42 protein-coding genes, 5 tRNA genes and 1 other RNA gene are annotated in these 46,184 nt (G+C 70.3%); 17 read left to right on the forward strand and 31 right to left on the reverse strand.

What is annotated here, in order from left to right:
• The 6 genes from VF647_19010 to VF647_19035 all read right to left on the reverse strand — a co-directional run.
• On the reverse strand, positions 1-1,696 hold a 1,696-nt coding region (locus tag VF647_19010; protein HEX8454186.1), incomplete at its 3' end, for a carboxypeptidase-like regulatory domain-containing protein.
• Positions 1,697-1,698: 2 nt separating this feature from the next.
• The gene (locus VF647_19015) at positions 1,699-2,121 is read right to left on the reverse strand and encodes a PDZ domain-containing protein (protein ID HEX8454187.1); all 423 of its coding nucleotides are present in this window, start codon (positions 2,119-2,121) and stop codon (positions 1,699-1,701) included.
• Positions 2,122-2,158: 37 nt separating this feature from the next.
• Positions 2,159-2,821: a DsbA family protein gene (locus tag VF647_19020; GenBank protein ID HEX8454188.1), complete on the reverse strand. Its 663-nt coding sequence runs from the start codon at positions 2,819-2,821 to the stop codon at positions 2,159-2,161.
• Positions 2,822-2,929: 108 nt separating this feature from the next.
• Positions 2,930-3,166, reverse strand: a complete 237-nt coding sequence (locus VF647_19025; protein ID HEX8454189.1) for a hypothetical protein — start codon at positions 3,164-3,166, stop codon at positions 2,930-2,932.
• A gap of 497 nt (positions 3,167-3,663) precedes the next feature.
• A complete protein-coding gene (locus tag VF647_19030) occupies positions 3,664-4,293 on the reverse strand; it encodes a hypothetical protein (protein HEX8454190.1) in 630 nt (209 codons plus the stop codon).
• A gap of 136 nt (positions 4,294-4,429) precedes the next feature.
• Positions 4,430-5,554 carry a VLRF1 family aeRF1-type release factor gene (locus VF647_19035; protein ID HEX8454191.1) on the reverse strand — a complete coding sequence of 375 codons (1,125 nt, stop codon included), beginning with the start codon at positions 5,552-5,554 and terminating at the stop codon, positions 4,430-4,432.
• Positions 5,555-5,739: 185 nt separating this feature from the next.
• Here VF647_19035 and VF647_19040 point away from each other — a divergent pair, with 185 nt between their 5' ends.
• Complete coding sequence (locus tag VF647_19040; protein ID HEX8454192.1) at positions 5,740-6,279, forward strand: thioredoxin family protein; 540 nt, start codon at positions 5,740-5,742, stop codon at positions 6,277-6,279.
• Positions 6,280-6,919: 640 nt separating this feature from the next.
• On the opposite strand, the gene VF647_19045 is transcribed toward VF647_19040, so the two are convergent.
• From VF647_19045 to VF647_19055, 3 genes are all read right to left on the reverse strand, one after another.
• Positions 6,920-8,209, reverse strand: coding sequence for a tetratricopeptide repeat protein (locus VF647_19045; protein HEX8454193.1), 1,290 nt, complete (start codon positions 8,207-8,209; stop codon positions 6,920-6,922).
• Positions 8,210-8,239: 30 nt separating this feature from the next.
• On the reverse strand, positions 8,240-8,779 hold the full coding sequence (locus tag VF647_19050; protein HEX8454194.1) for a hypothetical protein: 540 nt from the start codon (positions 8,777-8,779) through the stop codon (positions 8,240-8,242).
• A gap of 170 nt (positions 8,780-8,949) precedes the next feature.
• A complete protein-coding gene (locus VF647_19055) occupies positions 8,950-10,329 on the reverse strand; it encodes a sigma-54 dependent transcriptional regulator (protein HEX8454195.1) in 1,380 nt (459 codons plus the stop codon).
• 139 nt (positions 10,330-10,468) lie between these two features.
• Between VF647_19055 and gspG the strand changes: the two genes are divergently transcribed.
• The 13 genes from gspG (at position 10,469) to VF647_19120 (ending at position 26,754) form a co-directional block, all read left to right on the forward strand.
• Complete coding sequence (gspG, locus tag VF647_19060) at positions 10,469-10,915, forward strand: type II secretion system major pseudopilin GspG (GenBank protein ID HEX8454196.1); 447 nt, start codon at positions 10,469-10,471, stop codon at positions 10,913-10,915.
• A gap of 364 nt (positions 10,916-11,279) precedes the next feature.
• Entirely contained in the window at positions 11,280-13,745 is a 2,466-nt protein-coding gene (locus VF647_19065; GenBank protein HEX8454197.1) for a S8 family serine peptidase, read from the forward strand.
• A 577-nt stretch (positions 13,746-14,322) separates the two neighbouring features.
• Complete coding sequence (locus tag VF647_19070) at positions 14,323-16,779, forward strand: S8 family serine peptidase (protein ID HEX8454198.1); 2,457 nt, start codon at positions 14,323-14,325, stop codon at positions 16,777-16,779.
• 181 nt (positions 16,780-16,960) lie between these two features.
• Positions 16,961-17,335 (forward strand): prepilin-type N-terminal cleavage/methylation domain-containing protein, encoded by a 375-nt coding sequence (locus tag VF647_19075; protein HEX8454199.1) that lies wholly within the window; start codon positions 16,961-16,963, stop codon positions 17,333-17,335.
• A complete protein-coding gene (locus tag VF647_19080; GenBank protein HEX8454200.1) occupies positions 17,332-17,937 on the forward strand; it encodes a prepilin-type N-terminal cleavage/methylation domain-containing protein in 606 nt (201 codons plus the stop codon). Before VF647_19075 ends, VF647_19080 begins: the two co-directional genes overlap by 4 nt.
• Positions 17,934-18,953 (forward strand): type II secretion system protein GspK, encoded by a 1,020-nt coding sequence (locus tag VF647_19085; protein ID HEX8454201.1) that lies wholly within the window; start codon positions 17,934-17,936, stop codon positions 18,951-18,953. The genes VF647_19080 and VF647_19085 overlap by 4 nt, the downstream gene beginning before the upstream one ends.
• 157 nt (positions 18,954-19,110) lie before the next feature.
• Complete coding sequence (locus VF647_19090) at positions 19,111-20,427, forward strand: PilN domain-containing protein (GenBank protein HEX8454202.1); 1,317 nt, start codon at positions 19,111-19,113, stop codon at positions 20,425-20,427.
• Entirely contained in the window at positions 20,424-20,987 is a 564-nt protein-coding gene (gene gspM / locus VF647_19095) for a type II secretion system protein GspM (GenBank protein HEX8454203.1), read from the forward strand. Before VF647_19090 ends, gspM begins: the two co-directional genes overlap by 4 nt.
• Entirely contained in the window at positions 20,984-21,652 is a 669-nt protein-coding gene (locus tag VF647_19100) for a hypothetical protein (GenBank protein HEX8454204.1), read from the forward strand. The genes gspM and VF647_19100 overlap by 4 nt, the downstream gene beginning before the upstream one ends.
• A 34-nt stretch (positions 21,653-21,686) precedes the next feature.
• Complete coding sequence (locus tag VF647_19105) at positions 21,687-23,345, forward strand: secretin N-terminal domain-containing protein (protein ID HEX8454205.1); 1,659 nt, start codon at positions 21,687-21,689, stop codon at positions 23,343-23,345.
• A 7-nt stretch (positions 23,346-23,352) separates the two neighbouring features.
• A complete protein-coding gene (gspE, locus tag VF647_19110) occupies positions 23,353-24,843 on the forward strand; it encodes a type II secretion system ATPase GspE (GenBank protein ID HEX8454206.1) in 1,491 nt (496 codons plus the stop codon).
• Positions 24,844-24,955: 112 nt separating this feature from the next.
• Positions 24,956-26,152 (forward strand): type II secretion system F family protein, encoded by a 1,197-nt coding sequence (locus VF647_19115; GenBank protein HEX8454207.1) that lies wholly within the window; start codon positions 24,956-24,958, stop codon positions 26,150-26,152.
• Positions 26,152-26,754 carry a prepilin-type N-terminal cleavage/methylation domain-containing protein gene (locus VF647_19120; GenBank protein HEX8454208.1) on the forward strand — a complete coding sequence of 201 codons (603 nt, stop codon included), beginning with the start codon at positions 26,152-26,154 and terminating at the stop codon, positions 26,752-26,754. The genes VF647_19115 and VF647_19120 overlap by 1 nt, the downstream gene beginning before the upstream one ends.
• Here VF647_19120 and VF647_19125 read toward each other — a convergent pair.
• The 19 genes from VF647_19125 to pstS all read right to left on the reverse strand — a co-directional run bounded on the left by VF647_19125 (position 26,702) and on the right by pstS (position 40,166).
• The gene (locus VF647_19125) at positions 26,702-27,172 is read right to left on the reverse strand and encodes a hypothetical protein (protein HEX8454209.1); all 471 of its coding nucleotides are present in this window, start codon (positions 27,170-27,172) and stop codon (positions 26,702-26,704) included. The two genes, VF647_19120 and VF647_19125, sit on opposite strands and share 53 nt — an antisense overlap.
• Positions 27,148-28,641, reverse strand: a complete 1,494-nt coding sequence (locus tag VF647_19130; protein HEX8454210.1) for a hypothetical protein — start codon at positions 28,639-28,641, stop codon at positions 27,148-27,150. Before VF647_19130 ends, VF647_19125 begins: the two co-directional genes overlap by 25 nt.
• 561 nt (positions 28,642-29,202) lie before the next feature.
• Positions 29,203-29,276 (reverse strand) — tRNA-Arg (locus tag VF647_19135).
• 3 nt (positions 29,277-29,279) lie between these two features.
• Positions 29,280-29,665: RNase P RNA component class A (gene rnpB, locus VF647_19140), an RNA gene on the reverse strand.
• A gap of 17 nt (positions 29,666-29,682) precedes the next feature.
• Positions 29,683-29,766, reverse strand: a tRNA-Leu gene (locus VF647_19145).
• A gap of 32 nt (positions 29,767-29,798) precedes the next feature.
• Positions 29,799-29,882: transfer RNA gene (locus VF647_19150), tRNA-Leu, on the reverse strand.
• A 61-nt stretch (positions 29,883-29,943) separates the two neighbouring features.
• Positions 29,944-30,017 (reverse strand) — tRNA-Arg (locus VF647_19155).
• Positions 30,018-30,060: 43 nt separating this feature from the next.
• A tRNA-Lys gene (locus tag VF647_19160) sits at positions 30,061-30,133 on the reverse strand.
• Positions 30,134-30,296: 163 nt separating this feature from the next.
• A complete protein-coding gene (locus VF647_19165) occupies positions 30,297-31,481 on the reverse strand; it encodes an acyl-CoA dehydrogenase family protein (protein ID HEX8454211.1) in 1,185 nt (394 codons plus the stop codon).
• 441 nt (positions 31,482-31,922) lie between these two features.
• Positions 31,923-32,147: a hypothetical protein gene (locus VF647_19170; protein HEX8454212.1), complete on the reverse strand. Its 225-nt coding sequence runs from the start codon at positions 32,145-32,147 to the stop codon at positions 31,923-31,925.
• A gap of 5 nt (positions 32,148-32,152) precedes the next feature.
• Entirely contained in the window at positions 32,153-32,470 is a 318-nt protein-coding gene (locus tag VF647_19175; GenBank protein ID HEX8454213.1) for a hypothetical protein, read from the reverse strand.
• Position 32,471: 1 nt separating this feature from the next.
• Complete coding sequence (locus VF647_19180) at positions 32,472-33,485, reverse strand: isocitrate/isopropylmalate family dehydrogenase (protein ID HEX8454214.1); 1,014 nt, start codon at positions 33,483-33,485, stop codon at positions 32,472-32,474.
• 78 nt (positions 33,486-33,563) lie between these two features.
• Entirely contained in the window at positions 33,564-34,166 is a 603-nt protein-coding gene (locus VF647_19185) for a hypothetical protein (protein ID HEX8454215.1), read from the reverse strand.
• Positions 34,167-34,365: 199 nt separating this feature from the next.
• Complete coding sequence (locus VF647_19190; GenBank protein HEX8454216.1) at positions 34,366-35,211, reverse strand: 3-oxoacyl-ACP reductase family protein; 846 nt, start codon at positions 35,209-35,211, stop codon at positions 34,366-34,368.
• 475 nt (positions 35,212-35,686) lie between these two features.
• Positions 35,687-36,373: a phosphate signaling complex protein PhoU gene (gene phoU / locus VF647_19195; GenBank protein ID HEX8454217.1), complete on the reverse strand. Its 687-nt coding sequence runs from the start codon at positions 36,371-36,373 to the stop codon at positions 35,687-35,689.
• Entirely contained in the window at positions 36,370-37,188 is an 819-nt protein-coding gene (gene pstB / locus VF647_19200) for a phosphate ABC transporter ATP-binding protein PstB (protein ID HEX8454218.1), read from the reverse strand. Before pstB ends, phoU begins: the two co-directional genes overlap by 4 nt.
• A 2-nt stretch (positions 37,189-37,190) precedes the next feature.
• Positions 37,191-38,054, reverse strand: a complete 864-nt coding sequence (gene pstA / locus VF647_19205; GenBank protein HEX8454219.1) for a phosphate ABC transporter permease PstA — start codon at positions 38,052-38,054, stop codon at positions 37,191-37,193.
• A 3-nt stretch (positions 38,055-38,057) separates the two neighbouring features.
• Positions 38,058-39,056, reverse strand: a complete 999-nt coding sequence (pstC, locus tag VF647_19210; protein HEX8454220.1) for a phosphate ABC transporter permease subunit PstC — start codon at positions 39,054-39,056, stop codon at positions 38,058-38,060.
• A gap of 6 nt (positions 39,057-39,062) precedes the next feature.
• Positions 39,063-40,166 (reverse strand): phosphate ABC transporter substrate-binding protein PstS, encoded by a 1,104-nt coding sequence (pstS, locus tag VF647_19215; GenBank protein HEX8454221.1) that lies wholly within the window; start codon positions 40,164-40,166, stop codon positions 39,063-39,065.
• A gap of 238 nt (positions 40,167-40,404) precedes the next feature.
• On the opposite strand from pstS, the gene VF647_19220 reads away from it, so the two are divergent.
• The 3 genes from VF647_19220 (at position 40,405) to VF647_19230 (ending at position 43,246) form a co-directional block, all read left to right on the forward strand.
• The gene (locus VF647_19220) at positions 40,405-41,019 is read left to right on the forward strand and encodes a DUF47 family protein (protein HEX8454222.1); all 615 of its coding nucleotides are present in this window, start codon (positions 40,405-40,407) and stop codon (positions 41,017-41,019) included.
• Positions 41,016-42,068, forward strand: coding sequence for an anion permease (locus VF647_19225; protein HEX8454223.1), 1,053 nt, complete (start codon positions 41,016-41,018; stop codon positions 42,066-42,068). Before VF647_19220 ends, VF647_19225 begins: the two co-directional genes overlap by 4 nt.
• 95 nt (positions 42,069-42,163) lie before the next feature.
• Positions 42,164-43,246, forward strand: coding sequence for a hypothetical protein (locus tag VF647_19230; GenBank protein ID HEX8454224.1), 1,083 nt, complete (start codon positions 42,164-42,166; stop codon positions 43,244-43,246).
• Between the two features lie 495 nt (positions 43,247-43,741).
• Here VF647_19230 and fbp read toward each other — a convergent pair whose 3' ends face one another.
• From fbp to VF647_19245, 3 genes are all read right to left on the reverse strand, one after another.
• Positions 43,742-44,767: a class 1 fructose-bisphosphatase gene (gene fbp / locus VF647_19235; protein ID HEX8454225.1), complete on the reverse strand. Its 1,026-nt coding sequence runs from the start codon at positions 44,765-44,767 to the stop codon at positions 43,742-43,744.
• A complete protein-coding gene (locus VF647_19240) occupies positions 44,764-45,156 on the reverse strand; it encodes a DUF4157 domain-containing protein (GenBank protein ID HEX8454226.1) in 393 nt (130 codons plus the stop codon). The genes fbp and VF647_19240 overlap by 4 nt, the downstream gene beginning before the upstream one ends.
• Positions 45,156-46,184 (reverse strand): ComEC/Rec2 family competence protein (locus VF647_19245; GenBank protein ID HEX8454227.1); only part of this gene is annotated, 1,029 nt, incomplete at its 5' end. The genes VF647_19245 and VF647_19240, both read right to left, overlap by 1 nt.

Consider the following 46,184-nt stretch of genomic DNA (forward strand, 5'->3'; position numbering starts at 1 on the left):
CGAAGATGGCGGCGTAATCCGACGACATCTCGCCGGTCTGGCCGCCGAGCGAGCGGGTGAAGCGCTGTGCCCGCCCGGCTTCGAGCTCCGCCAGGCTCGCGAAGGTGAAGGTGCCGGACGCGTCCGCTGCTCCGCGCCGCACGACCCGCTCTGCCTGGTACGCGCCGCCGAGCAGGATCTGGTGCCCGCCGTTCAGGGAGAGCGTGAAGCGCTCGGCGGCCTCCAGCGCGGAGCGGTCCTCGTCCGGAATGGAAAAGGGCGCGGCCCCGAACGACACGAGTGTGCCACCCACGCCGGTGTCCTGACCCAGCCACAGCCTTCCCGTGGGACCCTCGTACGTTCGCAGCGAGCGCTGGGTGCCGCCGGAACGGTACACCGTCAGGTCGTTGCCCGCGCGCCCCATCCGGGAGACGAGCTGTGCGAAGACCCCGCCGTCCTTCCCCTCGTCGCGCCCGCCGCTGGTGATGGCGAGGGGGGAGCCCAGAGCGCCGTCGGATCTCCGGGCCCGGCCGTCCAGGCGCAGGGTGGCGGTGTGGTTGGCGCCGGGCAGAAAGTCGATGCGCGCGATCGTCGAGGCGGCATGGGTCCGCCGCTCCCCGCCAGCGCCCTCGCCGATCCCGAACCCCCGGATGAGCTGGAGAAATCTCCGCAGCGAGTCGGGTGAGATTCCGTAGCGCAACGCTTCCGCGCCCGCGGGATCCAGCGGTGAGCTGAACGAGCTGCGCGTGGTCGCCTGCACGGCGCCGTACACGAACAGGCGTCCGCGCACGAGGGGCCCGCCACCCCCGCCTCCCACCTGCGCCCAGAGGGGCCCCGCCGCGCCCGAGGCACCGGCCGGGCCGGCATACTGCAGGCTTGGATGCTGGATGGAGGTACGGAACACCCCGCCCCACAGGTTCGTCCCGCTCAGGGTGCGGCCGGCGATCTCGCCCCCCGTGAACTGCCCGCGCGACACGTCATACGGGTGGGCGAGGACGCCCGCGGCGGCCATCGCCTCCGGAGGAAGCGAGCTTGCATCGAACCCGGCGCCATCCACCGTGACGCGGTTGCCGGAAGGAGGCTGTCCCGACACGGAAATCGCCCCCGCACCGGACGGCACGTACTGCCCCGAAATACCCGATGAACCGGCGAGATCGCCCGGATCGCCGGGGTACGCCGCGGCGCTGTGCCCGCTCAACGATGAGAGGCCGCTGCCTGGAGATTCGCCCCGCCGCACGGGCACGGGCGCTCTTGCGGGAGCCTGCACCAGCAGCGGATCGAGCGTGTAGCCCCGCTCTTCGGCCGCGGTGAGACGCACATTGTGCGGAGCCGGCCCGGCCAGCACCAGCGCCGTCGCGGCCACGTACCCTTCTTTCTCCACCGTCACCACGTGCTCACCCCGCACGTCCAGGTGGTAGCGCCCCGCCGCGTCCGTGCGCGCCGACACCGCGAGTCCGCCCGCCGACGGACGCGCGGTAACCTGTGCGTCCGGCAGCGGCTTCCCGTCCGGGCCGGTGACGACCCCCGCGATGTACGTGGCGCCGCCTGCGTCCTGGGCGAGGGCCGGTGCGCCGCCGGACACCAGCAGGATTGCCGTGAGGCATGCCCCCGCGACGAACCGCATCCGCCGCAGCCAGCTCGCCGCCCCCGGCAGGTGGACGCGGTCGCCCCACCGCCCACGGCGGGGGCTGCCCGTGCGGATACGGCTCTGCCTCACCCTCAGGAGCCGCCGCGGGCGGATGGCTGGGGGGCGGGAATGCTCGTGATGGTCACGTCACGCGTGCTGTTGCCGCGCCGGATCCTGAACACGTACACCTTCCCCGGCCGGCCCACGAGCGATTCGGGGTCCCGCCCGTCGGTTCCGTTCACGAGCAGGATCACGTCTCCCGCCGCGACCCCCAGCTTCGCCGCGGGCGACCCCGGGTCGACGGACCGGACCGTCGGATAGGTCGCCCATCTCATCCCGCCTCCCGGGGAAAACCGCGGCTGTCCGCTGAGATAGATCCCGGTGTACGGCACGCGGGCGCGCGCGCCCGCGGACCGCGTCTGGCCCTGGGAGACGCTGGGCGGAGCCCCCGGCTGGGCCGCGGCGGCATCCGCACAAGCCGCAAGCAAGATCAAACTGAACACGATCCGCGTCATCACCGCTCCATCGTCTGGGTGGATGTACACCGCGCCCTCAACGCCCGGCGCTCTTCAGCTCTCGCTCCACCATGGCCTCCAGCCGGGCCAGCCCGGAGGAGGTGAGGAGCGTCCCGTTCACGATCAGCGCGGGCGTCCCGGACACCGCGAGCCGTTTCGCCGCGTCGACATCCTGCTCGATTCCCGCGGCGGGGGCTTCACTCGCCATACACTGCGCGAGCTCCGCAGGGTCCGGGACGCCCGCGGCAGCCGCGAGAGTCGTCCACGGGATGCTGCCGATGGAGTCCTGATGGGCGAACAGCGCGTCGTGATACGCCTCGAAGCGCCCCTGCCTTCCGGCGCACTCGCTCGCCGTCGCAGCGGATTGTGCGTGGGTGTGGTACGGCAGGGGAAGATGCCGGTACACCACCGCGACATCCTCCGGGTGCGCCTGCCTAATCGCGCGCAGACGGCCGGACATGGTGCGGCAGAAGGGGCACTGGAAATCGGAGAATTCGACAATGGTGACCCGCGCGCCTGGCGGTCCCATCCGCCGCCCGCGGGCGTAGCTGCGCCAATCGGGGACGGGGCGAGTGTCCTCGGAGTATTGGGCGGCCGGAAGGCTCGGTGGCGCCAATTCCCGGCGGATCGCCAGTCCCGTCACGGTTAGCGCGCAAAGCACGAGTATCGCCGTCGCGGTGTTCGCAAGGAGCTTGTTCACGCGTGCTCAGCGAAGGAGAGATGAACGCGGCACCATCAGAACACCGGTCGCGGCTGGACGCTCTGGGGACCTGCTCCGATGCGTGCCCCCAGAGCCCTCGCTAGACGCTCAGCTCGGCGCCGGGATGCACTCGATGTTGGTGATCTGGCAGGATTCCACCGTGTAGGTGCATCGCGCCCAACCAGACGAGCAGTAGCCTGCGGCGTACGAGCAGTACTCCTCGACCGACGCGCGGCAGTCGAACGCCTCGGAGCTCGCGTCGGCCCGGGCGGGGCTCGCGAGCAGGCCACCCCCGCAGAGGATGGTCAGGAGCGAAGCGAGGCACATCTGGGTTCTGCTCGGCATGGAATCCTCCGTCGTAAGTGACCGCGGCGTCAAGCAAACGCTTTCCGCCAATCCACGATCAGCAGCATAACCGGAGGAGTTTCCCGAGTCAATGATACTGTCGCATTCTAATCTCCCACAACGCCGAAGTCTATGCGGGTCAGCTGTTTTATGGCCGGCCTATACGGCGCGGCGAGCGCGCGAGCGCCGCGCCGATACCCTGTAGGGGCGCGATTCATCGTCGATTCATCGCGCCCGTGCCCCGCCATACACCGCACATTGCCGCCGCGCGAGACCGCTTCAGCGGTCTTCCCGTGGTTCCAGCCGGGGGCTTCAGCCCCCGGCGTGGCCCGCGCGACCCCGGACCCCGCTCCCCGCTCCCCGCACCCATCCCGCCTCGGAGCCTGCGTAGGCAGGCTTCCCGCGGTTGTTGCAGCGGTTTCAACCGCCGGCCCCGCCCTTCACCCGCCTGCTCACACTTTACCTCACCCACACCCCCACCCACTCCAGCACCCCCCTCACCCCTGCGCCTGCGCCAGATAATTCCCCAAGATCCGGTTCGTGGCGTTGAGCACCGCCAGCGACGCGGAGTGGTAGAGGTTCTCGTTGGCGAGCGCGGCGCCGATCAGCGTGCGGCCGTCCGGGGTGCCGCCGCGCAGGACGGCGACCACCACCTCGGCGTCGAAGGCGCGGAAGCCCTTGATCCCCACCAGATCGAACTCCACCCGCCCACCCAGGATGGCGTGCAGCGAGCGCAGCGTGGCGAGGGCGGCCAGGCGCAGCTCCAGCGGCGCGCCCCCCTCCCCCTCGACGACCTGGCGAAACGACTCGCCCGCCCACTCCAGCTCCACCTCGGCGATCGCGCGGCCGGGGCGGGGCTGCGTGAGGCGTGCGGATACGAAGCGCACGCGGCGCCGCGGCTCGGCCGTGGGGAGGAAGGCGAGCTGCACGTCGGCGCCCACGAAGCCCATGCGCGCAAGGATGCCGCGGGCCAGCGCCTCGATGGGGCCGCCGTCGCCGCGCTCGCAGATCAGGTAGATGGAAGGAGACGATTCGCCGTCGACCACCGCGCGGCGGACGCCGGCCACGGACTCCAGCTCGGCGCGCAGGCGCTCGCGCCCGGCCTCGTCCAGCATGGCTGCGGGCATGGGGGGATTTGAACCGGAAGGAATTGGGAGGTGAGTGGCGAACGTAGCAGCGTTTTGTTGCAGTTGTCAAGCGGCGGACAGAAGTGCGGGGCCCGGAGACGCTCGTCCCCGGGCCCCGCCTGTCACCCTCGAAGGCTCAGAAGCGGAGCAGCGCGCCTGCGCCCTTGAGCTCCTGCACCTCGGCGGCGGCGGCGAAGGCGATCTGCACCCCCTGCCCTTCCGCCATCCGCACCATCTCCTCCACCACGTCCACCCCTTCCAGCGTGGACGAGCCGTCGTACGGGCACGTCTTCAGCTCGCGCGCGAAGACGAAGCCGCACTGGCCGCAGCGCACCCCGTCCTGCCGGTGGTCGCTGGCCAGGACGAGCGTGTCCACCTTGCCTTCCTGGAGCGCGGTCAGCGTCCCCTGGAACCCTGCGGTGGCCAGGTAGTCGTGCGCCACGCGGTCCTTGAGCTGCTCGACCACCTCGCGGTTGTGGCGCTCCAGGTCGGCGCGCAGGAGGGGCTCCAGCTTCTCCATCACCCCGGCGGCGGGCTCGTCCACCCACATGTTGCCGGTGTGGACCACGCGCTGGAGGATGGAGTCGGAGAGGAACTCGCGGAACTTGGCCGTGTTCTCCTCGGTCCCCAGCAGCACCAGGTCCTGCGGGTGGTAGCGCTCCACGAACTCCTCCACCTCGGCGGCGAAGTCCTTGAAGAAGTGCCGCATCTCCTCCGCCTTGCGGCGCTGGAGGCGCGACTGCGAGTAGCCTCCCGCCTTGACGTGGCTGGGGATTGGGAGCGGGTCGCCGTGGAGCTCGATCTCGTCCAGCAGCGAGCCCAGGTACACGCTCAGGATGCGCACGTGCTCCCGGTCCAGCAGGATGACGCCGTAGTGGTGGTAGCTCTCCAGCACCTGCGCCAGCGGTCCGACGACGGGACGCTCGCTCACCACCATGCGGTTCTGCACGGGGACGGGAAACTGCATCGCCTCGAAGTAGTCGCCGCCGACCTCGGCGTAGATCACCACGCCGCGGTTCGACTGGTCGAAGTCGTCCGCGATCCACGTGCGGATGCGCGCCGCCAGCTCGTCCACCGCCGCGCCTTCACGCTGGATCAGCTCGGGCTCGATCTCCTCGAGCTGGGCGCGCTTCTGGCTGAGGAAGACGTCCCACTGACGCTTGTTGTTGTGGTTGACCGACATGTCGAGGAAGAGCGAGATCACGGGGCGACCGCCCGGCTCGCGGGAGATGAGCCTCTCGAGGTCTTGCTTGGTAATCATACCATCCTGTGTTGAAGGAGGCGGAATCGGCCGCAGGTCCGCCCTGCGCGGCGAGCGTGCGGCTCGGTGCAAAAGAGGAGCCAGTGCCCCCCCGCTTGACGCCTCTGCTACCTTCCGGTGCCCCCGCGGTGTACCGGGGCGCGCGGTGCCGCCGGGCTCCGCCCATCTGACTGGAGGATAACGAGATGACCGACCTGGACTACCGGGCGTTCTGGGACGAGGGATGGACCTGGGCCGACTACCTGGGCAACGAAGTGCGCGAGCACCGCGACCTCTGGCTCGCGGTCGACAGCCGCGCCGTGGTCCCCGCCTGGGCCGCCGATGAGGCCGCCGCGATCGGCGACGGCTGGAAGCTGCTGGTGATATCGGAGGACTGGTGCGGCGACGCTTCCAACACCGTCCCCGTGATCGCCAAGCTGACCACGATCGCGCCGGGCCTCGAGCTGCGCGTGGTGAAGCGCGACGAGCACCCCACGCTGATGGACCGCCACCTCACCAACGGCGCGCGCTCGATCCCCCTCGCCGTGGTGCTGGACCGCGACTTCCGCCCGGTCGGCCAGTGGGGCCCTCGCCCCTCGGAGCTGCAGGAGATGGTGCTGCGGGAGAAGAAGGCCGCCCTGCGCCCCCTCTCCGAAATCTACCGCGACGTCCGCCGCTGGTACGCCCGCGACCGAGGCGAGAGCACCCTGCGCGAGATCCTCGCGGTGGTGAAGCAGGCCGCCTGACGAACAACGGCCTCACGCGGAGACGCGGAGCCGCGGGAAAGAACCGCACGCCCGTGCCTGTCACTCGCACCTGTCATCCTGAGTGACGCGCCGCCCCGATCCCGACCGTTCACCGCCCTTCGGCGCGGAACGAAGGATCTACTGCGCGTTTCGCGGCGCCGGGGGCGACACGCCTTCCTACGCGGCTCACGCAGGGAAAAGCCAGAGGCACGGAGAGATGTTCTTCTCCGTGCCTCTGTTTCTCTGTGCAGCCCAACCATCCCGGTGCATCGCCAAGCACAGCGCCGGGTCGAGCACGGGCAGCCACGTGGGGCTGCCCCTACGGACATCGGTGCGCGCGGCGGCGGTCGAGGCGCGGCGAGGTCGACGGGAATCGGTGCGCGCGGCGGTAGTCGAGGCGCGGCGAGGGTGGGCAGACACGCGCGTCAACGAACATCGGTTCGCCTGGCGGTGGTGGAGGCGCGGCGAGGGTACGCAGACACGCAGGTCCACGGACATCGGTGCGCGTTGGCGGTGGTCGAGGCGCGGCGAGGGTGGGCGCGATAAATCGCGCCCCTACGACGGATGCGGACCGGGAGTCCGCGGAGGCGGACTTTGTGCTGTTGTTGCCGCGAGTTTACTCGCCCGGTCTGAGGGGGCCTCAATCCCCTGCACCCACCTCCTCCATGTCCGAGGCGAGGCGGGCGAGCTCGGGGGCGAAGCCGAGGGCGCGGTAGATCTCGCCGGCGGCGTCCAAGTAGGCGCGGGCCTCGGAGGGGCGGTTGCAGCGCGCGTGCAGGACGCCGTAGTCGTGCAGGATCGCCGCTTCGCTCTTGTGCGGCAGGCCGCGCTCGCGGCACACCCGCAGCGCCTGCTCGTAGAACACGAAACCCTCCTCGTCCCGCTGCGCGCGGGCGACGGAGCCGAGCAGAAGGTACACGTCCACCAGGTCCGGCACGAAGCGGTTGAGGATCGCGATCTCCTCGGCGCGGCGGGCCTCGTCCTGCGCTTCCAGGAGGCGGTCCTGCGGTACGAGGGCGCCGCCCAGGTTCACCCGCAGCGTCACCTCCCAGTCCGGACCCGGTCCGCGCGCCAGCGCCTCGCGGAAGACCTCCTCCGCCGCCAGCGCCTCGCCGCACTCCACCAGCAGGAGGCCGCGGTTGTTGAGCCAGTACAGGAGCGGGTCCTCGGCGCCGGAGGCTTCGATCCGCTCGCGGGCGCGGTCCAGCAGGCGCTCGGCCAGGGGGAGCTTCCCCTCCAGCATCGCCAGCACGGAGAGGTTGGTGTAGAAGGGCCACTCCACCGAGGGGTCGTCCAGCCGGCGGGCGATCTCCAGCCCGCGCTCGAACCAGGCGCGGGCCTCGGGACGCTCGCCGCGGTCGTCGCACACGTTGCCCAGGCCCTGGCAGGCGACGGACTGGCCCGTGTCGTCGCCCTGGGCCACGCTCAGCCGGTGGCTGCGCTGGTACCACTCCCACGCCTCGTCCAGCCGCCCCGCCGCGCGCGAGCTGCGCCCCAGGCGGCGCAGCGCCAGGATCTCGGGGTCCTTGTCCCGCAGGTCGCGCGACACCTCCAGGGCGAGCGTGTAGATCTGCTGCGCCTGCTCCAGCCTGCGCTCCCCCTCCTCCACCTCGCCGGCGCGCACCAGCGCGCGCGCCGCCCCCGCCGCGTCCCCCTCGCCCTGCAGACGGACCGCGTCGATCACGAGGGCGAAGAGGCGCTCCATCCGCTCCTGCGCGCGGGTGACGACGGCGGGCACCAGCGCCGCCAGGCGGTCCGCGTCCAGCACCCGCTTCCCCACCGTGGAGTACTCCGCCGAGCGCGCCCAGAGCTTCTCCCGGTCCGTGTGCGACGCGCCGATGAGGGCGTCGCTCAGGGGGAGAAACTCATCGCCGAGTGGAACGAGCGCGAGCGCGCGCTCCACCAGCAATTGCGTGGCGGGCCGGGACACTTTGACCTGTGGGGTGGAAGGGGCCGGCGGTCAGCCGCCGGCCATGACGTACTTGCCCGCGTACGCCGAGAAGTGCGGCGTCTGGCCGGAGAGCACCGTGCCCAGCACGTTGACGCTGCCGCCCAGCGAGGTCCACCCGCCGTTCTCCCAGCGCGCCACCTCGATGGGGCTGCCGTTCAGCGAGACGCCGGTGAGGGGAAAGCGGAGCGTGACCGGGGTGTTGAACTGGATGCCGTGCGGACCGAACTCCGCCATCACCCGCTTGGCGAGCGCCGGATCGGTGGGGAGGTCGATGGTCACCACCGTGTCGGCCGGGAGCGCGCCGGCGGGGATGTCGACGCGGAAGCCGTTCAGCTCCACGAAGCCGCCGTCGGCCGCGCTGATCCGCTTCTCGGCGTGACGCGCCCCGGCAAGGTTCGGGAGCGACGAGAAGTGGAGGAGCGTGGTGACGTCGGCGGCACCCAGCAGGCGGCCGGCGTCCGGAGTGGGCGCGAGCGGGGAGTTCTCGGTGCAGCCGGCGAGCAGAAGCAACGAAGCGAGCGCGGCGCTGAGGGAGCGTCGAAGGGTCACGGACGGTTCCTTTCCGGAGTGAGCGAGAGTTCCGGCTGGCACAGATAGCACGTGCCGTGCCCGCGCCGCGCAACGCCGAAATCGCGGAAATCTCCAGCGTTCACGCGGCGAATCGGCCACGAGGCGCCGTGTGCGTGCGGAGGGCGCTGCACCAAAACGGGGCAGCTTCACTAATCCAGGGAAGCGGATCCCTCCAGCCCGTACTCCCGCACCTTGCGCGTGAGGGTGTTGCGGTGGACGCCCAGCACCTCCGACGCGCGCCCCATGTGCCCGCCCACGCGCCGCAGCACCTCGCGGATGTGCAGCCGCTCCACCGAGGCCAGGTCGAGGTCCGGAGAGTAGCCGGCCAGCGGGGAGCCGTCCGCCTCGGCGGGGGCGGCGGCGTTGAGCTGGTCGGTGGGTAGGTGGTCCGGCAGCAGCACCGAGCCGTGCGACATCAGCACCGCGCGCTCCGTGACGTTGCGCAGCTCGCGGATGTTCCCCGGCCAGTCGTGCTGGTGGAAGCGCTCGAAGACGGAGCGGGCGATGGCGCGGATGGGCCGCCCGTAGTGCGCCGCGTGCCGCGCCACGAAGTGCTGCGTGAGGAGGTCCAGGTCCGGCCCGCGGTCGCGCAGGCGCGGCAGCTCCAGCGTGACCACCGCCAGGCGGAAGTAGAGGTCCTCGCGAAAGGTCCCTTCGGCGATGGCGCTGCGCAGGTTGCGGTGCGTGGCGGCCACCACGCGCACGTCCACCGGGATGCGCTCCTCGCCGCCCACGCGCTCGATCTCGCGCTCCTGCACGGCGCGGAGGATCTTGGCCTGCAGCGCCAGGCTCATGTCGCCGATCTCGTCCAGCAGCAGCGTCCCCCGCTGCGCGCGCTCCCAGCGGCCGATCTTGCGGGCGATGGCGCCGGTGAAGGCGCCCTTTTCGTGGCCGAAGAGCTCCGACTCCAGCAGGTTCTCGGGGATGGCGGCGCAGTTGATGGCGACGAACGGCCCCGCCGCGCGCGCGCTGTTGCGGTGGATGGCGCGCGCCACCAGCTCCTTCCCCGTTCCGCTCTCGCCCAGGATCAGGACGGTGGCGGAGCTCGGCGCCACGCGCCCCACCATGCGGAACACCTCCAGCATCGAGGGGCTCCCGCCGATCGCGGAGTCACCGTCGCCCTCTTCGCCCGCGGCGTCCAGGGGGACCACTTCCTCCGCGTCGGAGACTTCGCGGAGGAGGGCGGCGAGCTCGCGCACGTTGGGTGGCGCGGCCAGCACTCCGAGCACGCCGAGCCGCGACGCCTCCACCATGAGCTGCATGGTGGGGCGCGACGCGGTCAGCACCAGCGCACCCGGCTCCACGCCGCTGGACACCATCCGCTCCACCAGCGCCAGGTCGGCCGCGGGAAAGTCGAGCGAGAGGACGACGGCGCCCCACCCGCCCGCGCGGAGCCGCTCCAGCCCCTCGGAAAGGGTGGCGCAGGGGTGCACGCGCGCGCCCGTGCCCAGCGCCTCGCGCGTGGCCTCGCGCACGGCGTCGCCGGAGGCGGCGAGCGGGTCGATGACGAGAACGGCGGGAGCGGCCACGCGCTCGGGGGCACCTGGGGAGCGGAACGGGGGAACGCCGCAATCTGAGGCGGCGCGGGGGAGTGTGCAACGCTTGCGGGCACACGCGGGGCCGCGTAACCTGTGGCTGCACCCGATTCCCGTACCTCTGGAGAAGACCATGCAGCGAGCCCACCTCCCCGCGCGGCGCCTGGACCGGGCCGGCATGACGCTGATCGAGATCATCGTCGTCATCGTGGTGCTCGGCATCCTGGCGGCGGTGGTCGGCACGCAGGTGTTCGGGCGGGTGGGCGAGAGCCGCACGCAGGCGGCGCGCACGCAGATCGAGCAGTTCGGCATGCAGCTCGACCTCTACCGTCTGGACAACGGCCGCTACCCCTCCACCGAGCAGGGCCTGGCCGCGCTCCGCACGCGCCCCACGACGCCCCCTGAGCCGCGCGCGTGGAAAGGGCCCTACGCCAAAAAGGACATCCCGCCCGATCCCTGGGGCAACCCGTACCAGTACCGCTTTCCCGGCGAGCACGGCGACTACGACCTGGTCTCCCTCGGCGCGGACGGCAAGGAAGGCGGCGAAGGCGAGGACGCGGATCTTGTGAGCTGGAAGTAAGCCCAAATTACTTCTGACTCAACGGCGCGGATGCCCAATGTGGGTGTCCGCGCCGTCTTCGTATTGCCTCACGCGGAGACGCGGAGACACGGAGGAGAACGGCCGGAGGGTCAGTTCTCCGCGGCTTGCAGTTCCCTCCGCGGCTCCGCGTGAGGCTTTTTCAAGTCTGCATCGGTATGGTGAAGATGGGCCGCTTCCTGCACCAAAACAGTGAAGGCGCCGGATGCGAGAAATGGCGAACTGAGGCTAAGTGCTTATCCTGCAACGCGCAGCGAGTAGGGCACGCGCGGACCACGTCGTGCTAAGAGGGGCGGGCGCCGGGCCGATCGTCGCCAATCGCCACCTCTCACCCTCCGGGGGAGCCATGCTCCGTTCAGCACCACGCCGGTTGCTGCTGCTGGTCGCCGTCACGCTGCTCTGCGCCACCAACGCGGTCGCGCAGGCCATTGATCCCGCACTCAGGAACGTCCTCGCGTCGGCCCGCACGGCCGAGGTGATCGTCACCTTCAAGGGGAACAGCGCCCCCGCGCTCCTCGACCTGAACGTGCTGCGCGCCGTCGGCATCACGGGCGGCACCACCTTCCGCTCGCTGCCGATGGTGGGGACGGTGGCGACCCTGGCGCAGGTGAACGCGCTGGCCGCGAACCCGCGGGTGCGCTCGGTGTTCCTCAACAAGCGGCTGACGTACTTCAACTACGACGCGCGCCACCTTACGGGCGTGGAGCGGCTGCGGGCCAGCGCCGCCATGACCGCGCTCAACCGCGGCCTTCCCGTCACCGGCAAGGGCGTGGGCCTCTACATCGCCGACAGCGGCATCGACGCCACGCACCCCGACCTGCAGCTCGGGAAGAACGTCGTCCAGAACGTGTGGGCGCCGATCCAAAAGGATCTGGTGGGCGAGGAGACGGGCTTCCGTCCCGTGATCGTGGTGGAGAACCAGCCCAACACGGACAACGGCGGCAGCGGGCACGGCACGCACGTGGCCGGCATCTCGGGCGGCACCGGCCAGGCGTCCGCCGGGCGGAACTCGGGGGTGGCGCCGGGCGCCAGCCTGGTGGGCTACGGCTCGGGAGCGGCCATCTTCGTGCTCAACGCCATCGGCAGCTTCGACTACCTGCTGACCAACCAGGCGCGCTACGGCATCCGGGTGATGAACAACTCCTGGGGCTCCAACGGGCCCTTCTACCCGGACGATCCGGTCAACGTCGCCTCGCGCATCGCGGCGGAAGACCGCAACGTTGTGGTGGTGTTCGCGGCGGGGAACGGCACCTATCCCAACTCGCACAACCCGTACGCCCGCGCGCCGTGGGTGATCTCGGCGGCCAACGGCACCAAGTCCGGCACGCTGGCGGAGAGCTCGTCCAAAGGCACCCCGGGCGGGCCCAAGACGGTGACGGCCGCCAACGGCGAGGTCATCACCTGGCTCGACGAGCCCACGGTGACGGCGCCGGGCACGGACATCGTCTCCGTTCGCGCCTCCATCAGCGCCAGCACGAGCACGGACCCGTTCTACACGGTGATGAGCGGCACCTCCATGGCCAGCCCGCACGTGGCCGGCATCGCGGCGCTGATGCTGGAGGCCAACCCGCTGCTCACGCCGCAGCAGGTGAAGCAGATCCTGAAGGCGACGGCCACGCACATGCCGAGCGCGCTTCCCGGGGCGGAGGACAAGGGCTTCGAGGTGGGCGCCGGCTACGTCAACGCCTTCGCCGCCGTGCAGAAGGCGTTCGACCTGAGCACGCCGTTCGGCCGCATCCTGGACGGCTACGAGGTGCTGGGGCACGCGGAGATGAAGGTGCTGCGCGACCATGCCTTCGACTACAGCCCGCTGGCGCCCACGGGGAGCTACAAGCGCACCTTCTCGGTCGAGCCGGGCGCGGACCGCCTGGAGGTGGAGATCGCCTTCGACGGGCTGGAAGTTCCCGCGTACGGCAGCGCGGCCAACTCGCTGACGCTGGACGTGTACGATCCGCAGGGGAACCGCTACTACACGTACGACCTGCTCTTCGCCGTCTACGGCACGAACCGGCTGGTGGTGGTGGTGCCCAATCCGTCGGCCGGCACGTGGACGATGGAGACCAAGATGTTCACGCTGCTGGGCACGGAGGGGAACCTGGCCGCCGCGCCGGACAAGGTTCGCGAGCAGGTGCGCACCTTCACCTTCGACGCTCCCGCGATCGCGGACATCCAGGGGAGCGCGGACCGCGGCGCCATCGAGTGGGCGCTGACCAACGGCTACATGGGGCTGTGCGCGGAGGGGGCGTTCTGCCCCGACCAGCCGCTCACCCGCATCCAGCTGGCCCGCAGCCTCACGCAGTTCGCGGCGATCCGGCAGTCGCTCCCCTTCAACGGCGGCGCCACCTTCAGCGACGTCGCCGAGGCGGACCGGCCGTTCGCGGAAGCGGTGGCCGCTCCCGGGGCGGCGCTCCGCGACCCGCAGTACCGCTACGGCGGCGTGATGGAAAGCTCGGGAAGCACCTTCAACCCCGGCAACGGCATCAGCCGCGGCCACTTCGCCCGGATCCTGGTGCGCGCCATCGGCGGCGAGGGTGCCGCGCTCGCCCACACGGGTGACGTGACGGTGGCCTACAACGGCCAGACGTACGTGGTGGCCGACCAGAACTCCATTCCGGCGGCGGTGCGCGGCCACGTGCACGCGGCGATCAACTCCGGGATGCTGAACGTGTTCTGGAAGATCGAGCAGGGTCCGCTCGACCCGGCGCCGGTGCTCAAGCCCTACTTCTTCCCGACGTCCGACGCGTCCGCGCCCGTGACGCGCGCCGAGGCCGCCGTGGCGATCTCCCGCTACCATACGCAGTTCTTCCAATAGCCCGCAACGCGGCGAGGGCCGGCGAGGCACGGAAACCAGTTCTCCGTGCCTCGCTTCCGTTCTGCCGCGCGACTCTGAGCATCTCACGATATACCCTCCCCCTTGTCATCCTGAGTGACGCGCGGCTCCGCCCTCTCCCATCACCGTACTTTGGCGCGGAACGAAGGATCTACTGCGCGTTCCGAGGGGTCTGGTGCTGCAACGCGGTTCCCGGCCTGGCTCCGGCTAGATCCTTCGGTCGCCGCAGGAAGTAATGAGAGACGGAGAGTCCCGTCCTGCGGCTCCCTCAGGATGACAAAAGGTGTTCCCTCCCGCGTCTCCGCGTCTCCGCGTGAGTCCTGTTGGTTGTCTGTGTCAGCAGTGCGTAGCAGATGTTGAACCATTTCAGTGACGGTGCATTAGAACGGTGAAGCGGTTTCACTGTTTTAGTGCAACAGGAAGATCCGAAGGGAGGTGCGAAAATCGTAAGCTGTTTATCGGGCGCAGGATAGCTCGGGCGGAAGTTTGGCGGCACACGTGCATTAAGAGGGGCCAGTCCAGAAGGACTCGTTCGCCACCCAACACGTGGAGCCCCCTGATGCACCTGCCGATGATCCGGCGACTGTTCGCGCCCGTAGCAGCCCTCCTCATCGCGGCGGCCCCCGGGTTCGCCCAGAGGATCGACCCGGAGCTCACCCGCACGCTGGCCAGCCTGCCCGCGGGGCGCACCGCGGAAGTGATCGTCACCTTCGAAGGGAACTCCGCGCCGGCCGTCGCCGACCTGGATGCGCTCAAGGCGATCGGCATCCGGGGCGGCATCACCTTCCGGTCGCTGCCGATGGCCGCCGTGCTGGCCACCGGCGACCAGGTGCGGGCGCTGAGCGGCAACACGCGGGTGCGCTCGGTGTTCCTCAACAAGCGGCTCAGCTACTCCAACTACGACGCGCGCCACCTGACCGGCGTTGAGCGGCTGCGCGCCGACCGCGCCATGACCACGCGCAACGGCGGCCTTCCGGTTTCCGGCAAGGGCATCGGCATCGTGATCAACGACTCCGGCGTCGACGGCACGCACCCGGACCTGCAGTTCGGCAAGAACCTGGTGCAGAACGTCCTGGCGCCGGTCTCGGGAAGCGACCTGGCGGTGACGGGCTTCGCGCTCGCCCCCGCGCTGGAGAACACGGTGAACACCGACCTCGGCAGCGGGCACGGCACGCACGTGGCCGGCACCGTCGGCGGCACCGGGCAGGCGTCGGCGGGCAAGCAGTCGGGCGTGGCCAACGGCGCCAACCTGATCGGCTACGGCTCGGGCGCCGTGCTCTTCGTGCTCAACGCGCTGGGCGGCTTCGACTGGACGCTGGCCAACCAGGGGCGCTACGGTATCCGCGTCATCACCAACTCGTGGGGCTCCAGCGGCGGCTTCGATCCGGACGACCCGATCAACGTGGCATCGCGCATCGCCAACGAGCGCAACATCGTGGTGACCTTCGCGGCGGGGAACGAGGGCTCGGCGCCGGACACGCACAACCCCTACGCCAAGGCTCCCTGGGTGATCTCGGTGGCGGCGGGCACCAAGACGGCCACGCTGGCCGACTTCTCCTCGCGCGGCCGCCCGGGCGGCGCCCGCACCGTGACGTCGCAGAGCGGTGAGGTCATCACCTGGTTCGACGAGCCGGCCATCACGGCGCCGGGCGTGGCGATCACCTCGGCGTACGCCCACACGGGCGCGCTGGGCGCCCTCGCGCCGGACCCCACCAACCCGTACTACACCGTCATGGACGGCACGTCGATGGCGACGCCGCACGTGGCGGGGATCGTGGGGCTGATGCTGCAGGCCAACCCGCTGCTCACGCCCGACCAGGTGAAGCAGATCATCCAGGAGACGGCCAGCAAGATGCCGGGCTACCGCGCGTTCGAGGTGGGCGCGGGGTACGTGAACGCCTACGCCGCGGTGCAGAAGTCCTTCGACCTGTCCACCCCCTTCGGCCGCACGCTGACGGTGGAGACGGTGCCGGCGCAGGTGCGCGAGGACGCGGCCTACGACAAGACGTTCGACTACTCGCCGGTCTCGCTGCCGGGCACGTACAAGCACACCTTCCAGGTGACGCCGGGCGCGAGCCTGCTGGAGGCCAAGATCGAGTTCCAGGGCGTGAACGTGCCGGCGGTGGGCAACGCGGGCAACCCGCTCCTCTTCGACGTGTACGACCCGAACGGAAACCGCTACAACGCCTTCGACCTGTACTTCGCGCAGAACGGCACCACGCGGCTGGTGCTGGTGGTGAACAACCCGACGCCGGGCACCTGGACGGCCGAGGTGAAGGCGCTCACTCCCAAGGGCCAGGAGGCGGGCAACTTCGCCACCTTCCCCGACAAGGTGCACGAGACGGAGATCCTGACCTTCATCACCCCGCCGGCCATCGCGGACATCCAGGGGCACGCGGCCCAGGGCGCCATCGAAGTGGCGCTGGTGAACGGCTACCTGGGGCTCTGCGCGCCCGGCTCGTTCTGCCCGGACGCGGACCTCACCCGCATCGACCTGGCCCGCGGCTTCACGCAGTTCGGCGCGGTGCGCCAGAACCTGCCGCTGGGCGGCGCCAGCACCTTTACCGACGTGTCCGCGGCGGACAAGCCCTTCGCCGAGGCGGTGGCGGCGCAGGGCGCGGCGATGCGGGACCGGGAGCACCGCTTCCGGGGCATCATGACCGGCAACGGCTCCAGCTTCGTGCCGGGCGGCACCGTCCTCCGCTCGCAGCTCGCCCGCATGCTGGTGCGCGGCATCGGCGGCGAGGCGGCGGCCGCGGCCCACAACGGCGACGTGACCTACACCTACAACGGGCAGACGTACGTCATCGCGGACCAGGCCCAGATCCCCACGGCGGATCGCGGCCACGTGCAGGCGGCGATCAACTCCAACATGCTGAACGTCTACGCCGAGATCGAGCAGGGTGCGCTGGACCTGACGCCGAAGCTGAAGTTCTACTTCCGGCCGACGAACGTGGTGAAGCGCGGCGAGGCGGCGCTGGCGATCGCCCGCTACCATGCGCAGTTCTTTCAGTAACTGAAGTGCTAAGTGCTAAGTCCTAAGTGCTGAGTCAACAGCGCACTCACGCACTGACGCACTCACGCACCGCAGTTCAGCACTTGGCACTTAGGACTTAGCACTCAGGACTTTTCCATGCGCCGGGGGTTTCCGCCCCCGGCGCATTGTCTATCCACCCCACCGGCTTTACTGTGTACGCGTGAAACGCTTTCCCTGGCACACCCCCGCGCAATCGCGCGCCGGGTTCACCCTCCTGGAAGTGATCGTCGCGCTCGCCATCCTGGGGACGGGGGTGGTGGCCGCGCTCGGCATCCTCGCGACCGGCACCTCCGTGACCGCGCGCGCCAGCACGCGCCTGCTGGCCACGGAGCTGGCGGAGTCGCGCATGGAGGAGACCCTGCTGCGCCCCGCCGACGCCCGTGGCCGCGACGAGGGGATGTTTCCGCCGCCATACGACGACTTCCGCTGGCGCACGCGCGTGGGGCCGGGGCCGGTGGACGGCACCATGTCGGTGGAGGTGTCGGTGCTGGGGAACGGCGACTCCGTGCACCTCGCCACGCTGCGCCGCCGATGAAGGGGCGCGCGGGGTTCACGCTCATCGAGCTGGTCGTCGCCCTGGCGCTGGCCGGGCTGGCGATGGCGCTGGTGGCCGGAAGCGTGCGCGCCGCGGTGGACACCGGCGAGCGGCAGTCGCGCGCGGTGGGGCAGGAGCATCGCGCACGCGTCACGCGCGAGTTCGTGCGCGAGGCGGTGCGCGGGCTGGCGGTGGAGCGCGCCGGGCGCGGCGATCTGGTGATCCTCACCACGGGCGGCTCGCGCGAGCGACCCATGGACCGCGTCGTCTTCTCCACCCACGGCGGCGCGGTGTTCGGGTGGGAGGGCGACCTCAAGGCCGTGCAGCTCCTGGTGGACGCCGACCCCGCCACCCCCGAGAGCGGCGTGGTGGCGCGCGTCCTCCGCACCGTTTCGGGCGCCGCGGTGGAGGAGACGCTGACCCTCCTTCCCGACGTGACGGGGATGCGGATCAGGATGCTGGACGCCGGCGGCGAGTGGCAGGATGCGTGGCCGGACGCCACCCGCGCCCCCGCCGCCATCGAGTTCCGCTTCACCGGCGGCGATGCGGAGCCCGGCGTCTCGCCGCTGGCCGCGCTCCCCCTGCGCGTGCGGGTGCCGTGAGGGACCGGCGGGGGATCGCGCTGGTAGCGGCGCTCTGGGCGCTCCTCCTCCTTGCCTCGCTCGGGACGGCGGTGGCGCTCACGGCCCGCCGCCACCTGTGGATGGTGGGTACGCAGGACCGCCGCGCCGCCGCCCGCTGGTCCGCCGAAGCCGGGATCGCCGAGGCCGAGACGCGGCTCGATTCCGTGCTCGTGGAGCTGATCACGCGCACCCCCGCCAACATCGGCGCCGCGTCGCTCGGTGCCGAGGAAGACCCGGCGATGCGCGAGCTTCGCGCCCGTGCCCGCGCGGCGCTGGAGACTTTCAACTCGCTGGACTCGGTGGTGGCGCGCGGCGGCGACCGGCGCCTTCCCAACGGCGCGGAGTACGCCCTCCGCGTGCACGACGTGAGCACGCGCCTGAACCTCAACGCCGCCGATGAGCCGGAGCTGCGCAGCTTCTTCAGGCAGTGGATCGTGGACGAGCGGGAGCTTTCCATCTTCGTGGAATCGCTCCTGGACTGGCGCGACGAAGACGACCTGGCGCGCGCCAACGGCGCCGAGCAGGCGTTCTACGCGCGCCGCGACGAGCGGGTGCGCAACGGGCTCCTCCTTTCCGTTCGCGAGCTGCTGCGGGTGCGGGGGATGACGCCGGAGATCCTGGAGCAGGTGGAGCCGTTCCTGGTGGTGCTTCCGTCGCGCCAGCTGCGCGTCAACGTGAACGCCGCGCCGGTGCCGGTCCTGGCCGCCATCCCCGGCTTCTCCCGCGAGATGGGGACGGCGCTGGTCTTCCGCCGCAGGGCGCAGGGCCCCTTCCTCTCCGCCGCCGAGATCACCGCGGACCAGACGCTCCGCTCGCTCTTCGATGCGGGCGCCGGCGGCCGCGCCATCAACGTGATCGCCACGCACCCGGAGGTCCTCGAAGTCTGGAGCGCCGGCCGCGCCTCCGAGGGCGAGTCCACGCACACGATCCGCACCCTCTACGCCGTCGACGGCGCCGCCCTCCGCCGCCTGGAGCGCGAGGAGGCGGACCGGTGAACATCCTGAACAGCAATCTCACACAGAGACACAGAGACACAGAGAGAGAACTTCTTTGTCTTTCCTCTGTGTCTCTGTGTCTCTGTGTGAGCCCTGCCGTTCTGCCTTTTCCCGCGTCTCCGCGTCTCCGCGTGAGGCCCGCTGTTGAGGGGCCGAGATGATCCGCCGCGTGGGAGTCGCGGTGGCGGATGGGGAGCTGCGGACGGCGCTGGTGGAGCGCATCGGGACACGGGTGCGGGTGCGCGGGGTGCACCGCACGCACGTCGCCGGTGCGCGCACGCTGGACGACGCCATCCGCGACGCCGCCGAGGTGCTGGCCCCTGGTCGCCGCGCCGAAGTAGGCGTCGCGCTGTCGCCGCGGGATGCGTGGCTCAAGCTGCTGGCGCTCCCCCCGCTGCCGCCCGCGGACCGCACCCGGCTCGTGGAGATGGAGGCCGAGCGCTACTTCCCCGTGCGCGGCGAGGCGGTACTGGCGGATGCGTCCAGCGAGGGGCCGGTCGCGGCGGCGCGGGCGGACGCGGTGGAGGCGCTCGTGGGGCGCGTGGAGGAGACGCTCGGGCGCGTGGTGGCCGTGGAGCCGCAGGCGCGCGCCGCGGTGCGCGCGTGGGCCGCGCTCCAGCCCGCGCTGGGACGCGGCGTCTTCGCCACCGTCACGCGCACGGGCGAATGGTGGGAGGTGTCCGTGGCGCGCGGGGGGACGCTGCTGGGGCATGCGCGGCTGCTGGGCGCGGAGCCGGAGGCGGTCGCCGATGCCCTCGCCAGCGCCGTGCAGCAGGGCGGAGTGCTGCCGCGCGTGCTGATCGGTGTGGACCCGGCGGAGGAGGAGTGGCTCGCGTCGCGCCTGGCGGCCGCAATCGAGGCGCGGCTCCCCGGCACGGTGGCGGAGGCGTGCGGAGAGCTGGCGCCGGGGGTTCCCGCGGAGTTCGCGGCGGCCATCGGCGCAGCGCTGGCGCCCGCGGGTGGGCTGCTGCCGCCATCGCACCGCGAGCGGCTTAGCGCGTCGGGGCGGCGGCGCACGACGGCGTGGGTGGGGGCGGCGGCGCTCGCCTTCCTCCTCTTCCTCGGCGCCGGCCCCTGGCGCGAGTCGCGCCGCGCGAAGGCGCTGGAGGCCGAAGCCGCCGCGCTCGCCCCCCGCGCCGACGCCGCCGCGGAGCTGCTGGAGCGTGTACGGCGATCCACCTCCACCGTGCGCTTCACCGACTCGCTGGACGCGGCGCGGCCCCGCTGGCTCGACGCGCTCGAAGAGCTGGGGCGGCGCCTTCCGCCCGGCGCGTACCTCACGGAGTTCCAGGCCGACGCGGAGAAGAACTCGGTGGAGATCCGCGGCTACGCGGGGCGCGCCTCGGCCATCGTCCCGCTCCTGGAGCAGTCGCCGCGCTTCTCCGGCGTGGAGTCGGTGGAGCCGGTCACACGCCGCACGGTGGGCTCCGTGGAGCTGGAGAACTTCGCCATCCGCATGCAGGTGGCCCCGTGACGCCGCGCGAGAAGCGGGTCGTCATCGGCGGCGCGGTCGCTGCGGTGCTGATCCTCCTGATCGGCCTGGGTCCGCGCCTGTTCGGCGGCGGCGATGGGGAGAGCGGGGCCGCGCTGCAGGCGGAGCGGGTGGCGCGCTTCCGCGGGCTGGCCGCCAGCCGCGACACGCTGCGCACCCTGTCGCAGAGCGCGGCGGCGGCGGAACGGATCGCGGCGGGGAGGTACCTGGGCGGCAACACGCCGCAGGTGGCCGCGGCGCGCCTCTCCTCCGTGGTCCAGGCGATCGCCGAGGATGCCGAGGTGGAGGTGGTGCGCGAATCCATCCTCCCCCCCGCCCCCGCCGGTCCGGCGACCGCCACCTCGCTCCAGATCGTGGCGCGCGGCGACGCGACGGGGCTGATGGAGCTGCTCAAGGGTGTGGAGCAGAGCCCCGTCCTGCTGCGCGTCGATGACCTGACGGTGGGCGGCGATCCGCGGGAGGGCGCGGGCACGCCGTCCCTCACCATCAGCCTGCGCGTGACGGGTTACCTGCTCCGTCCCGCCGAAGAGGAGGCATCATGACCACGAACGACCGCATCTGGGCCGGCGCCACGGCGCTCCTCCTGGCCGGGGCCATGTGGAGGGCGACGGGAGCCGGCGAGTCACCGCGGGTGATCTGGCCCGAGCTGCCGCGCGCATCCGCCGCCACCCCCCGCCCCCCCGCGCGCGACCCGGAGGCGGTGGTGCGCGGGGCACTGGACCGCAACGTCTTCAGCGCGTCGCGCACGGCCCCGCGGAGCCGCTACCGCGTGGGGATGCAGCTCACCCCCGCCGTAACGCCGACCACGCTGACCATGCCGGCGCCCGCGCCTGCGCCGCCCCCTCCGCCGCCGCCCCCGCCGACCTACCGCGTCGCCGGGACGATGGTCTCCGCCACGGGCGGGATGGCGCTGATCGACGCGGACCCGTCGTCCCCCGGCCCGGAGGTGTACCGGGTAGGCGACGCGGTGGGCGGATACCGGCTGGAGCGGGTGGCGTACGACCACGTGGTGATGGTGGGCGCCATGGGCGAGCTGCGCATGGACGTCGCGCGCCCTGGCGAGGGGCGGCGGGCGGCGGCCGCGGCTGCGTCGCTGCCCTCGGGCACCCCACTTCCCAACGCCGCGCCCACCCCCGAAGTGCCCATGAACCAGCGCGCCAAGAGCGCGGCCAACACCCCGCCCGGCGCCATTCCGCCCGGGTGGTAGCCCCATGTCATCGTCCCGAGCGAGAGTACACCGGGTGAGAAGCCAAACCGTGCACCGTGCGCTGGCCGCCGCGCTGGCCTGCCTCCTCCTCGCCGCGCCGCCCGCGAGCGCGCAGGTGAGGATCAACTACCAGGACGCGGAGCTGACGACGGTTATCAGCGCGCTCGCCGAGATGGCGGGGCTCAACGTCGTCTTCGTGGGCGTCGATCCCGCCACGCGCGTCACCATCAAGATGGGCCGCCCCATCGCGCCGGACGAGATCCCGGGGCTGATCCGCACCATCCTGGAGAGCGCGGGGTTCGCCACGGTGGACCGGGGCGGCATCCTGCAGGTGGTGCCCGCCGGGCAGGCGCCCACGCTGGGGGAGACGCAGGTCTTCGTGCACCCGCTGCGCCACGCATCCGCCACCGAGCTGGCGCTGACGCTGGCCGCCATCTACGGAAGCACCGACGCCGCCAACGCCGCCGCCGGCGACACGCGCGGGCGGCGGTCGCTGAGCGAACAGCTTCGCAGCGAGCGCAACGGCAGCGCCATCGCCACCTTCCCCGGCAGCACCAACACGGTGACGGGCTCCCCGCTCGGCGGCGCGGGACGGGACCGGCCCACGCTGTCGAACCCCAACGCGGGCCAGGCGCCGGTGGTGGGTGGGCTGATGGTGGGCGAGGCGGCCGTGGTCCCCTACACCGCCACCAACTCGCTCATCATCCGCACCACGCCGCGCAACTACGAGCTGCTGCGGCAGACCATCGACCGGCTGGACACGCGCCCGCTGCAGGTGGTGATCGAGGTCTTCGTGGCCGAGGTGACGCTGGACAAGGAGACGCAGTTCGGGGTGGACTGGGTGGCGCGGCTCGGAAACAGCGCGGGCGGGCAGGCGGTGCGCTCGGTGGAGCGCTTCCGCACCCTTGCGGACACGACCCCGGGTGGCGCGGTGGTCACGCTGGGCTTCACCGAGGGCGACTTCGACGTGCGCGCCACGCTGCGCGCCATCGCCGCGGACGCGCGCGTGAACGTGCTGGCCACGCCCAGCGTCCTCGCGCGCAACAACGAGGAAGCGCGCATCCTGGTGGGCAGCCAGGTCCCCTTCACCCAGATCGCGCGCTCGGGGCTCTCGGGTGAGGTGCTCGACCGCGTCGTCCAGTTCCGCGACGTGGGGACGGAGCTCGCCATCGTCCCAACCATCAACCAGGACGGCTACGTCACGCTCAGCGTGCTGCAGCAAGTCTCCACCCTCACCAATCAGACGCTCTTCGGCGCGCCCATCATCACCGTGCGCGAGGCGCAGACCTCGGCCGTGGTGCGCGACCGGCAGACGGTGGTCATCGGCGGGCTGATCGGCTCGGAGGAGTCGCGGTTCCGGCGCGGCATCCCGATCCTCAAGGACATCCCGCTCCTCGGCTACCTCTTCCGCGACACGGAGACGCGCGGCAGGAAAACGGAGCTGGTCATCTTCCTCACGCCCTACCTGGTAGAGTCGGACGCGGACCTGGAGCGGCTGCGCGAGCGCTCCATCGAGCGCACCAACAGCCGCCAGCAGATCCGCAGGGAGCTGGACCGCAACCGGCTGGACAGCGTTCGCGTGGTGCCGTCCGCGCCCGTGCCCGTTCCGCCCGCGCCGCAGGGGACGCCGCCCGCCGCGCCCGTGCCGCCGGTGACGCCGCAGGCGCAGCCCGCGCGCACCCCGCAGCCCTGAGGAGCGCGTGCTCGACGACGTCCGCCCGCTGACCGACCGCCTCTCCGCGCGCTACCTGGAGGAGCACCGCCTCGTCCCCATCCGCCTGGACGGGGACGCGGTGGTGGTCGCCGCATCGGAGCCCCCCGCGCCCGACGTGCTGGGGGAGCTCGCGGCCGTCTTCGAGCGCCCCGTACGCATCGTGGAGGCGCCGCGCGCGGAGATCGAACGCGCCATCGACCGCGCGTACGGGGCGGCGGCATCGACCGTCAACGACGTCATGGCCGACCTGCGCGAGGACGGCCTGGAGCTGGTGACGGAGGGCACCGAGAGCGCGGACGACCTGGAGGGGCTCGCCAACCAGGCGCCCGTCATCCGCCTGGTGAACCTGATCCTCTTCGACGCCCTGCAGCGCCGCGCCAGCGACGTGCACCTGGACGCCATGCCCGACGCCCTGCGCGTCCGCTATCGGGTGGACGGCGTGCTGCGCGAGGTCTCCGCATCGCCCAAGCGCTACCAGGCCGCGGTCGTCAGCCGCATCAAGGTGATGGCCAGCATGGACATCGCCGAGCGCCGGCTGCCGCAGGACGGGCGCATAAGGCTGCGCATGGCGGAGCGCGAGGTGGACCTGCGCGTCTCCACCATCCCGACGGTCAACGGCGAGTCGGTGGTGCTGCGCATCCTGGACCGCTCCGGCGCGCGCACGGCGCTGGAAGACCTGCAGATGGACCCGGACGACCTGCGCCGATTCGTGCGCCTGATCGAGCGCCCGAACGGCATCCTGCTGGTGACGGGCCCCACCGGATCGGGAAAGACGACCACGCTCTACACCGCCCTCTCGCGGCTCAACGACGAGACGCGAAAGATCCTCACCGTCGAAGACCCGGTCGAGTACCAGATCCGCGGCGTGTCGCAGGTGGAGGTGCATCCACGCATCGGCCTGAGCTTCGCCGCCACGCTTCGCTCGATGCTGCGCCAGGACCCGGACGTCATCATGGTCGGCGAGATCCGCGACCGCGAGACGGCGGAGATCGCGGTGCAGGCCGCGCTCACCGGCCACCTCGTCCTCTCCACGCTGCACACCAACGACGCGCCCTCCGCCGTCACTCGCTTGCTGGACATGGGCGTGGAAGACTACCTGGTGGCGGCGACCGTCGAGGGCATCGTGGCGCAGCGCCTCGTCCGCCGCGTCTGCCCGCACTGCTCCGAGCCGCGCCCCGCCGCCGCCGACATGGCCACCCGGCTCGGCGTCGCGCCCGGCACGCTCTTCCGCGAGGGCCGCGGCTGCGATGCGTGCGACGGCACCGGCTACCGCGGGCGCACGGGCATCTACGAGATCCTCAACCTCACCGACCGACTCCGCTCGATGATCGTGGCGAGGGCTCCGCTCGAGGATCTCCGCGCCGCCGCCCGCGCCGAGGGGATGCGCTCCCTGCGCGCCGCCGGCCTCGCCCGCGCGCTCGCCGGCGAGACCACGCTCGAAGAAGTCCTGCGCGTGACGGCGGAGGCCGAAGAGTGACAAGAACTGCATGCCTCACGCGAAGACGCAAAGCCGCAAAGAAAGCACTTCCCTGTCTTTCCTTTGCGTCTTCGCGTCTTTGCGTGAGATTGCTGTTTGGGATGCCCGCGCCATGACGGCATTCCGCTACCGGGCCGCGACGCCGGAAGGGAAGATCGTGGAGGGCGTGCTCCAGGCGCCCTCGCGAGACGGTGTGCTGGCCGACCTGCGCGCGCGGGCGCTCTTCCCCGTGGCCGTGGAGGAGGCGGGCGACGCGGAGGTATCGGGCGGGCGAGCGGGGCGCGCCGGGGCATCGCTGCGGCTGCAGCTCACCCGCTCGCTCTCCACGCTGCTGGAGTCGGGCTTCCCCGTGGACCGCGCCCTCTCCGTCGCCGCGGACCTGACGGACGACGCGATGCTGCGCGGCGTGGTGCAGGCGGTGCGGCAGGACGTTCGCGCCGGGCGGCCGCTCTCGGATGCCTTCGGGGCGCACCCGCGCATCTTCCCGCCCGTATACGTCGCCATGGTCGCGGCCGGCGAGGCGGGCGGGACGCTGGGGCCCACCTTTGGCCGCCTCGCCACGCTCCAGGAAGAGGAAGCCGAGCTCCGCTCCAGCCTCGTCTCCGCCCTGCTCTACCCGGCGCTGATGATGTTCGCGGGTGGGATGGCGGTTACGCTCCTGGTCTTCGTCGTCCTGCCGCGGTTCGCGGGCGTGCTCCAGGACGCGGGCGCGAAGCTCCCCTTCACCACCCGCGTCCTCCTGGCGACGACCACAGCCGCGAGCCGCTGGGGATGGCTGGTCGCGCTGGTGGTGGCCGCGGGCGTCTGGGCGTTCGCGTATGCCATCCGCACCCCCGCCGGCCGAGCGAAGTGGGACGCGCTCCTCCTGCGCATCCCCGGCGTCGGCGACCTGATCCGCCGCGTCGCCACGGCGCGCATCGCCCGCATCCTGGGCATGCTCCTGCAGAACGGCGTCCCCCTCGTCAACTCGCTGGAGATCGCGCGCGGGACCGCGGGAAACGTCGTCCTCGCCCGCGGCCTGGGCGATGCCGTGCGCGCCGTCCGCGAGGGGAAGACGCTCGCCGCATCCGCCGGACCCGTGCTCCCCAAGCTGGCGCGCCAGATGATGTCCGTGGGCGAGGAGACCGGCACGCTCCCCGAGATGCTTCTGCGCGTCGCCACCGTGTACGACCGCCAGGTGCGCGACACCCTCAAGCGCGCCATCACCCTCGTGGAGCCCACGCTGATCCTGCTGTTCGGCGCCATCGTCGGCTTCATCGCGCTGGGCATGCTCCAGGCGATCTACAGCATCAACGCGGGCGCGCTCTGATGCGGCGCCGCGACGGCTTCACCCTGATCGAGCTGATCGTGGTGATCGCGATCATGGGGATCATGCTCTCCGTCTCCGTCGCCGCGCTCGGCCGCACCTTCGGCACCGAGACGACCCCCGCGGGCATCGTGGGCGAGCTCGCATCCGAAGCCCGCCTCCAGGCCGCGCGCCGCGAGGAGCCCATCCGCGCCACCCTCCTCTCCGACGGCAGCTACCGCCTCGCCTCCGCCCGCACCGACTCCGTCATCGGCGAGGGGAAGCTGGCCATCCAGGGCGTGCAGCCCAGCCCCTGGTCCGCCACCTTCTTCCCCCTCGGCACCTCCACCCGCTCCGACCTCCGCATCCGCCTTGACGACAGCTGGCACACCGTCCGCCTCGACCCGGTCACTGGCAGCGTGCAGACCGTGGAGCAGGCACGTACGACACGCTTGATAACAGGTCGGGAAGCAACAGAGGCACAGAGAAGATCATCTCTCTGTGCCTCTACTTCGTCATCACTCGCGAACGCGCCTGCGTTGCTCCTAAACAGGTTTGCGCCCTATGGCACGTCTATACGAGCAGGTTATCCACCACAATCTCCAGCGTTTCCTTCTCCAGGATGAGCGTGAGCGTGCGTCCACTGACCTGAACTCCCCGTGCGATGGGGGTAGTATCGAGCACTGGAACGACATAGTACTTCCCGATCTGCACGATGATGAGCCGGTGCGGAAATAGACCGACCGGTAACCGTGCCTCGACGGCGGCTGCCACGGCGGAACAGGTGGCCGCATCAGACACGGGGCTGATCGGTGCCCCGGGATCTACTTTGACTAGCCCATGCGCGCTTCTGAACTCGACACTTTCTTCGTCGGTCCCCACGAAGTCGGGTGCAAGATCTTCGACCCATCCAGCCGCTTCCGCAGAGTCGGAGCACGCAGTTGTACGCTCTGCGGACTGTGCGCCGGACATAGGCGCGAGCGTCAAGGAGATTCCGATCAGGAACACGACGGCCGCGCCTAATGACTGGTGCCGGTAACGCATCGGTTTGCTCCGCTGTTTAGATGAAGGGTGGTTTTCACCGGCGTACCGCCGCTTGGACTTTTCCGTTCCCATCGGTGAATGTGCCGCGGGTCAACTACGTACCCTGGGTAATCCTTGCTACCATCCTTCCACGGCCCAAGGTCCAAAGAACTCGGGCCATCTTGATATGCAACGTTCGGAAACGAACTTGCGGGAAACTGGGTGCATGTACCAGGATTGGCAACCTGCCCGTTGTATGCGGTCGGATGTGAGTGCACGCGAGCCAAAATCTGATACGCGTTGTTTTTATAATGTACGTCCTCGTCTTGATAGTACGCGAGCTGGCATCCGTCCGGAGCACCAGCCGTGCTCGGAAAATATTCGACCTTTCCATCCTTCTCGGCGATAAGCCCACCATGCTCATACCGCGTACTAAGTGGCCCATCAAAGTTCGTCTGCTTTGCGAGATCCAGCAGAATCTGTTGCACCCCAGGTCGTTGCAAGGTCGGATCACCAGGAGGTTCCTTGAAGAAATCACAGACATTCAAACGCGTGCTCGCCGACAGATCCACCCCAGCGACTTTGCCCCTCACCGTAACGCTACCGCCCTGAAGTGGCTGAAAGCTCCAGCTCTTTACATCGCCTGCCTGACTCGCTGCGGCGCCCGAATCTCCCGCGAAGCTGAAGCTCTCGACTACGAAGGTAGCGCTGCTCGGCTGCGCGGCGGCGGTGCAGGTCGTCGTGATTCCACGAGGAAGGCGGGACGGCACGCAGGACAATGTCAGGCTGGGAGGCGTGACTTTCACCACCTGGCTCAGCGCGTCGACCACGTTATTGTCCATGATCCCTCGCGCGCGCATCCGACCGCTCTTGGTCACGCTCATCGTGCACGTGGTTTTCCCTTCGCATTCGGACAGAGCGGACCAGTTCGGGGACGTCACGGAAGTGGACAGGAGCGCACGGGGAGCGCGTGACGCGGAAGCGGTTCCCGTGGGGAGGGTGTCTCCTTCGACGAAGACCCAGCGAAGACCGCTGAGTGCGCCGGGACCTGTGGCGGTGAAATTCACCCGAGTCGCGGGATCTACCTGCTCCTGGTCGGCGCGAACGCTGAGCGGGTTGAACTCCTCCACAATTACGGTTTGTCCACCCGAGAGGAGGTAGTGCCCTGCCCGATCCGGATCGTGGGTGCAGGCGTAGCAGTCCCCCAGATCGTACAAGCCTGAACGGCCCACGAGCACTGGGGTGCCGGCGCTGACCCACATCACGTCCTCTGCGGTCGCTCCGTCACCAGATTGGGGAGTCCACATGTAATACGCGTTGTGCATCGCCACCTGCACCTGCAAACCGGCCTGAACTCCCAGCGGACCCACGGAGGCACCGTCGTACGGAGGCGGACACTCCGATGGGGGTCCCGGATTGCAGAACTTCCGTACCCACTCCGGATCGGCCTTCACCTCCACCGTGCCCGCCACCCGGATCCGAATCCACATGTCTCGGGGTATCACGATGCCGGTGGGATTCAGATGCACGACACCGAACTCGTATTTCGTACTCGACGGGACCGGAATCGTATGGCTCGCGCTGAACGAAGGTGCCGTTACAGCGGCAGGTGTTCCCTCGGGCCGCATCCCTCCAGCCGGAGAGGTGGGCTGATCGGCGCAGGCCACGGCGAACGGAACCAGGGCGGTCCCTGCAAACCGAGCGAGAAGCGCCGTTAGTCTCGGCACCAGTGATAACGGCGGGAATCGAGTCATCCGTAGCGGATGTGATTAGTAGTACGGGAAAGCAGCCGAGAACCAGCCCGTACCTGGATTGGCAGATCGCTGGCAAAGCACGGCGGCACCACTTCTGACGTTTTGCGGCCGCATCCGGTTCTGTCAAATCTAGATGTTCTACGCCGTTCGCGCGACTGTTGCAAGAGGTACGTCGCCGAGAAGATGGTGGCGGGGCGAACGTTTCGTTACCAGTACCGTTACCATGAGGCTCTCAAGGCGGCAGCCAAACAAAAGAAGCCCCGCGGCAAAGTGCCGTGGGGCTTCGTGTTGGTGCAGTGCGCTCGACAGGATTCGAACCTGTGGCCTTCGCCTCCGGAGGGCGACGCTCTATCCAGCTGAGCTACGAGCGCAGATGTTCAGGGAGGCGAATAAGCCGAGTTCTGTCCCCGGCGAGCCGGGGGAGGACCATTTCTCTGGGACCGGCGTTGCCGCCGGCCTCGTGCAGCCTACCCGTGACTGTGAAGAACCGGGGTCCTTCGCGGGACGGGCCGCCCCTCGTCACTGCTTGGCCTTGCTCCGGGTGGGGCTTGCCGTGCCACGGCTGTCGCCAGCCGCGCGGTGCGCTCTTACCGTCACCGTTTCACCCTTGCCTGTGCTGCCCCGAAGGGAGCCATCGGCGGTTTGCTTTCTGTTGCGCTTTCCGTCGCCTCGCAACGCCCGGACGTTATCCGGCACCCTGCCCTGCGGAGCTCGGACTTTCCTCGACGCCGAAGCGCCGCGGTCCTCACTCGCCTCCCAGATCCGAATTGTCAAAGATGCCCAGGAGAGGACTCGAACCTCCACGCCGGTTAAGGCACCAGATCCTTAGTCTGGCCTGTCTACCAATTTCAGCACCTGGGCACAAACAACAGCCGGTACCAGGCTTCGGACAGTGCTCTCGAGAGGACTCGAACCTCCACGGGCTTACGCCCACTAGATCCTGAATCTAGCGCGTCTACCAATTCCGCCACAAGAGCGAGAATGTCCGTAGCTGGTACCGACTGGCCGGAGGCGCGGGGGTTAGCCACGCCGCCGAAGTGCGCCCGGAGAGATTCGAACTCCCGACCTTCTGATCCGTAGTCAGACGCTCTATCCAGCTGAGCTACGGGCGCATATACCGACGGTTCTGTCAAAAAAACACGCTTGCGCGTGAAGTGCACCGAGTAGGAATCGAACCTACAACCTTGGGATTAAGAGTCCCCTGCTCTGCCAGTTGAGCTATCGGTGCGTTGCCACTGGAAGCCTTTCAAGCTAGGCATTCCGACCGAGATTGTCAACCCGCCGCCGGGCCGAACCTCAAAGCTACGGCCGTTGCGGGCCACGAATATGTCAACCCGCCCGATCTCCGTCAACCCCTCCCGCCCACGCCGCGGGAGGGGCCGCCGAACGCCTCAGTACGCGGCGTAGCCGGTGACGTCCTGGCCCAGGATGAGGCCGTGGACGTCGTGCGTGCCCTCGTAGGTGTAGACGGACTCCAGGTTGGCCATGTGGCGCATGGCGGAGTACTCCACCAGGATGCCGTTGCCGCCCAGCAGGCGCCGCGCCTCGCGCGCGACGTTGGTGGCGATGTCCACGTTGTTGCGCTTGGCGAGCGACACCTGCTCCGGCCGCATCGTCCCGGCGTCCTTGAGGGTGCCCAGGCGCCAGGCCAGGAGCTGCGCCTTGGTGATATCGGTGAGCATCTCGGCCAGGCGCGTCTGCTGGAGCTGCGTGGCGGCGATGGGCTTGCCGCCGAACTGCACGCGGTTCTTGGCGTACTGCAGCGCCTCGTCGTAGCACGCCATCGCCGCGCCAACGGCACCCCACGCGATGCCGTAGCGCGCCTGCGTCAGGCACATCAGCGGGCTCTTGAGCCCCCCGGACTTGGGCAGCAGCGCCGTCTCGGGCACGTGTACGTCCTGCAGCACCAGCTCCGACGTGTCGGACGCCAGCAGGGAGAGCTTCCCCTTCTGGTCTCGCGCGGTGAAGCCGGGCGTGTCGGTGGGGACGATGAAGCCGCGGATCGACTTGGTGTCGTCCAGCTCGCCCGTCTTGGCCCAGATGATGGCGATGTTCGCGGTGGAGCCGTTGGTGATCCACATCTTGGCCCCGTCGATCACGTAGCCGTCGTCCGTCTTGCGGGCGCGCGTGATCATCCCGCCGGGATTGGAGCCGAAGTCGGGCTCGGTGAGGCCGAAGCAGCCGATCACCTCGCCGGCGGCCATGCGCGGCAGGTACTCGCGCTTCTGCTCCTCGCTGCCGAAGGCGTAGATGGGGTACATGCAGAGCGCGCCCTGCACCGACGCGAACGAGCGGATCCCGGAGTCGCCGCGCTCCAGCTCCTGCATGATGAGGCCGTACGAGACGTTGTCCAGCCCCGCGCACCCGTACTCTTCGGGAAGGTTGGCGCCGAACACACCCAGCTCCGCCATCCCGGGGATGAGCTGCTTCGGCAGGTAGCGGCCGATGTACGCGTCGTTGATCACGGGGAGCAGGTTCTCGTCCACCCACTCGCGCACCGTGTCGCGGATCATCCGCTGCTCCTCGGTGAGCAGCCCGTCTATGTCGTAGTAGTCGACGCCCTGGAACCTGGCCATCGCTCTTGCCTGTCGAAGGATTGTATAAGCCGCTGCGATGCGGGAATATAGGCCGTGCGGGGGAGGAGCGGCAAGCACCCGGCCCCCACCCCCCGGCCCCCTCCCCCGCCTGCGGGGGCGCAGGGCGGGTGAGGGGGAGAACATCCTGTCCGTTGCGCAGATCGCGCCCGTGCCCGGCGCCGCTCCGCCCCTCGCCTCACGCACCCCAACCTTGGTAGGGGCAGACCTGCGTGTCTGCCCACCCTCTCCCCCGCGCCGATCTCTGCCTCGCAAACCGATCCCCGTAGGGGCAGCCCCGCGTGGCTGCCCGTGCCTTCCCCCGCGCCGCCCCCCGCACCCGCGCACCCATGCCCGCCAAACACCAAACGCCCCTCCCCCAGGTAGTTTTGGGGGAGGGGCCGCGAGTCGACGAGCGGGGGAGGGGGCCCGCCCCGCCCCCGCCTACTCGATCGTGTGCGACCCGTCCCGTTCCGTCTCCGCGACGCCGGGCTTGGCTTTGCGGTGGTCGTACAGGGCCCACCAGAGCAGGAGGAACCCCGCCAGCGACGCCACACCCGCACCCACCGTCGCGGTGTGGAAGAGGCGGCCGATGCCGAAGCCCAGCAGGATGCCTCCGACCGTGGCGGCCAGGACGTTGATCAGGGGGTTCGCGAGGAAGCCGCGCATCGCCGTCACCCCCGCGCGCGGGGCGTCATGCGGCCGCGGATGACGTCGAACGCGACGCGCCGCGCCACCTTGAACACCACCCACGCCAGCGCCACCCCCAGCGCGATCCACACCACCATGAAGCGCGACTCCAGCAGCCCGCCCCACACCAGCAGGTAGCCGAAGAGCAGGCCGAAGACCACCGCCGGCGCCCACGCCACCCGCGTGGAGCGGGAGACCAGGCGCGCGCGGCAATCCGAGCACCATCCGGCCGCGTCCGGCTTGTCGTTCTCGCCGAACTGGCGGCCGCAGACGCGGCAGGGGCCCGTCCACTCTTCGGACATGCTAGAGCCGCCGGATGAGGGCGTCGGTGAACGAGTCCGTCGTACCGGTGCCGCCCAGATCGGGGGTCAGCGTGTCGTTCTCGCGGATTGCGCCCTCCAGCGCCGCGACGATGCGGCGCGACGGCTCGCGCATCCCCAGGTGGTCCAGCATCAGGGTGGCGCCCATGAGGAGCGCGGCCGGGTTGGCGATGTTCTTCCCCGCGATGTCCGGCGCGGAGCCGTGCACCGCCTCGAAGATCGCCGCGTCCTTGCCGATGTTTGCGCCCGGCGCCAGACCGAGGCCGCCCACCAGCCCCGCGATCAGGTCCGAGAGGATGTCGCCGAACATGTTCTCGGAGACGATCACGTCGAACCTGCCCGGATCCATCACCAGCTTCATGGCGGCGGCGTCGATGATCTGGTCCTCGAACTCCACGCGGCCCTCGTACTCCTTTGCGATCTCCTTCCCCAGGTCCAGGAAGAGGCCCTGCGTGTACTTGAGGATGTTGGCCTTGTGCGCCAGCGTCACCTTCTTGCGCCCGTTGTTCACGGCGTACTCGAAGGCGTAGCGCAGGATGCGGTTGACGCCGAAGCGCGTCACAAGCATCACCGACTCGGCGGCGGCGCGCGGGTCGTCGCCGATGCCGATGTAGTGCTCCACGCCGCTGTACAGCCCCTCGGTATTCTCGCGGATCAGGACGATGTCGACCGCCTCGTAGCGCCCGCCCTGCACCAGGGTGCGCGCGGGGCGCACGTTGGCGTACAGGTCGAACTCCTTGCGCAGCGCCACGTTGATGGAGCGGAAGCCGACGCCTGACGGCGTGGTCAGCGGCCCCTTGAGCGCCACGCGCGTCTCGCGAATGGAGTCGATCGTCTCCTGCGGGAGCGGGGTGTTGTGCGTGGCGACGGCGGATACGCCCGCCGGCCTCTCGTCCCACGCGAGCTCGGCGCCGGCGGCTTCCAGCACGCGCACCACGGCACGGGTGATGTCGGGCCCGATTCCGTCACCGGGGATCAGCGTTACGGTCTGCGGCATGGGGTACGGCTTCAGTGGTAAGGGACAGGGTAAACAGTACAGACGGATGGGCCGTGCAAGACGGATGCGAGCGCGCGCTCAGCGGCTCCCCGCCACCAGCATCCGCTCCGCCAGCGCGGCGGCGGCGCTGGCGAGGGCGGTGCGGTCGAAGCTCGGCCGCTCGTCGCCCTCCGCGTCGCCGTGCCAGATGACGCGGGCGCTGCGGGCGTCCACCACCGCGGCCGTCATCCTCACGCGCCCCCCTGCGCTCCCCGGCATCCATCGCGCGGCGCGGGGGATGACGACGACGCGCGCGTCGGCCAGCGCGGAGTAGCGCCGCACGATGCCGCCCAGCGGGTCCACGATGGAGCGCTCGCCATGATGGATGTACGGGTCATCGGGGAGCGTGCCGGGGTCCGCCGCGTAGCCCGGTGCCGCGCGCAGCGCCCGCCGAAGCTGCTCGGGCGTCACCCACTGCGCGCGCGCGTCGCGCTCGGCGAGGGCGAACACCAGCTCGCTCGTCGCCTCGTCGCGCGTCCCCACCCCCTCCGCCGCCTGTACGGGAAGGATCAGCACCCGCTGCCCTCCCAGGTCCATCGCTGGCATCGCCACCGGCGCGGGCACGGTCGCCGGGCCCGGTGCCGCGGCACGCTGCCCGCCGCACCCGGCGAGGGCCAACGCCAGAACGAAAAACGCTCTCATACCAGGTTCCGTGTGCATCCTAAAACCGCAGGGTCTCACGCGGAGGCGCGGAGACGCGGAAGAGAAAAGAGGAGGACAGAAGGAGTTCACACAAAGCCACAATAGCGAACTGAAAGAACAACCATCATCGCTTTCTCTCCCTGTTCTCCTCTCTGCGTCTCCGCGTCTCCGCGTGAGACTTCTGTCTCGTGTCCCGCCATCAAAGCAGGTGCCCGCCGTCTACGGGGATGACCGCGCCGGTGATGTGGCGCGCGTACTCGGAGCAGAGGAACATGACCACGTTGGCTACGTCCTGCGGATCGCCCAGGCGGCCCAGGACGGCGCGCTCGCGGGCCGTGTCCAGGATCTCCGCGGGGACGCCACTGGTGAGGCGCGTAGTGCGGATGTAGCCCGGCGCCACCGCGTTCACGTTCACGTTGCTCGGCCCCAGCTCCAGTGCCGCCGAGCGGGTGAGGCCCAGCAGCCCCGCCTTGGACGCGCTGTAGTTGGCCAGCCCGAACTCGCTGCGGATGCCGTGCACCGACGACACGTTCACGATCTTGCCGTCGGACTGGCGGCGGAACATGGGCGCCACCGCGCGGATCATGTGGAAGGCGCCCGTCAGGTTGGTGTCCAGCACCGTCCTCCACTGCTCGTCCGTCAGCCGCCAGAGGGCGCGGTCGCGGGCGATGCCGGCGTTGTTCACCAGGATGTTGATGGCGCCCAGCTCCTCGTGCGTGTCGTTCACGAAGCGCTTCACCTCGCCCGGGTCGCGCACGTCGCACGATGCGTGGTGCACGCGCACCTCCATCTGCGCGATCTCGCGCGCGGTGGCCTCGGCCTCCTCGCGCAGGTCCTCGCCGTCGTCGTAGCAGAAGTAGTTGAACGCCACGGCGGCCCCGTGCCTCGCGAACTCCAGCGCGATCGCCCTGCCGATCCCCGTGGCCCCGCCCGTGACGATGGCGACGCGCCCGCGCAGGCTGGAGCCGTAGCCCAGCGACTTGCTCTGCGTCTCCTCGCTCATCTCCACCAGGAGCTGCTCCACCTGGTCCTGCATCTGGACCATCTCGGGAGCGGTCGGGGAGTACTGCGCCGCGGGTTGCGGGGTGTGGCCGTGGGGAAGTCGCTCGCTGGGGTGCGGAGGCATCAAGCGACCCGGGGGTGGGAGGTACGATGCTGCTGTGCGCGCGGAAGCTTACGGGCACGGGAGGGTGGGGTGCAAGCTCCCGGCGCGCGGGCACAGGGCGGCCATCGTTACACAGAGCAAGCTCCGCGCCGGGCCAACGCTGCGCGTGCGGGGGCGGAGGGTTCCCCCTTTTATGTCATCCTGAGGGAGCCGCGGGACAGGCCTCCGTGGAACGCCGGACTCCGCCGGCGACCGAAGGATCTAGCCGGCGAAGCAGGAGGCCTGCGTTCGAAGGCGGTCCTCGCGTCACGCGCAGTAGATCCTTCGCTCCGCGCCAGACATGGTCGAAGGGGCGAGGACGGTGCGGCGCGTCGCTCAGGATGACAAAGGGAAAGTGCCCCGCAATGACGGCCCGCTATGCGCCGGAGAGCGCCCCCGCCCCGTGTTTGATCGAGCGGCCTTCGACCAGGAAGACCACGTCCTCGCCGATGTTGGTGGCGAGGTCGGCGATGCGCTCGAGGTTGCGGCTCGCGAGGAAGAGGGACATGGCGCTGCCGATGCGGCGCGGGTCCTCCATCATGTGCGTGACGAGGATGCGGAAGACGGAGTCGTGGAGCTGGTCCACGCGGTCGTCGCGGCGGCACACCTCGCGCGCGCCGGCCGCATCGCCGCGCACGAAGCAGTCGAGGGCGTCGGAGAGCATCTCGCGGGCGAGGCGCGACATCTCGTCGATCTCCGCCAGCTCCATGCTCACCGGGTGCTCCGCCTGGTGGCGCACACCCTCGGCGATGTTGACGGCGTGGTCGCCTACCCGCTCCAGGTCGTTGGAGATCTTCATCGCCATGGTGATCAGCCGTAGGTCGCGCGCCATCGGCTGCTGAAGCGCCAGCAGGTGGATGCAGGTGTCGTCCACCGCGATCTCCATGGCGTCCAGATCGTTGTCGCGCGCGATCACCTGCTCCGCGAGCGACACGTCGCGCTCCGTGCGGGCCTGCACCGCCATCCCCACCAGATCCTCGGCCAGCGCGGACATGTTGAGGAGCTGGTGCTTGAGGCGCGCCAGCTCCTCGTGGAAGTGGCGCACTCCCGGCGTCGGGCTCATCCGAACCTCCCGGTGATGTACGCCTCGGTGCGGTCCTCGCGCGGGTTGGTGAAGATCTGGTGCGTCGATCCCACTTCCACCAGCCCGCCCATGTAAAAGAAGGCGGTGACGTCCGACACGCGCGCCGCCTGCTGCATGTTGTGGGTCACGATCACGATGGTGTACTCGTCCTTGAGCTGGTAGATCAGCTCCTCGATCTTCTGCGTGGCGATGGGGTCCAGCGCGCTGGCGGGCTCGTCCATCAGCAGCACCTCAGGCTGCACCGCCAGCGCCCGCGCGATGCAGAGGCGCTGCTGCTGCCCGCCGCTGAGCCCGAGCGCGCTGCGGTCCAGGCGGTCCTTGACCTCGTCCCACAGCGCGGAGGATTGCAGCGAGCGCTCCACGATCTCGTTGAGCTCCGCGCGGCCGCGTGCGAGGCCGTTGACGCGCGCGCCGTACGCCACGTTGTCGTAGATCGACTTGGGGAAGGGGTTGGACTTCTGGAAGACCATCCCCACCCGCTTGCGCAGGTTCACCACGTCCAGCCGGTCGCGGTAGACGGACTCGCCGCGGATCAGGATCTCGCCGTCGTGCCGCACGCCCGGGATCAGGTCGTTCATGCGGTTGATGGAGCGCAGAAAGGTGCTCTTGCCGCACCCCGACGGGCCGATCAGCGCCGTCACCTGCCGCTCGGGCACCTCCAGCGTGATGCCGTTGAGCGCGCGGTTGCCGCCGTACCAGAAGGAGAAGTCGCGCGCCTCCACGGCGAGCGGCACGGTGGCGTTCGCGGGCGCAGCCGGCGCGGTGCGCGGCGCGGCGGTGGCGATCTGTTGCATGTTCAGCGTCCCTTGTATGGGCTGCGGATGAGGAGGCGGGCCGCGAGGCTCACCCCCAGCACCAGCGCGATCAGCAGGAGCGACGCGGCCCAGGCCAGGCGGTGCCACTCCTCGTAGGGCGAGATGGCGTACTGGAAGATCTGCACGGGGAGCGCGGCGATCGGCTCGTTCAGCTTCCACCCCCAGAACGGGTTGCCGAGCGCGGTGAAGAGGAGCGGCGCCGTCTCGCCCGAGATGCGCGCCAGCGCCACCAGCACGCCGGTCAGGATGCCGCTGCGCGCCGCGGGGAGCACGATCCCCAGCGTGGTGCGCCAGCGGGTGAAGCCCAGCGCCAGGCCGCCGTCGCGCAGCTCGCGGGGCACCAGGCGAACCATCTCCTCGGTGGTGCGAGTGACCATGGGGATGAGCATGATGGCCAGCGCCACGCCCCCCGCCAGCGCGGAGAAGTGCCCCATCGACACCACCACCCACGCCCACACGAAGATGCCGATGACGATGGACGGGATTCCGTTCATCACGTCGGTGATGAAGCGGATTGCGTTGGCCACGCGGCTCCCCTCCGCCTCGGCCAGAAAGAGCCCCGCGCCGATGGCCACGGGCAGCCCGAAGACGGCGCCGAGCCCCACCAGGATGGCGGTGCCCAGGATGCCGTTCCCCACTCCGCCGCCGGGCTCGCCCACCGGCGCCGGGGTCTCGGTGAAGAAGTCGCCGTTCATGGCCGTGATCCCGGCCCGCAGCAGGTGCCACAGGATCAGCACCAGCGGGAGCACCGTGAGCAGCGCCGCTACCCCGGTCATCGCCAGCATCACGGTGCTGGTGGTGCGCCGCCGCCGGTCGCGCCACGAAGGCGCCGTCGCGGTGTTCATCGTCTACTTCCCCGCGCGGCGCGCGACCCGCCACACCAGCAGGCGCGCCACCGAGTTGACCACGATGGTGATGCCGAAGAGGATCAGGCCGATCTCCATGAGCGCGGCCAGGTGCAGGTCGTCGGAGGCCTCGCTGAACTCGTTGGCGAGCACGCTGGCCATGGTGTAGCCGGGCGCGAAGAGCGAGGTGGGGATGTCCGGCCGGTTGCCGATGACCATGGTGATGGCCATCGTCTCGCCCAGCGCGCGGCCCAGCCCCAGGATGGTGGCGCCGATGATTCCCGGAACCGCGTAGGGGAGCACGACCTGCCACGTCATCTCCCAGCGCGTGGCGCCCAGGGCGAGCGCGGCCTCACGCTGGTCGCGCGGCACGGCGGCCAGCACCTCGCGCGAGACGGCGGAGATGAAGGGGACGATCATGATGGCCAGGATCGCCCCGCCCGCCATGATGCTGGTGCCGTACGCCGGCCCCGCAAAGAGCGGAAACGAGTCGCCGAACGCGCCCGCCAGCGGCTGCTGGATGCTGGAGCGCAGCCAGGGCACCAGCACGAAGATCCCCCACAGCCCGTAGACCACGGAGGGGATGGCGGCCAGCAGCTCGGTTCCGAACGCCACCGGCGCGGCCACCCAGCGCGGCGACAGCTCGGTAAGAAAGATGGCGAGCCCCACGGCAAGCGGCACCGCGATCAGCAGCGCCAGGAGCGACGACGCCAGCGTACCGAAGATGAAGGGAAGCGCGCCGTAGCTCCCGGCGACCGGGTTCCAGTCGGACCCCACGACGAAGCCGCCGCCGAACCGCCGCAGCGCGGGCCAGGCGGCGGTCCCCACGCGCAGCAGGATGAAGCCGAAGAGGATGGGGATCGCCGCGCCGAACGCGCCCAGCGTGATGGCGTAAGCGCGGTCCGCCAGGTTGCCGTGGCGCACGGACGGCAGCACGCGGCGGACCCAGGACGGGGGTCCGCCGCCCGCCAGCACGCCTGCCTGCTCGGGAGTGGGCTGCATCGCGCGTCAGCCGGTCAGCGCGGGCTGGCGCTGGGGGCCGCAGGTGACGCCCTGGAGCTTCTGCAGCACCTGCGCGCGCACAGCGTCCGGCAGCGGCGCGTAGTGGAGCTGCCGCGCCATCTCGCCGCCCTCCGCGAGCGTCCAGCGCACCAGCCCCACGAGCGCCTTCGCCTTGCCGCAATCCTCCATCTGCCCGGGGACCAGCAGGTAGGTGAACGACGACACCGGGTACGCCTGCGCGCCGGGCGCGTTCACCACCGACATGCGCAGGTCGGGGTGCTGCCGGAGCTGCTCGCCCAGGTCGGCGGCCGCGGCGGTGGTCGACTCCACGCTGGGCTGCACGAAGGCGCCGGCCGAGTTGCGCAGCGCCGTCACCGGGAGCTGGTTCTGCGTGGCGTAGGCGAGCTCCACGTATCCGATGGCGCCCTCGCTCTGCTTCACCGAGCCCGTCACCCCCTCATTCCCCTTGGCACCGAGGCCGGTGGGCCACTTCACCGACTTCCCCGTCCCCACCCGCTCCTTCCACTCGGGGCTGATGGTGGTCAGGTAGTCGGTGAAGACGTGCGTCGTGCCGCTGCCGTCCGTGCGGTACACGGGCAGGATGTCCGCGTTGGGGAGCGCGACGCCGGGGTTGAGGCCGGCGATGCGCGCGTCGTTCCACTTGCGGACGGTGCCCAGGTAGATGGCGGCCAGCGTGGGCCCGTCCAGCCGCAGCGGCTGGCGCAGGCCGCGGAGGTTGTACGACACCGCCACCGACCCCAGCACCGTGGGCACGTGCAGGATCCCCGGCTTGCGGGCGAGCTCCGCGTCCGTCATCGGCGCGTCCGATGCGCCGAAGTCCACGGTGCCCTGCGTGATCTGCCGGATACCGGCGCCCGAGCCCACGGAGGCGTAGTTCACGCGCACCGGGTTGCTCTGGCCGTAGGTGGCGAACCACTTGGAGTAGATGGGCATGGGGAAGGTGGCGCCCGCGCCCGTCAGCGTGACGGTGCCCGGCGCGGCGCCCGCGCTCCCCTTCATCGCGCCCGGCGTGCTCCCCCCGCCGTCCCCGCCGCACGCGGCGAGAAGGGAGAGCGCGAGCACGGCGGGCAAGAAACGGCGATTCGTCATGTCGGTAGTCCACGGTTGGTCGAAGATCGGCCTCCTCGATGGCGCGTGATCCTACCCAGGCTGCGTAACGCGTAAGTAACGGCGCGCGCTCGCGGCGTAACCGGGCCGTGCAACACCCTTTTCCCCGCGCGGGACGCACGATAGCTTTGGCGCGGGATTCCGGGGGCGGCGCCGGGGTGCCGCGCATTCCGCACCGGAATGCCTCATCGTTACACATCGATTTCCCCTGGAGGACGCAGTGGGCCTCTTTCCAAGAGACGAGCAGTTCTTCCCGATGTTCAGCGAGATGGCCAAGCGCCTCTCGGGGTGCGCGGAGCTGATCGCGCAGATGTTCGCCGAGCCGGCGCGCATCGACGAGCTGGTGATGGAGATCAAGCGGCTGGAGCACGAGGCGGACGTGATGACGCGCGAGATCAACGCACGCATCGACCGCAGCATCGTGACCCCGCTGGACCGCGAGGACATCCACCTGCTGGCCGGCCGCCTGGACAACGTGATCGACCTGCTGGACGGCACCGCGCGCCGCGTGCAGATGTTCCACGTCCGCCAGATGCGCCCGGAGGCCGCGCGCCTGGCCGACGTTCTGCGCCGCGCCGCCGCGTGCATCGAGGCGGCGGTCATCAACCTCAAGAAGCCCAAGCTGATGCTGGAGCACACCAGCCAGCTCAAGGCGCTGGAGGAGGAGGGCGACGCGATCTACTTCGAGGCGGTGCACGCGCTGTTCGCCAACTCGACGGGCGACCCGCTCGAGATCATCAAGTGGAAGGAGCTGTTCGACAAGCTGGAGGATGCCATCGACGAGTGCGACCACGTGTCGCACGTGCTGGAGAGCATCGCCATCAAGAACGGGTGACCGCCGTGGACGCGAACGTCGTATACATCCTGGTGATCATCGCGGTCGCGTTCGCCTTCGACTTCATCAACGGCTTCCACGACTCGGCGAACTCGATCGCGACGGTGGTGGGCACCCGGGTGCTGAGCCCGGTAAAGGCGGTGTTCTGGGCGGCGTTCTTCAACTTCGCCGCGCTCTTCGTGGTGGGCACCGCGGTGGCGAAGACGCTGGGCAAGGGGATGATCGACGTGAACATCGTCACCCCCAGCGTGGTGATGGGAGGGCTGCTGGGCGCCATCGCCTGGAACCTGATCACCTGGTACTACGGCATCCCGTCGTCGTCGTCGCACGCGCTGCTGGGCGGCTACGCGGGTGCGGCGGTGGCCAAGGCGGGGTTCGGCGCCATCATCCCAGGCGGGTGGATCAAGACGATCCTCTTCATCTTCCTCTCCCCGCTGATCGGCATGGCACTGGGATGGCTGCTGATGCTGATCGTGCTCTGGATCTTCCACAAGAGCAGCGCGGGCTTCGCGGACCGCTTCTTCCGCGTGGCGCAGCTCGCCTCGTCCGGCGTCTTCTCCCTTTCGCACGGCGGCAACGACGCGCAGAAGACGATGGGGATCATCGTTGGGCTGCTGGTGTCGTCCAAGGCGGCGTTCGCGGGGCAGACCGGGTGGATGCGCTACCTGTACCTCCCCAACGCCGACCACGTGCCGCTCTGGGTGGAGCTGCTGGCGTACACCATGATCTCGCTGGGCACGCTCTTCGGCGGCTGGCGCATCGTGCACACGATGGGCACGCGCATCACCCGCCTGCGCCCGGTCGGCGGCTTCTGCGCGGAGACGGGCGGCGCCATCAGCATCTTCATCGCGACGTTCTTCGGCATCCCGGTGAGCACCACGCACACCATCACGGGCGCCATCGTGGGCGTGGGCGCGACGCGGCGCCTTTCCGCCGTGCGCTGGAACATCGCGGGGCGCATCGTGTGGGCGTGGTTCCTCACCATCCCCGCCGCGTTCGCTATCTCGGCCGTCTGCTATGTGCTGCTGAAGGTGACCGTCGCCCCCTGATCCTCCCGGTCGATGACGAGAAAGGCGCCCGGACCCGTCACGAGTCCGGGCGTCTTACAATCCCGCTCAACACCCCCGAACAGTCACACCATCCGATGCCCCTCGCCCGCCGCGCTACGGCAGCCGTTACATGCGCGCTCGCCGTTACGTTCGCCCATCCGGCCTGCGCCCAGCAGCAGCCTGCCCCGACCTTCACCGTCAACGGGATGGAGGTCACGCTCGGCGCGCGCCTGCAGGCGCAGTTCAACACCAGCAGCGTGGACTCGGTGCCGGTGACGGACTGGTTCCTCCGCCGCGCGCGGGTGGAGATCGCCACGCGCTACGGTCCCGTGGTGGCGGGGCGGCTCCAGATCGACTTCGCGGGGAACCGGGTGACGTTCAAGGATGCGTACGTGCGGCTGAACCTGCACCCCGCCCTCAGCGTGCTGGCCGGCAACGCGCAACGCCCGTTCGGCGCGATCGCGCAGACCAACTCCGCGCAGATGGCGCCCATCGAGCGCGGCGTGCGCGTGCGCGGCCTCCGCGCCCGCGACGAGTACTCGCTCGTCACCGACCTCGGATACTCGGAGCGCGACCTGGGCGTGCAGCTCACCGGGAGGCCTGGTGGTCTCCCGCTGCGCCCCTTCTACGCTGCCGCCTTCACCAACGGCCCCGTGCACACCGTGGATGGCGGCGAACGCAGCTACCAGCTCTCCGCGCGCGCCGGCATCCAGCCGCTACCCGGCTTCACCCTTGCCGGCTCCTGGGGCCGCCGCGACTTCGTGCAGCCCCCCGCCGACTCCGCGCCCGCCCGCTCCCGCGGCGGCCACGCCTGGGCCATCGACGCGGAGGTGGGCGGCTACCGTCCCGGCCCGCACGCCATCGCCGAGCTCGCGTTCGGCGACGGCGACCCATTCGCCGGCCGCCGCTTCCTGGGCGCGCAGGGCTGGATCTCGTACCGCACGAAGCCGCTCACCAGCCGCATCGCCTCCGTCGAGCCCCTCCTCCGCATCAGCCACGGCGACCCCGACAGGGACCACGACGCCCCCGACGACGGCGCCGGCACCCTGATCACCCCCGGCTTCAACGTCTACCTCGGCGGCCTCAACCGCGTGATGTTCAACTACGACCTCTGGCACGGCTCCCACGACGCGCCGAGCGGCCAGAGTTTCAAGGCGCAGTTCCAGATGGCGTTTTGAGGGGTGGGTGCCTGGGGTGCCCGGGGTAGGCCGGGGTGGCCCGGGTAGGCCGGGGTGGCCGGGGTGGCCGGGGTAGGCCGGGGTAGGCCGGGGTGCCCGGGGTAGCCCGGCGACTGAAGTCGCGGCTACAACAGCACAAAGTCCGCCTTCGCGGACTCGCGGGCGAGATCCCGGTCCAGAGCGAATACATTCGCCGCTGGAAACACGCAACGTCCGCCTGCGCGCACTCCGGCTCCAATGCTGGCGTGCACGAGCCGGCTTCAGCCGCCTTCGCGTCGTTCCAGCCGGGGGATTCATCCCCCGGCGACCCGCCGCCGGACCGCCCCGGCCGCCCCGCACCAATCCCGCCCCCGCAGAGCCTGCGAAGGCAGGCTTCCCGCAGTTGTTGCAGCGGTTTCAACCGCCGGCTCCAGCAGCTTTACAGCCGCGCACACAAAGAAGCCCCCGCTCTTCACCGAGCCGGGGCCTCTTCGCATCCCAAAACCCCACCGCGCCTCAAACCAGCGCGCCCGCCTCCGTCCCCGCCAGGAAGCGCTCCGCCAGCTCCACGTACTCGGTCGTCCCGATGAACAGGGGCGTGCGCTCGTGCAGGTCGTGGGGGACGATCTCCATGATGCGCTGCTCGCCGTTGGAGGCGCGGCCCCCGGCGTGCTCGGCGATCATGGCGAGCGGCGCGGCCTCGTACAGCAGGCGCAGCTTCCCCTGGGGGCACTTCACGTCCGCCGGGTACATGAACATCCCGCCGTACAGCAGGTTGCGGTGGAAGTCCGCCACCAGCGAGCCGATGTAGCGCGCGCTGAACGGCTTGGGGTTGTCGCCGTCCGCGTTCTTGAGGTGGTCCACCAGCCGGCGCTGCTCCTCGGACCAGCGGGCGTAGTTCCCCTCGTTGACGCTGTAGATCCGCTGCCCGGGCGAGGGGATCTTGATGTTGGGGTGCGACAGGAGGAACTCGCCGATCGACGGCTCCAGCGTGAAGCCGTGCACCCCGTTGCCGGTGGTGTACACCAGCATCGTGGACGACCCGTAGACGATGTACCCCGCCGCCACCTGCTTCGTCCCGGGCTGCAGGCAGTCCTCCACGCAGCCGCGCGCGTGGTCGCTCACCTTGCGATGCACCGAGAAGATGGTGCCCACGCTGACGTTGGCGTCGATGTTCGACGAGCCGTCCAGCGGGTCGAAGAGCACGCAGTAGTTCCCCGTGGGGAACCGGTCGGGGATGGGGATGAAGTCCTCCACCTCTTCGGAGGCCATCCCGCACAGGTGCCCGGTGTGGTCCAGCGCCTTGAAGATCACCTCGTTGGCGAACTCGTCCAGCTTGCGCACCTCCTCGCCCTGGACGTTCACCTCGCCGGTGAGCCCCAGAATGTCCGCGAGCCCGGCGCGCCGCACCTCGCGCGCGATCATCTTGGCGGAGAAGGCCAGGTCGTACAGGATGTTGCTGAACGCCCCCGTCGCCTCGGGGAACTCGCGTTCCGCCTCGATGATGTGGCGCTCGATGGTGACCAGGCCTTTGGGAGTCACGCGTTCCTCGGGGTTGTTGGGGTCCGGGGGAAGGCCCGCTCGGCCTCCGCCCGCGCCTCGACCTCGTACCGGTTCTGCAGGTACCCGTGCCGAAGCGACTGCAGCGCGTACTTCAGGGGGAAGAGCCGGTCCTCGCCCCACTGCCGCACGTGCGTGAGCTCGTGCACCAGGAGCCGCGGCGAAAGCTCCGCGCCGGGGAGCACGACGATGGTGCGCCCCAGCGTCACCGCCGTCATCGGGCCCTTCGTCTTCGCCAGCACTCCGCCGATGGCCGGCACCAGCCGCCCCTTGCGAAAGGTGACGCCGGGCGGGAGCGCGCTGGCGGGCACGGCGGAGGGCGGCGGCGCCACGGGTCCCAGCACCGAGTCCAGGAGCCGGTTCCAGAGCATCACGGCTCCACGCGCTCCCAGAACGCGCCGCCGGGGTGAACCCGGACGACGACCGTCCCCTCCAGGTCCGTGCGCGCAACGGGCACGCCGCGCGCGGCCAGGCGCTCCAGCGTCTCGGGCGCGGGATGGCGGTAGCGGTTGCGTACGCCGCAGGAGATCACGGCCAGCTCCGGTTGCACGGCGCGGAGGAACGTGTCGGAGGTCGCGGTGCGCGATCCGTGGTGCCCCACCTTGAGCACGGCGGAGCGGAGCGCGGCGCCGTAGCGGCTCACCAGCCTCGCCTCAACCTCGGAGGGTGCATCGCCGGTGAGGAGCGCGGTGAAGGCCCCGTACCGGAGCCGCACCACGGCGCTAATGTCGTTCGCGTCCGCGGGGGCGTCAAGCGATCCGGCGGACGGCCAGAGGAACGCCAGTTCCACTCCGTCGATTTGCAAGACCCGGTCCTGCCTTGCCACAGACCAGACGGCGCCTCGTTCCTCGATGGTGCTGAGCAGGTCGCGATAGAGCGGCGTGCCGAACGGCAGCCCCGGCTCCACGACGCGCCCCACCCGCATCCCGCGCAGTACGGCCCCCGCCCCGCCGATGTGGTCGGCGTGCGGATGGGTGAGGATCATCGCCTCCACCACCGTCGCGCCGCGGCTGCGCAGGAAGGGGAGGACGCGCTTCTCCCCCGCGTCGAAGCGCTCCTCGATGGGCCCCGCATCCACCAGCAGCCAGCGCCCCGCCGGCGTGCGGATGGCGACCGCGTCCCCCTGCCCCACGTCGAGGAAGGCGAGCTCCAGCCCCTGTGCGGTGGGCGCGGCGGGGAGGACGAGGAACGCCGCGCACGCCGCCGCTGTCGCGAGCGACCCGCGCACCCACCCGCGCATCCTCGCGCTCCACTCCAGCGCGAGGAGGATGGCGAGCGCCGCCGCGCCCCAGAGCCCCCAGCGCGGCCGGGCCACCGCCGCGTGCCCGCCCGGCAGCTCCGCCGCCACGTCCACCACTCGCTGAAGCCAGTCCAGCATCAGCGACGCGCCGTCCGCGAA

The sequence above is a fragment of the Longimicrobium sp. genome, from assembly GCA_036387335.1.
Lineage (GTDB): Bacteria > Gemmatimonadota > Gemmatimonadetes > Longimicrobiales > Longimicrobiaceae > Longimicrobium.

Coding starts and splice junctions, on each gene's coding strand:
- gspG (HEX8454196.1), top strand. CDS start 10,469: ATGCAGCGAGCCCACCTCCCCGCGCGGCGCCTGGACCGGGCCGGCATG.
- VF647_19040 (HEX8454192.1), top strand. CDS start 5,740: ATGACCGACCTGGACTACCGGGCGTTCTGGGACGAGGGATGGACCTGG.
- pstS (HEX8454221.1), bottom strand. CDS start 40,166: ATGACGAATCGCCGTTTCTTGCCCGCCGTGCTCGCGCTCTCCCTTCTC.
- VF647_19120 (HEX8454208.1), top strand. CDS start 26,152: ATGCGGCGCCGCGACGGCTTCACCCTGATCGAGCTGATCGTGGTGATC.
- VF647_19100 (HEX8454204.1), top strand. CDS start 20,984: ATGACCACGAACGACCGCATCTGGGCCGGCGCCACGGCGCTCCTCCTG.
- pstC (HEX8454220.1), bottom strand. CDS start 39,056: ATGCAGCCCACTCCCGAGCAGGCAGGCGTGCTGGCGGGCGGCGGACCC.
- VF647_19190 (HEX8454216.1), bottom strand. CDS start 35,211: ATGGTCCAGATGCAGGACCAGGTGGAGCAGCTCCTGGTGGAGATGAGC.
- VF647_19015 (HEX8454187.1), bottom strand. CDS start 2,121: ATGACGCGGATCGTGTTCAGTTTGATCTTGCTTGCGGCTTGTGCGGAT.
- VF647_19030 (HEX8454190.1), bottom strand. CDS start 4,293: ATGCCCGCAGCCATGCTGGACGAGGCCGGGCGCGAGCGCCTGCGCGCC.
- pstA (HEX8454219.1), bottom strand. CDS start 38,054: ATGAACACCGCGACGGCGCCTTCGTGGCGCGACCGGCGGCGGCGCACC.
- VF647_19035 (HEX8454191.1), bottom strand. CDS start 5,554: ATGATTACCAAGCAAGACCTCGAGAGGCTCATCTCCCGCGAGCCGGGC.
- VF647_19125 (HEX8454209.1), bottom strand. CDS start 27,172: ATGCGTTACCGGCACCAGTCATTAGGCGCGGCCGTCGTGTTCCTGATC.
- VF647_19175 (HEX8454213.1), bottom strand. CDS start 32,470: ATGTCCGAAGAGTGGACGGGCCCCTGCCGCGTCTGCGGCCGCCAGTTC.
- VF647_19070 (HEX8454198.1), top strand. CDS start 14,323: ATGCACCTGCCGATGATCCGGCGACTGTTCGCGCCCGTAGCAGCCCTC.
- VF647_19170 (HEX8454212.1), bottom strand. CDS start 32,147: ATGCGCGGCTTCCTCGCGAACCCCCTGATCAACGTCCTGGCCGCCACG.
- VF647_19065 (HEX8454197.1), top strand. CDS start 11,280: ATGCTCCGTTCAGCACCACGCCGGTTGCTGCTGCTGGTCGCCGTCACG.
- VF647_19025 (HEX8454189.1), bottom strand. CDS start 3,166: ATGCCGAGCAGAACCCAGATGTGCCTCGCTTCGCTCCTGACCATCCTC.
- VF647_19090 (HEX8454202.1), top strand. CDS start 19,111: ATGATCCGCCGCGTGGGAGTCGCGGTGGCGGATGGGGAGCTGCGGACG.
- VF647_19130 (HEX8454210.1), bottom strand. CDS start 28,641: ATGTGGATTCGGATCCGGGTGGCGGGCACGGTGGAGGTGAAGGCCGAT.
- VF647_19165 (HEX8454211.1), bottom strand. CDS start 31,481: ATGGCCAGGTTCCAGGGCGTCGACTACTACGACATAGACGGGCTGCTC.
- VF647_19240 (HEX8454226.1), bottom strand. CDS start 45,156: ATGCTCTGGAACCGGCTCCTGGACTCGGTGCTGGGACCCGTGGCGCCG.
- VF647_19080 (HEX8454200.1), top strand. CDS start 17,332: ATGAAGGGGCGCGCGGGGTTCACGCTCATCGAGCTGGTCGTCGCCCTG.
- phoU (HEX8454217.1), bottom strand. CDS start 36,373: ATGAGCCCGACGCCGGGAGTGCGCCACTTCCACGAGGAGCTGGCGCGC.
- pstB (HEX8454218.1), bottom strand. CDS start 37,188: ATGCAACAGATCGCCACCGCCGCGCCGCGCACCGCGCCGGCTGCGCCC.
- VF647_19115 (HEX8454207.1), top strand. CDS start 24,956: ATGACGGCATTCCGCTACCGGGCCGCGACGCCGGAAGGGAAGATCGTG.
- VF647_19185 (HEX8454215.1), bottom strand. CDS start 34,166: ATGAGAGCGTTTTTCGTTCTGGCGTTGGCCCTCGCCGGGTGCGGCGGG.
- VF647_19230 (HEX8454224.1), top strand. CDS start 42,164: ATGCCCCTCGCCCGCCGCGCTACGGCAGCCGTTACATGCGCGCTCGCC.
- VF647_19180 (HEX8454214.1), bottom strand. CDS start 33,485: ATGCCGCAGACCGTAACGCTGATCCCCGGTGACGGAATCGGGCCCGAC.